Raw genomic sequence first — 57011 nt, 5'->3', positions numbered from 1 at the left:
TAGATAGGAGACATGAATTAATTATAGTTGTTTTCACCATAAAGAGGGAGGCAACTGGCAACCCACCCAGCGACCCAACACGGGTGCGGGGCTGCAAGTATCAGTATTCAGAGGGTTGGAGAATCTTGTAAGGGCGATCGCCCTCTCCCCTTACCTATCGTGCGAGAAGTCCTCAGGAATTCTTATCAATCAGCGCTTTACGTGATTCAGCGAACACTATATGCTTAGTTCATAAGTTCAGTTCTATTAAAAAAACATGGTCTATAGACTAAAGTCTATGCTAATTATTAACACTCAATCGTCCTTGAAATTCTCAGGAATTCTTAATTGATCAGCGCTTTACGCCATGCATCGAACGCTATAGGCTTGGGTCATAGCTCAATGTCTATGAATAAAATGCCTTGTATAGACTAGAAGCTATATGTTTGATTGAGTTAGCCACTGCTGATTCAGCAACCTTGTTTTTATACCTATGAAAATTACCAATCTCATTCATTTTAGGAACTTGCAAGGCGACCTTTTTGGTGGCTTAACCACTGCTATTGTTTCCTTGCCTTTGGCACTAGCGTTCGGCGTTGCCTCTGGCGCAGGGCCCATCGCTGGTCTCTATGGCGCAGTCTGTGTGGGCTTTTTCGCAGCGCTGTTTGGCGGCACGCCGACTCTGATTTCAGAACCCACCGGCCCAATGACTGTGATTATGACGGCCGTCATTGCCTCACTGGTGGCCGCCGACCCAGAGAATGGCCTGGCAATGGCGTTCACGGTGGTGATGCTGGCAGGCATTTTTCAAATCCTGTTTGGTGTTTTCAAATTGGGCAAGTACATTACGCTGATGCCCTACAGCGTCATTTCCGGTTTTATGTCGGGCATTGGCGTGATTCTGATCATTCTGCAAATTGCGCCATTTTTGGGGCAAAAGGCTCCCAAAGGGGGTGTGCTGGGCACGGTCACCAATCTGCCCACGCTGCTCGCAAACATCAATCCCGCAGCGGCCATCCTCGGTGGCTTGACGCTTGGCATCATTTTCCTGTGGCCACGCAGGCTGAAGCGCTATGCCCCGCCACAGTTGGTAGCGCTGATTGTAGGTACGTTGGCATCGCTGATGCTGTTTCCGGGTGCGGATATCCCGCGTATTGGCGAGATCCCAATGGGGCTGCCAACGCTGCAAGTGCCGACTTTCACGCCAGGTCTAATGACCAAGATGCTTGTGGATGGGGCCATGCTAGGAATGCTAGGCTGCATCGACACACTGCTGACCGCCGTAATTGCCGATAGCCTCACCCGAACCGAGCATGATTCTAACAAGGAGCTGATTGGCCAGGGTATTGGCAACGTGATGTCGGGGCTATGCGGCGGGCTACCGGGTGCAGGCGCGACGATGGGGACGGTGGTGAATATTCAAACGGGCGCAAAGACAGCATTGTCGGGGCTGACGCGGGCAGTGATTCTGCTAGTTGTGCTGCTGTGGGCAGCGCAGTATACTCGCGCCATTCCGATGGCTGTGTTGGCCGGGATTGCGCTCAAGGTCGGGCTGGATATCCTGGACTGGAGCTTCTTGAAGCGATCGCACAAGGTTTCGACCCGCGGCTCCATCATCATGTATGGTGTGCTGCTGCTGACCGTGTTTGTGGATTTGATTGTGGCGGTTGGCGTGGGTGTGTTTATTGCCAATATCCTGACGATCGAGCGTCTTAGCGAGCTGCATTCTCAGGAAGTAAAGGTTATCAGCGACACGGATGATGATGTGGTGCTGAATGACGAAGAAAAGCGCCTGCTGGACGAGGCAAACGGTCGGGTGCAGTTGTTCTATCTGAGCGGGCCGATGATTTTTGGGGTGTCGAAGGCGATCGCCCGCCAGCACAACACCCTGGGCGACTGCGACGCGCTGGTGATGGATCTGAGCGACGTGCCTCACATGGGCGTGACTGCCTCGCTGGAAATTGAAAACGCGATTCGCGATGCGGTGGAGAAGGGTCGCCAGGTCTACCTCGTTGGCGCAGCGGGTAAGGTCAAGCGCCGTCTGGAAAAGCTCGGTGTTTTTAACCTGTTGCCCCATGAGCATCTGTTTACTGACCGCACAGATGCGTTGCGGATGGCCGTGAGCACGGTCAGCAGCTATCCCAAGGGGCTAAGCCATCGCTCTATTTCATAGCGTCTGATTCGCGTTCATAGCGTCTGATTCGCGTTTTATTCACGGCGTTTTACAGAAAGCCGTTCCCTTCCAAAACGGTGAATCACCCCGGATTCTCAAAGAGATCCGGGGTTTTTTGTGCTTTTCTTATCGAGTTTTGAACGTTCTCTAGACGGCCGACAGCGATGCCAGCGGATCGGGAATCCCCGCCGAAGGAGCCTCGAACTGGCCAACCAGCACATATTCATGGCGCAGCTTGAGCCAAGTAATCATCTGCGGATTTGTCGAAATCACCGCTGCCGCAGGGCGGGGACATTTTGCCTTAAATTCGCTCATCTCCGCTGCTTCCAGAAATGCAGGCTCCCGCACCAGCCAGAAATCGATTTCTTTGCCCGTTTCGGCATAGTGGCGAGTGCGCTCCCGCAGCGACTCGTCAAGCGGCTCCTCTTGGAGCAAAAATTTTTCACTGGCTAGGATGAAGTGATAGGTGGTCATAGACGTATTTGAGAATTGGAGAAATTGAAATTTGGAGAATTGGAATCAGGAGAGTTTGGGGTAGAGAGAAGGGAACCAGCCCTTGTAGCTGCGTCACTCCGCTTCTGATTTTCTCATCCCAGCAGCCCCAGCATCGCCTGTTTCATCTCGCGGATGGCCCGATCCATGCCCACGAGGACAGCACGGCTAATGATGCTATGACCAATGTTGAGTTCTTCCATACCGGGAAACTGAGCCACGGGACGCACGTTCCAGTAGGTGAGTCCATGCCCTGCATTGACGCGCAGCCCAGCGGCGATCGCCCGCTCACAGCCCCGCGCCAGCACAGCTAGTTCATGGGCGTGGCTCTGCTCGTCGTGGGCTTCGGCATAGCGGCCGGTGTGTAGCTCGATGAACTGTGCCCCGACCGCAGCAGAAGCGTCAATCTGGGCTGCGTCGGCATCGATGAACAGGCTGACAGGAATGCCCGCCGATTGCAGCGTGCTGACGACGTGCAGCATCCGGTCTTTTTGTCCGGCGATGTCGAGGCCGCCTTCGGTGGTCACTTCCTCGCGGCGTTCCGGCACGAGTGTTACGTAGTCGGGGCGAACATCGAGGGCGATCGCCACCATCTCGTCTGTGGCTGCCATCTCCAGGTTCAGATGCGTCCGCACCGTCTGCCGCAGCAGCCGCACGTCTCGGTCTTGAATATGCCGCCGATCTTCCCGCAGGTGAACTGTGATGCCGTCGGCTCCGGCTAGCTCTGCCAGCACGGCCGCCGCTACCGGGTCGGGTTCTACCGTGCGCCGCGCCTGCCGAATTGTGGCGACGTGATCAATATTGACACCCAGCGTAGGCAAGGCTAAACGCTCCAACTCGTTGGATTACAGCGGGGCACCACAGCAGACACAGCCGCTGCACCCCTCCTCCATCATGCCACGCCAAGGCACAGGGATTGGTGTGCAAGGCTCCTAACCGACGGCATTGGGCGCAGGGGGAGCATCGGGGGCGGGCGTTTCTATAGGATTGGATGGCGGGGCAGGCACAGGGAAAGGTTGTGATGCTGGGCTGGGCGCTGAGACGGGGATAGAGACGGGAGCGGGTTGAGGAACTGGTTGGGGGACTGGCGCAGGCACGGCAGCAGGCAGGGCGTGGCCCAGCGGCACAAAGTCAAACCCAAAGCCCGATCGCAGGCCTGGCTGCACGGTGACCAACTGTACGCCCTGGTTGCGATCGCCCGTTGGCAAAAATCGCACCGTTCCCGTTGCGCCGCTGGCAAAAAAGTCGGGGGAGCGGAGCGCCTGCTGCACGCCTGCCCGGTTCGGAGCCTGTTCCAGCGCAGCAATCAGCGTTTGGGCCGCATCGTAGGCCGTGGCAGTGCGCCAGTTTACGTCGCCTCGCCAAAGCTGGCGCGATCGCTCCACAAACGCCGCCTGCGACGCAGATAGAATATGCCACGGCACCGCCACCACCATGCCCACAGACTCTGGCCCGCCCACCTCCAGCGTCTTCGGCGCGTATACGTCGCCGCCCGCCAGCAGGGGCAGTCGCCCACCATTTGTCCGCACCACTTGCAGCGTCCGGTCAAGCTGGTCGCCATCGGTCAGCAGCACCAGCGCCGTCGCGCCCTGGGCGGTTGCTTGCTGAATGCTGTCTGCGGCGCTAAAGGTAGACTGCGACACGTCGATTTCTCGCACCACTAGCCCACCGCCGAGGGAGAGCGCCGTCCCAAATTCTGCCTTGAGCGACTGGCTGTAGCGGCTGCGCGAGTCGAAAAAGACGGCGGCCTTTTGCTGCCGCATCTGGTTGAGCAAATGATCGGCAAGGGCACGGGCGGTTACAAAATCGCTGGGCACGGTGCGATAGGTATAGGCCCCGGCGTGGGCCAGTTCAACGGCGGTGCTGAGGGGCGAAATGGCAACCAGTTGCCCCGCTTCGTAAATCTCCGCAGCCGCCAGGGTTGCCTCGGTGCTGGCGTGACCCACCACACCCAACACAGCAGGATTGGCAGCCAAGGCCTGGGCGATCGCCCTCGCCACAGCAGGACGGTTCTCGTCGTTGGCAATGATCACCCGCAGCGGCATACCGCCAATTCCACCGCCCTGGTTAATTTCTTGCTGCGCCTGGGCTACGCCTCGCAGCACCTCCAGCGAACTGTTCAAATCCTGGCTGAGGGGCACGGAGACGGCGATCGCATAGGCCGGGTTTGCGCCAATCTGGGCATTGTTCAGGTATATCAGCGCCTCTGGGTCGTTGGGCGTGGATTGGAGCGCGGCGGCAAAGTAGGCTGCGGCCTGGCGAGAATTTCCAGCGGCGATCGCCTGCACGCCCTGATGCTTCTCTGGCGACGCGCCCGCCTGAATCAACAGCCGCTCGCCGCTGCTGATGCGCCCCAGCACCTCGTTGGGCGAGAGTCCGTCTGGTTCTGTAGGGCGCGGCTGCGTGCTAACCGACAGCAAATGCGCCATTTTCAGATGATCGGCCGACCACCATAGCCCAGCCACCACCACGCCCAGCGTGATTAACAGCGAAAGAACCAATGCCGGTGTTTCCGTTTCCCGTTGGCTAGACATACTTTCTCACAAGGGCGATGCACCCGCCGCTACAAGACTCGCGACAGCGCCAGATAAACCAGTCTGAATATAATTCCGACGAAAACGGCCAGCAGTCCGGCAAAAATGGCCAACATAAAAATATTGGGCAGCGATGGCGTGGCAATGATCGCCAGCCCCCTCCTCAGGGGTGTAAACGCCACCAGCGCCAGCGTGATCCCTGCGATGATGAGTAAATCGTTGCGCTCGATCCAGCGGCGCGACTGGGCAAAAATCAGCCCTATCACGATTCCCAACAGCGGCACCCAAAACACCGGACTGACAATCGTCGTCCCCAATAGGCTGAGCAGGGCGATCGCCACCAGCCCGCCCTCAAAGCCCGTGAACAGCGCCCCACCCAAAAACTCCATGAGCGAAAACGGCGCAACCGTCGGCGCAGGGGGCGGGGCAGCAGCAGGCTGGGGTGGAGAAACGGGCGCAGGTGGGGCAGGGGGCGGAGAAACGGGCGCAGGCGGGGCAGACGGAGCCGATTGCAGAGACGTTTGCCCCGTGGCTGGTGGCGCTGCGGTAACCGGGAAGCCCTGACTGGGTTGCGTAATCTGCACGGGATGGTGCGCTAGCGACGCGGCTCCCAGCGCATCCTGCACCTCCTGGGCCGACTGAAACCGCTGGCTAGGCGTGGGCAGCAGCATTTTGTTCAGTACGTCCGCTAGGCGATCGCTCACTGCTGTAGACAAGTGCGATCGCCAGTTCCAGTGATTGCTATAGGCATCGTAGAGTTCGTTGGGCTGTTTGCCCGTCAGCAGCGTAATACAGGTCACCGCCAGCGCATACAAATCCGTCGCCGGATACACCTGGTCGCCCCGCATCTGCTCCGGCGGCGCAAATCCCATCGAGTAAATCCCTGTAGAAGCCCTGCCGCCCGTGCTGACTGCCGCGGTCGTCACCTGCTTGACTGCGCCAAAGTCCAGCAAAAACAGCCGCCCATCCCGCCGCCGCATGATGTTCGACAGCTTGATATCGCGGTGGATTGAGCCGTTGGCATGAACGTAGTCAAGCACCTTGAGGACTTCCTCTAACACCTCCAGCACTTCAGACTCTGAAAACGCCCCCCGTTGTTCCAGTTCTTGCTCTAAATCTTTACCGTCAATGAATTCCTGAACCAGATAGAAGAACCGATCCGTTTTTCCAGGCACTAGGCTAGGCACCTCTAGCTCAAAAAAGGCAAGCAAATCAGGAATTTGGGGATGGTTGCTGCCAAGCTGCTCTAGAACCTCAGCCTCGCGCTGAAACAGCGTTTGGGCCACCTGGAGTTGGTTGGGGCTGAGGTCGCCCGACGGCTGAAATTGCTTCACGACACACCGGCGCATGGCGGGCGTGTAGCGATCGCGCGCCAAAAACGCTGCCCCAAAGCCGCCCTTCCCCAGCAGCTTTTGCGGGATGTATCTCCCCTGCAACAGCAGCGGCATTCCGCAGGTGGTGCAAAACTTCTGCTGCACCGTCCGCAGGGTTGCTGAATCGTCCAGATCCATAAAGTGATTTTGCGGGCGGGGACAGCCAAAACGGGTGCAATAAACTTCCATACGGCGCGGCTAGCTGACAGGGGTGAACACACGCGAACCCTACAGCTATAGGTTAACCCGGATAGGTAAAACCGAACCCTGACGGGTCAGCCGCCCATCAAACCACAGGATTTTTGGAAGCTAGTGAGGGACGAGAATCGGCAAGAAGCCCTTACCTTGTCAGGGCGGTGTGGGGGAAGGGCGGTGCGTGCCCCACCCCGTAAGAAAATGCTGTATCGTCGTCCCTATCCCAGGCTCAGGTTTCGACGGGCAAGACCGCTGCCGCCATCGATCCATGCCCGTCATGGGCAGGGGTCGAAACATGGGTGGAAAACTGAGGCAACACTTCTTCAATAAAGGCCTGGGCCGCCTTGGAGCGATAGCGGTTGGGGTTAACAATCACCGACAGCATCCGATTCACCACCACATCTTCAATGCGGGTGCGCTTTAGCACATCCATTTGCAGCTCCTTTTCGATGGCTGAAATAGAGACAAAGGCAGCGCCCAGCCCTGACTGCACCGCGTTTTTGATGGCCTCGATAGAGTTGAGCTCCATTTCCACCTTCAGGCGGCGCGTTTCAATGCCGCTGCGCGTGAGAACCTGATCAATCACTTTGCGGATGGTGGACTGCGAATCGAGGGTGATGAACTGGAGCTTGTAGAGGTCGTCTTTTTGCACGATGCCCTGGCGAGCCAGCGGGTGATAGGCGGGCAGGATGAGTGCTAGTTCGTCTTCGGCATAGGGAATAATTTCTAAAGATTCCTGTAATTCGGGAGGCACTTCTCCGCCGATAATCGCTAGGTCGATCTGCCCGTTAGCGACGCTCCAGGCCGTGCGCCGGGTGGAATGGACGTGAAGCTGGACAGCGACTTCGGGATACTGCTTGCGAAACACGCCGATCATGCGAGGCAGCAGGTAGGTTCCGGTGGTCTGGCTGGCCCCGACGATCAGCGTCCCGCCCTGGAGGTTTTGTAGGTCTTCGATGGCGCGGCAGGTTTCTTCACAGAGGGACAAAATGCGATCGCCATAGCTAAGCAGCAGATGCCCCGCCTCTGTAAGCTGGGCCCGCCGCCCGCCCCGGTCAAACAGCGGTACATCCAACTGGCGCTCCAGGTTTTGCACCTGCAAGCTCACGGCAGGCTGCGACACATAGAGGCTGTCGGCCGCTCGTTTGAAGCTCCCCTCGGCGGCGATCGCCTTGAGAATCCGTAACTGATCCAGTGTGAAAGGAAGGTCAGCCATGACTGCTAAGCCTAACAAAAGAATGAACCGGGAGTATGAACCTGAAGCATGAAAAAATGATCAACCGTCTCAAATATCAACCTCTCAGCGGTGCAGCATTGCCTTACTTATGGGTCAATTCTGCAACGTGATCAAACCGACAGCATTCCCCGAAATCCTGATTTTGGCGGCGCGTCTGGCTCTTGGGGTGACAAACGCTTGAGCGCTAGGACGCAGCCAGATAGCCTGAGCGTGGAGCATGGGTCTTGTGCGTTCGACCACACCTGACATCATTGGACTACAGAATGTCCCTTTCTAGGGCATCGGTGTAGATAAACATTCAGTAAACAACATCCTATGAGAAAAAGGCGAAAAAGTTGGGCAAATTGAGGCAAGCTAAATCAGGCTGGATTTTTTTAATGAACCTTAACGTATCGATTTGATGACCTGCGCTGCCTGAGAGCGCCACTTTAGGAATCCTTTAGTATTAGAGCAGCATTAGAGCAACTTATGAAGCGGGAGGTCGTCCAAGAGTTTTTGAATCAACCCGGTGTCGCTGGGATTGCCCTGATGGATGGGCGATCGCGACCCTACTTTTTTGGGGTTGATCAAACCCTCAACTTTCAGCAGAAAGAGGCGCTAGCCCAAGGGATTCAGCAGGTCGTGCAAACGACACCCCCTGGATTTGAGTATTTTGAATTTCAGTTTAGCGGGCATCGTGCCTATATCTACAAATTTGATCACGGCATGATCTTGCTGGTGCTGGCGACTGGCGAGCTAGTCCTGGCAACCTACGCGCCGCTCATTCACCAACTGCGGGCAGAGCTAAAGCATGATCTGACCAATGCGATCGCCACCTTTCGCTTGCTTGCTGGAAATCTCTCCCTGTCAAACCAAAATTACTGGCAGCCCACCGGCTCAACTGGCCCATCCGCCTCCCTTCCCTCTGCCCCTTGGCACAGGCCCGCTCCGCTCCCCGCCCAGCCTGAGGCGGTCCCCACCTACCCACCTGTTTCTTCAGAGTCTATTGCCCCTGATCCGGTCTTGTCTTCGCCTGTTTCTGAAGCTGCTGTGGATGCTGCGGCGTTGCCCCCCGATGCGCCTGCGCCTACGCTCAAGGAACTGCTGACTGCGGTAAATCAAATCAGCCAGTTCACCACGCACTATCTGGGGCCGACGGTGGTAGCCAACTACTGGCGATCGAGCCGTCCGGCGATGGAGTGGCTCAACAATTTTGAAATCGATCGTGCTGCCCGGATCACCTATACCGGCGATGTGCCAAGCGCCCTATCGCAGACCCTCAGCGATGAGCAGCAGCAGGGGGTTCAGGACTGGACTCACGCTTTTATCCAGCGATGCTCTCGTGTGATGCGGGACTTTTCGGTGCTGCTGGATCAGGGTGTGTTGGACGATCGCCAAAAGGCGTTTCTGGCGCTGTCATCCCTCTAGGTTCTTCTCGCTAGAGAGATGCAGTTTTGCTGAAGGGCGATCGCCCTTATTTTCCTGACTCAGGGCGATGCCTGCCTCAGCGTAGCCCCCTTAATTCTGTGTACTTTTTTCCTCTGCTTCCCGTTTTGATAGCTAACCTCTGGAGAACCCGTCATGGCTAAAACTGTCCGCCTGGAACCGATTGCTCAAGAAACCTCAGTCGAAACCAACGGCAACTTGCTCTCTGTTTTAATTAACAAAGATCTGGATGTCTTACGCGAATGCGGCGGACGGGGCATGTGCGCCACCTGCCATGTCTATGTCACCGAAGGCATGAACCAGCTCTCGCCGATCAACCGCCGAGAACAGCGCACCCTGGAAGTCATTACCACCTGCCGCCCAAACTCCCGGCTTGCCTGCCAGGCCCGCGTCCAGGGCAATGGTGTCACTGTCGAGCTACCGGCCGGGATGTACATCAACTCGCTGCAAGACATTGAGGTCTTGATCGGGCGGCGGGCAGAACAAAACCTGCTGCACCCCATCACGGGTCAAGTGCTGGTAGAGGAGGGCAAGCTGATTACTCGCTCCATGATGAAGCAACTGGAAGCCACGCCGACCTTCAGAGTGTCAGAGTACTTTTCCAACAGTAGTGAGGCATAGATGAGTTCCGAGGGGCAGGGGTCAGCCGTTGTTCCACAGCCTAACCCCTCAACCCCGATTGCTCAAACCGAGACAGCGACGGAGCGCAGCTTGCGGGTGTTTTCAACCAGGCTTTTGGCAAAGGCATCAAAGCGCTTGGAGAGGGCTTCGTCGGTCAGGTTACCCTCGGCATCAAACGCTTTCCAGGCTTGCCCGATCGCCACTTGCTCTGGAATCACCCAGGCGTGAACCCAGCGCAGGATGGTTCGCAGGTCGTTGAGCGCGTTGCTGTTGGGCTGGCCGCCCAGGACGCTGATGTTGCCCACTACCTTGTCGGTAAATTCTTCAAAGCCCATCAGGTCGAGGGCATTTTTCAGCACGCCGCTGACGCTGCCGTGATATTCCGGGGTTGCCAGGATGATGCCGTCTGCTTGACGAAACGCTTGCTGCAAGCGGGCTACATCGGGATAGTCGGAATAGTCGTCGCCGCCATCGCAAAAGGGGAGATGGAGCGATCGCAGATCCAGAATTTCTACCTCGGCTCCTAACGCCCGGACTCGCTCAGCGGCGATCGCCAGCGCTTTTTGACTATAGGAACCTGGACGCAAACTCCCAGCAATACCCACAATTTTGACCATTGCGTTAACCTTTTTTAACCTCTGTATCGACTTGCCTCTATTCTAGCTAAATCGAACTCGGTATGAGTATGTCTTGCTGGTCGGGTCAGGGCTTCGCGGCAAGGGGCTTCAGGGGCAAAAACGCAAAAAAAGGGAGGGACTACGGGTAGCCCTCCCAACCATCAGGGTGCATCTACTTATCACATTATGCCATCTAGAGGATGAGGGGTGACACCCCCTTCTTGAAGTTTCTTTGTTTCTCCATGAGCATAACTTATTTTTATAAATTTTTAGATATAAAAAACTAATCTCATTGTAGCAATCACTGCTATCATACGAGAACTCCTCCGTTTTTGCACGGCTTCAATCCAAACCCTTAGCTAAACTTGACCCGGTAGAGATGAAATAGTTCACCGGGCTGTTTTTTCATGACCTGCGCTCTGTGAGCTTTCAGCAAATCCTGCCACGCGCTGAGGGGTTCCAGAAACACCTCTGCTCCCAGATACGTTTCCAAAATGGCCCAGTTTTCGGCCAGGGGCGAATCAGGATCAATCACATCAAACACAAACATGCCGCCGGGTTTGAGGACGCGCTGCACCTCGGTCAGGACGGCTTTCCAATAGTCCAGCGGGTAGTAGCAGCTAAACCCAGTGGCGATCGCTAGGTCAAACTGATCCGCTTCGTACTGAAGCTGATGCGCCGGGCCAGGCTGCACGCCTTTGAACAGCTTGGAGTTGAGCTGGGGGCCGCGGGCGTTGAGCGTGTCTCGCGCCACCTGGCTGATTTCTTGCCCATAGAACACAGCCTCCCAGTCGCGCCAGGGATAGATCAGAAAGCTCACGCCGCAGCCAATGTCCAGACAGCGCTGCTGCTTTTTGGGCTGGGCAACGTCCCAAAAGGGCGAGGCGATTTTTGCGGTGAGCAGACCCGCCTGCCATTCTTGATAGATCGGCATTTCGGTGACTTCGGCGGGCAGGTCAAACGGCTCCCGCTGATATTCCTGGTTAAAGCGGCGGGCAACAGCCGCAAGCTGGGGCTGCCATTCGTCAGCGCGATCGCCCAAAAAGCCCGCCAGACTGTTTCCGGACGGGCCTTTTGGCGACGACCCAGCCGCTCGATCTTTTGCCATTATTCACTCACTCGATCAACCTTTGACAGCAAGACTTGCAGCGAAACTTTCGCCCTGTGCTATCCGCGTGGCACCGCCGAAGATTGCTCCGGCCGGGCAAAGATCATGCGCCCTGCCGACGTTTGCAGCGCCCCCGTCACCAGCACGCAGATTTCATCGCCAATATAGTCGCCCCCTTCCTCCACCACGACCATCGTGCCGTCGTTGAGGTAGCCCACGCCTTGTGCGGGTTCCTTGCCCTGCTTGAGAATCTTCAGGTCGAAGGTGTCTCCGGGCAGATAGGTCGGGCGGATCGCCTGGGCCAGGTCATTGATATTCAGCACAGGCACCTGCTGCAAACTCGCGACCTTGTTGAGGTTATAGTCGTTGGTCAGCAGCATTCCGTTAATATCCTGCGCCAGCCGCACCAGCTTGGCATCGACGGTGGGAATGTCGTCATAGTCGGCCGGGTGGATGGCGATGCGGTCGGGATAGGCTTCCTTAATGCGGTTGAGGATATCCAGCCCGCGCCGCCCGCGCACCCGCTTCTGGTCGCTGGAGGCATCTGCCACCTGCTGAAGCTCTTGCAGCACAAACTGCGGCACTAGAATTTGCCCTTCGATAAAGCCCGTCGCCAGGATATCTTCGATGCGTCCGTCGATGATGCAGCTTGTGTCTAGAACTTTTGCCGCAGCGGGCTTGAGCGTGCCCTCAGCCACCAGCAAGGTTTCAACGCTGTTGGGGTTGATCAGGCGCAGGAGCGATCGCCCGTGAGCATCAGCCAGATTCACTCCAGAAAAGGCGAAAATTACGCTGCCCAAAATCGCGGCCAGCGGCTTGATAAAAGCAAATTCGGTCGGAATGGGCAGTAGAAAAATCGGAGCCAGCAGCAGGTTCGCCACCAGCAGCCCCAGCACCAGCCCCACTGAACGGCTGAGCAGCATATCCACCGGCATTTCGCGCACCTGCCGCTCGACGCGCCGATAGGAGGTCTGCGCCACTAGCCCCAGCGCCAGCCCCAGCAGCCCGCCAAAGCCACCCGTCACCAGGCCCAGTCCCTCGCGGTTCGTCACTTGGTCGAGCGCGTCCATCGGCAGCAAATCGACGCTGAAATAGCCGATCCCTGCGCCCGCTACAATGAATGAAAGAATGATGATTGCGTCAAGCATAGGTTCCAGTGAAACGCTGGAGAAAAGGCGGCGCGGTCAGAGGTCGCGGTTCCGAAGTCGCGAGAGAATGGCAAGTGAGGGGAGGGTGAAGAGAACGAGCGCACTGAGGGGCGATCGCCAGGTGAGAGATTTGTCAGGCTAGCCAGCCCGGAGATGGTCGCAAGCTCGATGCAGCGGGTTGGCGCGTCATGCACAGGCCCATTATATCGCCCGATTTTACACCGGAAGATTCCTCTAGCAATGGCAGCCCAACAGATCGCAACAGTTTCGCCTGCCGCTTCTAAAAGCAAACCTCAAGACGAATTGCCAACGGCGGCCTATCTCCATATTCCCTTTTGCCGTCGCCGCTGTTTTTATTGCGACTTCCCGATTTCAGTGGTGGGCGATCGCGCTCGTGGCGAAACATCGGGAACCATTGCCCAGTATGTTGAGGTGCTGGAGCGAGAAATCCTGGTCACTGGGCAAGAGGGGCGATCGCCGCTAGAAACTATCTTCTTTGGCGGCGGCACGCCTTCGCTGCTATCGGTGGCGCAGGTCGATCGGCTGCTGACGAGGCTCGATCAGCACTTCGGCATCGCGACGCAGGCAGAAATTTCAATGGAAATGGACCCTGGCACCTTTGACCTCAGCCATGTCCGGGGCTACGTCGCTGCCGGGGTCAATCGTATTAGCTTAGGCGTGCAGTCGTTTCAGGCAGACTCGCTACAAGCCTGCGGCCGCACCCACAGACCAGAGGACATTCCCCTGGCAATAGACCTGATTCGCCGCGCTGGGCTAGACAACTACAGCTTGGACTTGATTTCGGGATTGCCGCACCTGACGCTAGAGCGCTGGCAGGAAAATCTGGATCGGGCGATCGCCCTCGACCCCGCCCACCTGTCGATCTACGACCTCACCGTGGAACCGGGCACGGCCTTTGCCCAGCGCTATCGGCCTGGCGAAGCGCCTCTCCCGACTGACGAAGCTACCGCCCAGATGTATCGCCTCGCCCGGCAGGTTTTGACTCAGCGCGGCTTCCAGCACTACGAAATCTCGAACTACGCTCGCTCAGGCTATCAGTGTCGCCACAACCGGGTTTACTGGGAAAATCGCCCCTACTATGGCTTTGGCATGGGTGCGGCCAGCTACGTAGACCACCAACGCTTTAGCCGCCCCCGCACCCGCCGCGAATATTTTCAGTGGGTCGATGCGCTGGAGTCCGCAGGCGGCAGGCTGGCGCATCCCACCACACCCCCCCAGGAACGGCTACTTGATACGCTGATGCTGGGGCTGCGCCTGGCCGACGGGCTGGATTTGCCCAGGCTAGAACTGGAGTTTGGCAAGGGGGCGATCGCCCGCATTCTCGCCGGTCTGCAACCCCACGCCCAGCGTGGCTGGGTCGAGCAAACGCCATCCCGCATTCGCCTGACTGACCCGGAGGGCTTTTTGTTCTCCAACGTCGTGCTGTCGGATTTGTTTGAGACGCTGAGCGAGTGACAGGTTCAGCGCTGACACCTCTTGCAATAGTGTGCCGACCGCCCGGCCATCTTGAGCCGCAGAATCGGGGCGCTACATACGCGGCAGGGTTCGCCGTCGCGGTTGTAGACCCACGCCACGCCGCCGTAGTTGCCGTTGATGCCCTGCACGTCACGAAAGTCGCTAAAGGTGGTGCCATTGTTGGCGATCGCCGTTTGCAACACGTCTCGAATGGCGTGGTAGAGCCGCTGAATTTGCTTTGGCTTCAGTCGGGCGCAGAGGGTCTGCGGGCGGATGCCGCTGAGAAACAGGGCCTCGTCGGCGTAGATGTTGCCAATGCCTGCGACGAGGGATTGGTCTAGTAAGGCGTTCTTAATGGGGCGCTGGCGGCCGCGTAGCCACTGGACAAGATAGTCTACCGAAAAATCGTCGGAAAGCGGCTCTGGACCCAGGGACTGTAGGCCGGTGATGACGGATTCCGGCGGGCGATCGCCCGGAACCCACCACAGTTGCCCAAAGGTGCGCTGATCTACAAACCGCAGTTCTCGGTTCTCCGGAAAAAACAGCCGTACTCGACAGTGCTTTTGCAATGGAGCATCCTGCGCCACCCAGAGCAACTGCCCCGTCATCCGCAGATGCACACCGAGATAGCCAGCGGGCTGGTGTGCTGTGTCTACCAGTTCCGCCAGCAAATACTTGCCGCGCCGCCGCCACTGGGCGATCGCCAGCCCCCGTAGCCCTGCACCAAACTCAGTGGGCGAAGCGGGATGGGCGATCGTGCGATCGAGTAGCACATCCGCCCCGACAATTGGCTGGCTGAGCGTCGTTTGGTTTAGCCCTCGGCGGACTGTCTCTACTTCAGGGAGTTCGGGCATGGGGGAGAACCGTTGCGATGCCCAGTAGAAAACGGGAGGAGGGCGATCGCGCCTAGTTCTCAAACTCTAGCGAACTCTGACGAAAAAGCGGGGCAAAAAAGCGAGGTGTCCTACTGAGGTGTCCTACTACAGATCTTTAGATCTTTTTCTGTCGAATCCTGAGATCTTTTCCTGTCGAATCCTGCTGCTGTCGAGTCCTGCTGCTGCCGAGTCCTGCTAAAAATTCGGGTTTCCCAGACAGATTAGCGACCTAACCCCTCTCGGAAACCCGAAACTGCCCTGGTAATTCAGGGTCATTGTAGGACTTGTGTAATTTCAGGACGTGCCCGGTAATCAGGACATGCCTTCGCCTTCGGCCTTGTGGGGCGCATCGGTCGGCTCAGGCGCTTTGGGGGGCACCGCAGCCGTCTTTGCTTTGGCAGACTTGGGCGCAGGCGCAACTTCTTCTAGTTCGCTGAGGGCGAAGTTATTGGTGTTCACGCCGCTGGCGCTGCCGCTGAAGCCGTTGTAATTCACCTTGTCAAACCGGACGATCACCGGGTACTTGATGCCGCTTTGATCGACCGAAGCAACCGTGCCGACATCGTTGTACCAATAAGATTCTTTGCGGAGAATCCGAACTTTTGAACCGCGTTCAACCATGAGTGCTTTTCCTTAGCTGATTAATCATCCTGGAGGCCATCTCTACAGATGCAGTCCCAGCGTGAGCGGTCAGGGCCGACCCTTTTGGGCGCAGGAGAAATGACTTTTCATAGTTTGATTTTCAGCGTACTACTCCCACGTAGCCATCTGGCGAGATCAAGGTTTAAGTTTTATTGCCTAACGTGTCTGGGTTTGAACGAGTGTTGCGCCTCTCGTCCCTCTGCTGGCTCCCTATCGCAAACGCAGAAGCCAGAGCAAAATTGCTGTTGAGATTTGCGGGATGCGCTTAAAATAGCGGGTAATCAATACGCCTGTATAGCGTTTGCCGCAGGCAGATTTCCCCCACAGAGCGGTAGCGCTCCGCAACAGCTATGAATAGGGTTCCGCACGGCTCAGCAGCGCCAGAGTTTGCAGCACAACCTGAAGCACAATTTGAAGCACAATTCGAGGCACAATTTGCAGAACAGCCTGAAGACGGTCATGACGGGCAAATCGGCAACGGACAAACCGCAGATTCAGGTTTTTTGAATTCCTCGGCTCCGGAGTGGCCTGCGGTCGGGTGGTCTGCTGGCGCTGCGGCGATTGACCCACTCCAGTCCGAAGTCCCGAACACCGAAGACGCGAGTGCAGTGCAGCCGCCCGACCCGACCTTGCCGCTATTCCCCCCAGCGTCCCGCTCAGGAAATTCTGCGGTGCTTGCGCTACCCCCTGTCCGATTTTTGGGGAAGTTGTTGAATCAGCATCCCACGATCTTCTGGAGCGGGGTCTGGGTGATTACGCTGCTCTGTGCTGGCATTGCCGTCACGGGCCTAATGAATCCAGAACTGTCGTCCCAGCAGGAGCAGCCCGACCCGACTGGGGTAGAAGCCGTGCTGCGGGCGACTCGGCTCGATCGGCAAAAACCTGCGTCTCCAGCCGTTTCTTTTGGGCTGCTGGCGGTGAGTTGTGCGGGATGCTGTCTGCTGCTGTCGCGGCGGTTTCAGCAGCCCCAGTCGCTGTCTCAGCCAATAGGGCGCAGAAAACTGCGATCGCCCACCAAAAGCACCATCGCGGCCGAACTAGAGGCGATCGCCACCCTCGCATCCGACTCTATCCAAGACCCAGCGCGTTTGCCACCCCTGCCCAGCCGCCAGCCCTGGATGGACGCAGCCCTCTCCGCTGCAAACGCCGAGTCTGCGCCCGCGCCCCCTGCCAGCCATGCTCGGGGTTCTCAATCGCCGCAAGTTCCGCAAGCGCCCCAATCGCAGGATTACCTAAGCTATCTGCGCGTTCATGCCCAGTCCAGAGCGCAGAGCCAGCGGGCCGCTCGAATTGAGGGGCGATCGCCCTCTCATCCCCCAAACCCCAGACCCCAGAATTGCCCTGCCAACCCGCACGTGATTGCTCCCTACGCGCCCAACCCGGCATTGCCTGTCGCGTTTCTCTCGCCTCTAGAACATTCCTTGCCAGAAAACGCCTTTTCGCCCGCTCCCATCGCCCAGCCCACGCTGCCCGCCGCCACCCAGCCGCCGCTCAACCTGAGCCAGTCGCCCCAGCCCCAGACCGAGGCTCTGCCAGATCCAGCGGCCACCTTGGCAGAACTGCGGAAGATTCAGGCGAAGCGGGCGCGAAAGGAGCCGGAGTCATAGAGTGCGATGGGGTACGTCAACCCGCCATCACCTTAAGGCTCCACTACCCTTCATGCTGCTCGTAAGCTGCCACAATCCGCTGCACCAGGGGATGGCGCACCACGTCCGCCTTGGAAAGATTGCAAAAGGCGATGCCCTCGACATGGCGCAGAATTTTTTCGGCGATCGCCAATCCAGACTGCTGGTTTACGGGCAAATCGGTCTGCGTTACGTCGCCCGTGACCACCATCTTGGAACGAAAGCCCAGCCGGGTCAGCACCATTTTCATTTGGGCTGGCGTGGTATTTTGCGCTTCGTCGAGGATGATAAAGGCATTGTTTAGCGTGCGCCCGCGCATGTAGGCCAGGGGCGCCACCTCGATCACGCCGCGTTCCATTAGTCCGGCAATTTTTTCGGGGTCGATGAGTTCATACAGCGCGTCGTAAAGCGGACGCAGGTATGGGTCAATTTTTTGCTGCAAGTCGCCCGGCAGAAAGCCGAGCCGCTCTCCGGCCTCGACCGCTGGGCGGGTGAGAATCAGCCGCTCCACCTGATTGGACAACAGCGCCTGCACCGCTAGCACTGCCGCCAAAAACGTTTTCCCGGTTCCCGCTGGGCCAATGCAAAAGGTCAGGTCATGGGTGCGAATAGCCTGGACATATTGCCGCTGGCGAAACGTTTTGGCGCGAATCTCGTCACCCCGGCGCGTGCGGGCCAGCACGTCTCGCTGGAGTTCCTCTAAATCCCCCTGCCGACGAGTGTCGAGCGCCTGACGCGCGGTGAAAATGTCTGCTAGAGTGACGGCTTTTCCTGCTCCCCAGTAAGGTTCGAGCGATCGCACGAGTTTTTCGCACAGTTCAACCTGGCTCTCGGTTCCTGAAATCAGGAGCTCCTGTCCCCGCATCACAACCGTTGCCCCCGTCTGACGAGCCAGCAGCTTCAGGTTTTCTTCCTGGTAGCCTGCAAGGGCGATCGCGCTTTCGGGGCTGGGAAACGGAACGATGGCAGAATTACCCATGCAGCGGGTCAGGATAGAAGGGCATAGGCGAAAGCGAGAGGATTGAAGTTAGGCTCAAAACTCAAAACGCGCCTCAAAATTTGAAGAAATTTGAAGGCGCAGCGTCGAGCATTGTTGGGCAATCTCAGGCAATATTCGGACAATATCGGGCATTATCGAGGGCGCGATCGACGGGGCATCGGCTTAGCAGAGCCAGAACGACGATCAGACGGAGCTTCTCGCCCACCTTCGTCTCGACCCGCAGGCTGCCCGCCAAACACATCCAGATGAAGAGAGTAGCCAGAGGCTCGCGCAATTCCCTGCAACACTGTCCGAATGGCTTGAATATTCCGTCCGCCGCGACCGTACACCCGCCCCCGATCTTCGCCGTCAAACGCAACACGCACCAAGACTCTAGAGTTGCGAGGCAGCACCTCACAATCGACTTTTAGCGATGCTGGCGATTCCAAAAATGGCTCTAGCAAAAACTTCACGACACCCACATAATCAGGAGTCGCAGCAGAATCTGGCAAATCGGGAGCAGTTGCGTCGGACACGACCTCACTGAGCCTTAAGCTGTTCAAAAACGTTTTGTTTTTCGAGGATATGGCGGACGGTATCCGTCGGCTGAGCGCCCTCTTTCAGGCGCTTGATGATAGCAGGCACATTGAGCTTTACTTCGTCGCTCCGGGGATTGTAAAAGCCCAACTCTTCTAGCGGGCGACCATCGCGACGAGACGTACTCTTCACCGCGACGATCCGGTAGCTCGCCTCAAACTTTTTGCCGTACCGCTTTAAACGCAGCTTAACCATGCTTGAACTATTTGCTCCTGGGGTAATTCACAAAAACTTGCCGCAGTCCAGTCTCTTATTCTACTATGCCAAGGCTCACTGTGCAAAAGCATTTTGTGATAGCTTTTGCAACTAACTTGGATTACTTTATTGGATTTATTTGGATTACTCGCTGGCCCGACCGCGGCCGAGCGTCGTAATGTATAGCACTGCCTCATCAGGGGGAATGCCCAGCACCTCGTTCACCTGATCATCAAAAAATCCGCCAATGCCGCTGACTCCTAGGCCTAATCGCACGGCCGCCAGATTGAGGCGCTGTCCTAAGTGTCCGGCATCCATGTGCAGGTAGCGATAGGCGCGATCGCCATACTGGGCAACCGCCCGCTGCAAGTCTGCTGTGTGAAACAAGACCGCCGCTGCATCGCGTCCCAGGTCTTGCCCCAGACAAAGGGCGTGTAGCTCTCGCCGAAAGTTTTTGAAGCGGATCTGGCGAAGCTCCTGGGCCTTGGGTGCGTAGTAGTAGCAACCCTCTTCCAGCCCCTCCACGCCGGAAATCGCGATGAAGGTTTCGATTAGGCTGAGGTCGAAATAGTCGGGCGATCGGTCGAGTCCCTGATCCAGGTAGTGAGCGGGCTGGTAGGTAAAATCTAATAGCAGGCGCAGTTCTTCCAGGGTCAGATCGGCTCCGCTGTAGGCGCGGGTGGAGCGACGCTTGAGCATGGTCTTTTCTAGCTCTGCCAGATGGTCGCCCCAGGCGATCGCCCCGCTTTCCATCGACACCTTCAGGCAAAACGGAAAGTTGTATTGATCTGGATCGCTGTCGGCGCGGGCAGAGGGCAGACGGTCGGAGACAGGCTCGCCGCTAATCTGCGTGACCTGGTGCATATAGCTGAGCAGCTTGCCGTCGGGAATGTCGGGATAGTCAGTCTGGATAGCGGAGGGGAGCGCTGTTGAGGTAGGCGGCAGGTTTTGGTCGATATCCCACAGGTCGGCTAGGGGAACAATGGCGATCGCCCCTTCCTGCGCCGCGTCCAGATACATCAACTGGTTCACCGCCTCATCGCGAAAGCCGCCAATCAGGTGGGGACGATAGTCGTTGATGGCTCCTGCCAGTTCGATGTTGCCCAACAAATGCCCAGCGTCCAAAAAAATTCGGCGATAGGCCCGGTCTTGATAGCGCCAGGCCGATCGTCCAAACACCACCGTCACCACCAGCGCCATCTGGGTCGCGTCCAGCGCCGGATGCCAGAAACAGGCTTCCTGAAGCGGCTTCCAGGCTTCCGTTTCCCAAAAGTGCAGCAGCGAATTGGTCTGGGTCTGGTAATGATACAGCCCTGCGGGAAGTTGGGGCGTGCCTCGCGAAATCAGGTAAACCTCGGCCGGGTATAGCCCGCCCGCCGATGGAGCCGCCCGCAGATAGACCGCTTCGCCGTTCAGCATGGTCATTTTCACCGTCAGCCCGTAGCTGCAAAACAGGAAGCGAGCCAGCCGCTGCCACTGCTTGTCTCCATTGTCTAGCGCGGGTTCGGCGTTGAGGTAGGGTTTCAGGTCATAGGCTGTGCCGATTTTGTATTCCTTAAAGGGAACAGGCTGGTTGCGCCAGTCAAGCTGCTGGGTCTTGCTGGCCAGCGTCGTGGGATCATATTTGGTGCGATCGTGAAAGTGCTGGGCGATCGAGCGGCGTTGATCTGGCATGGTTTCCACCGTAGCGTTCCACAATCCATCCTGCTCTACGATCTTGACACCCCAAACTCAGTTCGACGAGAGCAATTCTTACAAATTTGGTGATTTGGTGAATCCAGGCGAAAGTTGTCCCTAAAGTTGCCCCTAAAGTTTCCACTGCGGTTGCGGCGGTTCTGTCTGGGCGATGAGCCTGCCCCGTGAGATGACGTATCGGATCGTGGCGCGGCGACGGATGGCATCGTAGCGATCGCCCGCATCTAGCACGATCAAATTTGCAGGTTTGCCCACCGCAATACCGTACTGATCTTCGAGGTGGAGGGTCTTTGCGCCGTTCCACGTCACCATGTTGTAGCAGGCGTCGATCTCTGGAACGCCCGTCATCTGGCAAATGTGAACCGCCATGCTGGCCACATCGAGCATATTGCCTGTGCCGAGGGAATACCACGGGTCTTGCACACAGTCGTGGCCAAGGCTGACATTTTGCCCCTGCTGCCACAGTTCCTTGACCCGCGTCACGCCGCGCCGCTTGGGGTAGGTGTCGGCGCGTCCCTGCAAGGTGATGTTAATCAGCGGGTTGGCGACGAAGTTGATCGACGTGCGCTGCAAAAAGCCCATCAGCTTAAAGGCATAGGCATTGTTGTAGGAATGGAACGCGGTGGTGTGGCTGGCCGTTACCCGCGACCCCATGCCCGTGCGAATTGCATTGGCCACAATCACTTCCAGAAATCGGGATTGCTCATCGTCGATCTCGTCGCAATGCACGTCGATCAACCGGTCATATTGGGCCGCCAGTTCAAAAATCTTGTGAATCGACTGTACGCCGTCTTCTCGCGTTAGCTCGTAATGGGGAATGCCGCCGACCACATCTGCCCCCATCAGCAGCGCCTCTTCCATCAGCGTCTCGTTTTTCGGGCTGCCATACACCCCGTCTTGCGGAAAGGCGACCACTTGCAGCGTCATCCAGTCTTTCACGGCCTCGCGGGCTGCCAGCAGCCCCTTAAGCGCCGTCAGCGTGGGTTCGCTCACGTCGGCATGGCTGCGGACAAACAGCACGCCCTGCTGAGCCTGCTGCTTTAGGGTGGCGATCGCCCGCTCGGTCACGTCTTCCAGCGTCAGCGATTGCTTGCGTTCTCGCCAAATCTCAATGCCCTCGAATAGCGTGCCACTCTGGTTCCAGCGGGGATCGCCCACCGTCATCGCCGAGTCTAGGTGAATGTGCGACTCCACAAAGGGCGGACTGACAACCTGCTCCTGTAGCTCTAGCTCGGTCTGATGCGGAGCCGCGGGCGGGAGCTGTGGGGCGATCGCCGTGATGGTGCCGTCTTCGATGGCAATATCGACCAATTCATCAGGGCGATCGGGATATAGCAACCGACCCCGGCGCAACAGCAATGCAGAAGCAGATTCAGGCGCAGATTCAGGCATAGCAGGAAAGTCGTGTGGCGAAACTTTCCCTAGTCTACTCTGAGCAATTCTGATGAATTGCCAAGCCGTTGACCAGACCAATTCAGACCTGCCAAAACTAATCGACCACTCGCAGCATTCCCCGGCGCAGCGCCTCAAACACCCGATCGACCAGGGCCCGATCCTTGGGATTGAGCATCGTTTCTCCCAGCGCCACGCGCATGAAGCTCTGCTGATCTCGCCGAGAAATGCAGCGGGTGGCAAAGATGTGGTCTACGATTTGCTCAAGCAGGGTAGAGGAAAGGTCGGGTGCAGGGGTGGACGATTTCATAGGAGGCAGGGGGAACATCTACTCTTCTAATATCGGTTGAATCCTTAGTTTTTACGGTGATAGTCCGGGCAGTTTTGCGTGATTTTGCGGAAGGTCTGGGGTGACGCTGCCATCGCGTGGCACTGATCTAAGTCCTGAATTGCGGTGATCCAGATCAACAAATCTTGCAAATTTGCCACATTAGATACACAGAGGCGATCGCCCCCTGCGATACATTTAGAGGTGTCAGGGCTTGCACTATCCGGCGATCGCAGGAAGGCTCCGGTTCGGTTCCGGCTTGATTAGCAAGCGATTTCTGGTAACGCCTACCTGGCATAATCCAGAAGTTTGGATGCGATTTGGATTTAGCTTCGCCTGTGCTTTCACAGAATTTACGCTGGAAAATTCTCAACAATTTTTCCTCTCGGTGCGTTTCCAGGAAGTTGAGTTTTGCGGAAGCGTCTGTCAGTTTTTTGTATGGCAAGCCGCCGCACAGAAACTTGTCATTGGTTTCCAATCTGAGTTTCAAGAGCGTGTGTCTTAGCCACATCTGGAAAGCGTTGTGACGGCTATCAAGAAGATGGTGGCTGCTTCTAAACTCCCGCGCAGGAAAGCTGTGCCGAGTCAAGGCTCATCCTGGCTTTGTCAGCCAGAGCCGTGGACAAGACGTAGAAACACGGTTTTGGCGAATAGATTGAACCCTTTAGTATGGATAGGGTTTTTGTTTATAGACAGTCGATTCCAGGTTTTTGCTGAAATCCATGCAGCGCTTGGAATTTCTGGGTGCTTTTTTCTAAACCCTAATTATTGTATTCATTGAAAAACCGTGGTCTGGTTGCGCTATTTTCGTCCACAGGCTTCTCATTACGATTCATCATTTATTCAGCAGACCACTCTGGTACGCCAGATCGGCGATCGCATCCGCAGTTCTCTGGAACTGTCTGTGGTGCTGAAAACCGCAGTGGAAGAAGTGGTGGCGCAGTTGCCCGTCGAGCGCTGCCTGTTCCTCTGGTACTTTCAAGACATTCAGCGGTTACAAGTCGTCTGCGAAGCGGGCGATCGCACGCTGTCCGGCAGCACGCTATCCAACGGCACGCCATCCGGCGGTATCGGGCATTTTCCCCTGACGAAGTTTGGCGACCTGGCCAGCGCCATCGACCACGGTGGGCTAATCCTGCGACCCGGCAACGCCAGCAATCGTCCCAATAGATTGCTGGGCCTGCGACCCGGAATGCAAAGCTGCCCTATCGACCCCCCTGGGCCCCTGTTTGGCGATGCGGCGGTGCTAATGATCCCCGTCGAAGGGCAAGAACACTCGCGGGGCTACCTGGTTTGCTTGGACTCGACTCGACAGCACTGGTCGCCAGACACCGTAGAACTGATGCAGGCGATCGCCCAGCCGCTTGAGATGGCGATCCGTCAGGCGCAGCTATACGACCAGTTGCAAAAGCAGGCGCGGCGCGAACGATTGGTGAATCAGATTACTGCACAAACGCGCCAGAGTTTAGATGTCAAAAAGATCCTGAAGCGGGCGATCGCCCAACTGCTAAACGCGCTGGAGGTGGATCGCTGTCTGGTACATCTGGTGGAAGCGCCCGATGAGCTAACCGATACCGCCGATGCGTTGGGCGATTTCCAAAACGATTCCCGGCATGACTCTTTGGGCGACTCCGGAGAGGACTACAACGGATTTCGCCGCAAGCATCTCTTTGAGGTCTGCCGCGAACCCTTTCCATCTACGCTTGAAGACTTTGACACCGATGGCCCCATCACTCGCTGGGTTATCGAAAACCGTCAGCAGGTGGTTATTTCTGATATCACCCAAGATCCCCGCATCGGAGCTGATAATCAGGAATATCGCCTGGCCCAGATTCAGTCGTCACTGGTGGTGCCTGTCCAGGCAAATGGCACGCTCCAGGCCATTCTTTATCTAAACCAGTGTTCGTATATCCGCTACTGGACGCGAGATGACCAAAAGCTTGCCCAGGCCGTCGCCGACCAGCTGGCGATCTCGATCCAGCAGGCCCATCTCTACGCCAAAACCCGCCAGCAGGCCCAGGAAAGCGCCGCCCAAGCCGAGCGCCTCAGCGAAGCCCTGCTGAATCTTCAGCAGACCCAGGCGCATCTGATTCAGAGCGAGAAAATGTCCAGCCTGGGGCAACTGGTGTCGGGGATCGCCCACGAAATCAACAACCCCATTAGCTTCATCTACGGCAATATTCCCTTTGTGGAGCGCTATGTCAAAGACCTGCTGCGGCTGCTGACGGCGTATCAAGCCAGCTATCCCCAAAGCACCGAAAAACTGCGAGACTTGCTGGAGGAAATCGAGCCAGACTTTGTGCTGGAAGATTTGCCCCGGATTCTCGACTCCATGCGGGCGGGAGCCAGTCGAATTCGGGAAATTGTGCTGTCGCTTCGCAATTTCTCGCGGGTGCATGAGGCAAACCGCAAGGTGGTGGATCTGCACGAGGGTCTGGAAAGTACACTTAAGCTCCTACAGCATTCCATTCCCGCAGATGTGGAAATTTGCCGTTGCTATGGCGATTTGCCACCCGTGGAATGCTTTCCCAGTCGGCTGAATCAGGTCTTTTTCCACATTATTAAAAATGCGCTGGAGGCGATAGAATCTGTTGGCGATCGCCCCCGGATCATCACCCTCACCACCGAATCCTTCTGGCACTCGCCCCTAGAGCAGCCCTGGGTGCGCGTGGCGATCGCCGATACGGGCCCCGGCATCCCTGCCCACCTCAAGCCCAAGATTTTTGACCCCTTCTTCACCACCAAAAGCGTTGGACAGGGCTACGGGCTTGGGCTTTCCATTGCCTATCAGACCATCGTGCAGCAGCACCAGGGAACGCTGGAGTGCCATTCGACACTGGGCAAAGGCACCACGTTCATCCTGGAAATTCCGATTTGCCCTCCCGCTGCTCCCCCGCCCGACGCGCCCGACCCGCCCCTTGCCGCGCTGAGGCCCATTTAGCCCTGCGCCGCCAAGCTCGATGCCATGAACTGCCGTCCTGACTGTGGTGCCTGTTGCATCGCACCTTCGATCAATAGTCCCCTTCCGGGTATGCCAAACGGCAAACCCGCCGGAGTACGCTGTGTACAGTTGACCGAAGAGAACCGCTGCAAGCTGTTTGGCAAGCCAGAGCGCCCTGCCTTTTGCAACAACTTGCAGCCGCTGGAAGAGATGTGTGGCACCTGCCGAGAAGAGGCGATCGCCTACCTGACGGCTTTGGAAACTGCCACGGCTCCAGCTTCGTCTCCAGACCCACCCCAGCGCTAGCCCGCCGTCTGCCCTGGGTATTCTGGACTGTGAAGCCAGGGAAACCAGCAGGATGCGGATACAGGCAGAGACAGGCGGAATGCAGAACTAGGGCAACCAAGGGGGAAACGCCATGCTGAATTGGAACACAATCTTCAAGCCTCGAAAACGACTGAAACGAGCCGTGAGCGCTGGGCTGGGTCTCTTGCTGGCAGGTTCTCTGGCGACGGGCTGTGCCCAACTGGCGGCCCAGGTGCTGCTGCCTGCTCCCACCATCGACTCGGTACACTTGGCTCTGGGGAACCCCAGCGAGGCGACCGCCGAAGTCCGCAATGAAAACAATTACCTGATCGTGCGGCCGCAATATGCCCTGTCTTATAACCGGGGCAAAAATATTGCCAATTGGGTGAGTTGGCAGCTTGACGCAAGCTGGCTCGGCCGATTGCCGCGATCGCCCTTCATGCCCGATCCGTCTTTGCCCCAAGGCTGGTATCGCGTCACCACCAACGACTACACTGGCAGCGGGTTTGACCGGGGACACCTGCTGCCCGCCGCCGACCGCAACGCCCGCCCCGAAGATAGCCAGTCCGTCTTCTGGATGACCAATATCATCCCCCAATCCCCCGACAACAACCAGGGCCCCTGGGAAGGATTGGAAAGCTACTGCCGCACCCTGGCCCGCCGGGGGCACACGCTCTACATCATCGCAGGCGGTGCGGGCGAAGGCGGCACAGCCCGCAACGGCCCCCGCACCACCATCGGTCGCAGCAGCAACCCCATCTCTGTCCCCGCTGCCACCTGGAAAATTGCCGTGGTGCTGAATCCAGGGCAAACCCTCGAAGATATTGGCACAGATACTCGCGTCATCACGGTCATCATGCCCAACGACATGGGCATTAAGGACAAAAATTGGCGCGACTATCGCGAATCGGTAGACACGATTGAAAATATTACAGGTTATGATTTTCTCTCCGTCTTGCCCGACGAGATCGAAGAATTTCTGGAAGCAAAGATTGATAGCCGCTAGCGGTTAGGGTGTAGTCATGGACTGAGCCGACACTCGGTATTTTGGAGGTGGAGCGATCTGGGCGATCGCCCACTTGCCGCTTGCCTCCTCAGAGAACAAGGGTTAGGGTTCAGAAGTTAGGCTTTAGCAGTTTAATCGTCTAAGTTAATCGTCTAACCCCTGTCCACTCTTTCTCACGCTCCAGCCTATGCCCCCGGAAGTCATTGAAATCCTCTCGCCTGATGAAGTGCGTCGCACGGTCAACCGCCTTGCATCGCAGATTGTGGAGCGGGCTGGCGACCTCTCAAAGCTGGTACTGGTGGGCATTTTTACGCGGGGCGTACCGCTAGCAGAACTGCTAGGCCGACAAATCGAGGCGCTGGAGGGCGTGAAGATTCCCGTGGGGCATCTCGACATCACCTTCTGGCGCGACGACCTCGATCAGATCGACCTGCGAACGCCAGAAAAGACCGACATTCCTTTCGACCTGACGGATAAGGTCATCGTGCTAGTAGACGACGTGATCTATCGGGGACGCACGATTCGCGCCGCGCTAAACGCCGTAACGGAATATGGCCGCCCTGAGAAAATCCTGCTGGCCGTGCTGGTCGATCGGGGCCATCGAGATTTGCCAATTCACCCCGATTTCACAGGAAAGGAATTACCCACTGCAAAGGACGAAAAAGTGAAGGTCTTTCTGCAAGACATTGACGGGCGAGATGGCGTGGAACTGCTTAAGCCCGTTTAGCCCAAAACGGCTTCAGCCTTTTCCCGGGCACGATCTGGACTGGGGGCAAGGCCAGAAACTCTCGGATAGCTTCAGCCGTTTCCTGCGTTTTCTCAAGGTTTAGCCCTGCGGAGGATTCTATCGGCAATCGCTCACCCGTTTTGGTCAGAATGACGATTCGATAATACCAATCGATGTCGCAACGATTGCTATAAGTGCTAGAAGTATCATCGGCAGATGGTGCAGTGAATTCCTCAATGGCAACTGATTTAATCTCTGCCAGCGGGAGCGTTTTTTCTTTTTGCCACGCAAAAATTGATTGGTAAGATAGCTGACCAGTCAACCGATCAAACTTATAATACCCCTGGCGAAAACTCATGAATACCAGTCCGATTATGCTGAATGGGACGATAAATGCTGGTTGCAGGGCAAATGCTATTCCACTTAAGCGTTGATTATATGCTTGTATCCAAGATATAGAGGGAGAAATGACTCTAAGAGAGGGCTGAGCGGGGTTTCCCAAAAAACGCTGAATTTCGTTGGCGATCGCCTCAGCCTCATAGAAATCTTTCCAGAATCCGATTTGCATTTCCAGACTAGAGCCATCAGAGCTTAAGGTTTGCATACTTTCTACCCCAAGCCAAGTTGTTTTACTGGAATGACGACCGGACAGCCAAATGCGGGTTTTATAGAGAGAATCCCATGCTGTTAAAACAGTGATGTCAACTCCCGACACACTCATGGATTGAATCTCAACAGAATGCTGATAAATCGGAAATGAGCCGATAGATTGAGTTTTCTGACAGCGGGTCGTTTCTAAGTTTGGGCGATCGCACGTCAGCTCGGTTTTACCTAGGTTCAGAGACATCACGGTGGATAAACCCAGCAGAATTCCACCTGAGAAAAGCAAGAATCCTAATATTCGCAGAAGCAGCACTAGCTGCGTTTTCATGACTAGTCGCTGGGAATCCTTGCGAGTCACTTTTAGCAAACCGTCTTGTCTTTTAGTCGTTGTCATTGCATCTGAGCCTACCTTTTGAAGCGAACGAGAATGCTCAAGGTTTCTTGTGCTTTTTATATTTGGAACTCTGAGTTCTCTAAAGAGAGTTGTGGGTCTGCGTTACAGCCTGGAAAGAAAAATTAAGCATCCCTGCCAAAAGCTACATCAATCAATTCTCGTCAAGCCCTTCCTATTGCCCCACATAAACTGAACTGTTTCCTGGAGATATGATTTGAACAGGAGGCAGGTCTAAAAAATCTTGAATTACTTTGGCGGTTTCCTGCCTGATCGAAAGATTTGAATCTATAAAAGCCAATTCTATCGGCAGTCGTTTTCCCGTTTTGGTTAGGGCAACGATTCGATAAAGCAAACCACTGCTGGAAGATGTCCACTGAAACTCTTCAATGGCGATCGATTCAATATCTGACAGAGGAACCGTCTTAGCTTTTCCGAATAAGGGTTTGAAAGATAACTTACCTGTCAATCGATTGAATTTACAATATCCCCGGAGAATACTAGAGAGAGGAAATATTAGATATGCCCAAATAGGAAGGAGTGAAATTAATGTACACTGCAAGTATTCGATATCTCGCTGCATCCAAGATATGGGAGGATGGACATCCCGTAGGGATGATTGAGCGGGGTTTGATAGAAAGCGCTGAATCTTGTCAGCGATTGCTCTCGCTTCGTCAGGATTTTTCCAAAGTCCGACTCGCATTTCTAGATTGGAGAACTCGAATCTCAAGGCTGGCAAACTCTTTAAAGCAGTCCAGGTTTCTGTGCCTGAACTCATGATCCCTATCCATATCCGAACTTCATAGAAGTCGTTCAGCATTCCCAAGTTGAAGTTGTCCGATAGTTTCAAAACAGTAACCTGGACTTCTAGCTGATTCGAGGACTGGAGTTCAACAGAATCTCGATAAATTGGGAGGGAGCCAATGAATTGGGTTTTCTGGCAGCGCGTGGTCTCCAAAGTCGGGCGATCGCATGTCAGTTCTGTACTGCTTGGAATTTTAGGTAAGAATAAAAGTAAGAAAGGAAGTAACGTACCGGACATAGCTAAAAACCCTAATGTCCGAAAGAGCCGAAACGACCGAGTCTTCAAGATGAGCTGCTCGGAATCCTTATCGGTGACGCTCAAGGAAAAGCCTTGCTGTTTCGCTATTTTCATTGCATCTGAGCCTACCTTTTGAAGCGAGTGGACATGCTCAAGCCGATTTTACTCTTTAAGCCAAAAGTTCTGGGTTGCCTGGAGAGAACTGATACAAAATTTAGCTGAAGTGAGCAACCCTTTCACAGACCAACTCCTACACAGCGCGATCTACACCTTTTCAAAAGAGAATTCCAGAAAAATCTGAGCGGGCTGCCGCAAATTTTTGCTACCAGACCATCTCGACCCGCAGTCGTCTTAGCAATCTTAAAAGGGGCGACCCAAACTTGACCAGTGCTAATGATAGCGCCGCTTAAGCCAGCACCCGATGCCCAATATCTCGCCGACAGTAAGCTCCTTCAAACTGGATGCAATCTACGGCTTCGTAGGCGAGGGCGATCGCCTCTCTGATTGTTTCCCCCAGCGCAGTCACGCCCAGCACCCGGCCACCGTCGGTGAGAACCGTGTCGCCGACCAGTCGAGTACCTGCATGGAAGACCATCGCACCCGTGTCGGCGGCTTGGGCGAGGCCGCTAATGGGTTTCCCCTTGTCGTAGCTGCTGGGATAGCCTTCAGCGGCGAGGACGACGCAAGCAGCGGCTCCGGGCTTCCATTGCAGCGGCGGAAAGTCGGCTAGGGCTTGCTGGGTGCAGGCCAGCATCAACTGGTCGAGGGGCGTTTCGAGCAGCGGCAACACGACCTGGGTTTCGGGATCACCAAAGCGACAGTTAAACTCAATGACTTTGGGATCGCCTTGGGGCGTAATCATCAGCCCCGCATAGAGGATGCCACGATAGTCGATGCCGCGATCGCGCAGGGTGGCGATCGCCGGTTCTAGAATCTCCGTCTGGATTCGCGTCATCAGGTCTGGCGTGATCACCGGGGCCGGGGCATAGGCTCCCATGCCGCCCGTGTTTTCGCCTGTGTCGCCCTCGCCAATGCGCTTGTGATCCTGAGCGGGCAGCAGGGGGCGAATGGTGAGACCGTCCGTTACCGCTAGCACGGAGGCTTCTTCGCCTGTCAGGTATTCCTCCAGCACCACACGGCTGCCTGCTTCGCCAAACTGTCCCCCAAAGGCGGCTTCGATGGCGGCGATCGCCTCTGCTTCGGTCATGGCCACCGTCACGCCTTTCCCTGCGGCCAGCCCGTCGGCTTTCACCACAATTGGCGCACCCTGTTTGCGAACGTGGGCGATCGCCGCCGTGGCATCGCTAAATACAGAGGAGTCTGCGGTGGGAATTCCGGCCGCTTTCATCAAGTCTTTGGCCCAGGCTTTGCTAGCCTCGATTTGGGCCCCGGCTCGGGTTGGGCCAAAGACTTGCAATCCCTGCTCTTGCAAATAGTCAGCAATGCCATTGGCCAGGGGCACTTCCGGCCCCACTGCAATCAGGCTGAAGTTGTTGACCAGCGCAAATCGAGCAATGCCTTCAAAATCCTTGATCGACAGCCCTAAGTTGCGGCAACGGGAGAGGGTTGCAGTGCCGCCGTTTCCTGGAACGCATACGACCTCCTGCACGGTAGGAGACTGCAATAGAGAAGTGGCAATTGCATGTTCTCTGCCGCCGTTTCCTACTACCAGAACTTTAACCACACCCTCACCAACCGTTACGAATGTTACCTGTCGTGTCTCAAAACATCCTCCATTATGCACCTTGATGTCACCAATCTCCTGATGCCGATAAAACTCTCGCAAAGCGTTAAAAGTCTGGCGGAAACCCTCTGGCTTCGGCGTAAGGTTAAAGAAGGCAGCACAAACCTGATGTAGCGGCTGTCGGAAGCCCGGTTTTTTCGCTATTTTGCTGTGACGAGTGAAATCATGCCTGTTTCTATGCCTGGTTCTGAAGCCAAAACTCACAAGACTCAATGGAGGGCGATCGCGCTGATGGTCGGTTGTGGAGTCCTGTGGGGCACGCTGCCATCGCTGCCCACGACGGCTCAGACCGTGGAAACGGTGGCGCAAATTGTGCCCCTGCCGCCCCTGGTTGCGCCGTCGCCATCCGAAAATTTGTCGTCGGAAGAGGAGAGGCTCCAACCTCCGCCCAACCCGCTAGAGATGACAGATCCCGATCCCCTGCTGCCAAGGCCCGTCGTAGATCGGCCCCTCAGCCCCCTGGAGGTTTACTTCCTACGGCTGGGGGTAGAGGACTTGCAGCGGCAGGCCGAGGCGCGGTATGCGCTAGGGCAGACAAACACCGCGTTTGATATCTGGTATCGAGAACTGCGGCTGCGGCGGGTGCTGGGCGTGGCGGATGAGGTGGCTGCGTTGGGGCGGGTGGGCGAGGTGGCCTGGCGAGAAAACCGCCGCACCGATGCCCGAATCATCACTGCCCGCCTAGAGCAAATCGAGCAAGAGCAGCAGGCGATTGCCCCGCCCGATTACAGCCTCCTGCTCAGCATCGCCCAGGGCTATGAAAAAATGCGGGCCCTGCCGCTAGCCGTCGCCCTCTATGACCAGCTCTTGACCCAGGCGCGGGCCGAGCGCAATAGCGCCGTTGAACAGTTGGTGCTGATCTCCCTGGGACAGTTGCACCTGGCCTGGTTTGACTACGAAAAGGCGGCGATCGCCTATACAGACTTGCTCAACCTGGCGCGATCCCGAAACGACAGCATTCGAGAACTGGACTATTTGCAGCAGCTTGCCTATATCTATCAGCAGGGCAAAATGCCCGACCGCGCCATTCCCATTCAGCAAGAATTGGTGCAGCGATACGAAGCCCTGCCCCTGCCGCTGCTGATCCCGCCGCTCAAGATTGCGCTGGGAGACAACTACCGGGCCATCGGCCGCGCGGGACTAGCTGCGACTAACTACCAGGAAGCCTTTACCCAGGCCCAAGCGCAGCAGCAGTATGGCTACTCTAGCGAGGCACTGGTGCATCTAGCGGCGCTGTATGAGGGGCTAAACCGTCCCGCAGATACGCTACTGGTCTATCAAACGCTGATTCAGGTCGAGCAGCAGTCCTACAACACCTACGGCATCATGACCGCCTACGAAAAAATTGCCCAATTGCACCAGGCTCAGGGCGAAACCGCAGAGGCGATCGCCGCTTATCAGTCCGCCCTTGCTCTAGCTCAGCAGCTCGACTATGCCAGCCGCGTTAGCGCCTACACTGCTCAAATTCAAACCCTCAGCGGCAGCTAAAAGCCCTGCCCACATCGGTCTGCACGCTTTTGCCATTGAAAACTCTGGTTGCATCTGAGATATCGTTGAGTCAGCTTGAGGGAGAGTCAGCTTGAGGGAAGCCTTAATCCAAGTTTGCTGTCTAGAACCTGAGTTTGTCGTTTAGAACTGCCACAGCACAATCGCCATGCCCCTGATCAAAATCCAAACCTCTGTGTCTTGTCCCACGTTGACCGAAGTAGAAGAACTTCTGAAGACCCTGTCAGACAGTCTGGCAAAGCACACAGGCAAGCCCGAATCCTACGTGATGACTGCGTTTGAGTCGGATGTGCCCATGACCTTTGGCGGCACGCTCGATCCGGTTTGCTATGTGGAAGTGAAAAGTGTGGGTTCCTTCAACCCCGCCCAAACCAAGTCCATGAGCCAGGAGTTTTGCCAGATTATCAGCGCCACGCTGGGCGTACCCGGAAACCGCACCTACATTGAGTTTTCTGAGGCCAAGGGTTACCTCTGGGGTTGGAACGGGGCGACCTTTGGCTGATGCCCGCACTGCCGTCTGGAACAATCAAATGGCTTTTTTGGTGGAGGAATAGCCAGCGTTACGAAACAAAGAAATCGCCCAGAATCGCAACAGTGCCATCAGTGTTGCTGGATTATGACTTGAGAGATGATAAACCAGAACTGTCGCGTAAAGGGCTGTCCCTGACACCCTGCCAAACGCTCAACGCATACAAATGCCGCTAAAGCATCCACTTTTGGTATAGCCCTGGGGGAGTTGCAAAGCCTCGAATCCGACGAGTCGCAACACGATCATGAGAGGTATCTAGGTCGAGACTGATTCCACACTGCTGGCGACAGAACGCAGCGGCTCTGATAGGGCCTGGGCGATCGCCCTTAAGCTTCTGGGGTCGCTTAGCATCCAAGCGTGGGCGGGCACATTCAGCACCACTTCGCGCCCCACGCCCAAACAAGAACTGCGGGCAGGCAAAATCATCAAGTCCAGCGGGGTCCAGATAGAGGTGAAGTTGAGCTGCTCCAGGCAGTCTACATCGCGGTTGAGGTCGCACAGAAAGGGACTCTTGATGGCCATCTGGCTGGCTCCGACGTTGGGGCGCAGGTAGGCCGTCCAGGTGCCGCAGTGGGGCGAGGAGATGGTGACAAAGCGGCGCACGCGCTCTAGCCCGCCAAGGCGCTGCACAAAGTAGCGACTGATGATGCCGCCCATGCTAAAACCGACCAGATCGAAGGGTTGCCCCGGCGGGATTACCTGCTGGGCATAGTCGGCAAGCTGCGTTGCCAAGACATCCAGCCCTACGTCGCCGTTGCTGGGTGTCAGGTTGGGGTGGTGAACCTGCCAGCCCTGCGAGGTGAGATAGGGAGCCATCCTGCGAAACACGGCGGCGGTATCATCAATCCCGTGAACCAAAATGACCGGATGGCGATCGCCCGATGGAGAGGATATGTCGTGAAGGCGGGTCATGGTGGGAGGCTAAAGCTTGGATTAGCTTCGATTTTTAGAAAACCATTCAACATGCTGTTTTAAGGGTAGCGAGGGGCGATCGCGCTCTGTCGGGCGAGTGTGCCAGTTTGATGTGCCAGTTTGGTGCGCCAATTTCTGATGCCAGTTTCTTTATCAAACGCTTTTGGGAACGCTAGATGAAAACCTGGCTGATTGACGTTGACTCGAATAGAATATTAAAAAAATATTAAACCTGTCTTTAACTGAAACCCCGGAACTTGCTGCTGGAACGAAAGCCTGAATTACCCACACCTGCACTTTCCCCCAACAGATGGATTGGAACTACTTCGACATTGCAATCGGAACAGTCATGGAGGGCGATCGCTGGCATTGGCGGGCAACCCTGCCAACGGGCATGACGATTACTTCAAACCAGGGCTATACCACTCCTGTCCAGGCCATTAGCTGTGCGCGGCTGTGGATTGCTACAGAGTCGATGCGGCGAGCGTTTGAAGGCTGCCTGGTGGAACTGCGCGATCGCGGCACAATCCAGGCACAAGAGTTTTGCAACCTGATGAGATCGCTAGAGCAGCAGATCCAGCAAGGGTGACATAGGGTTGGGGCAACCGGGTGATGGGGTGAGGGACAGAAAAAACGAAGAATGAAGAACGAAAAACGAAACTTCTTCGTTCTTCATTCTTCTCTCTTCGCTCTTCCCTCTTCCCATCACCCTACGCTGCCAGCCCGTTATGCCGCAACAGCGGTTCCGTATCTGGCTCGCGGCCGCGGAAGGCTTTGAAAACTTCCATCGGGTGCTTGCTGCCGCCGAGGGAAAGGACGGTGTTGCGGAAGCGGCGGCCGGTTTCGGCGACGGCGGCTTCGTTGTCGAGTCCGGCTTCTTCAAAGGCGGAGAATGCGTCGGCGCTGAGGACTTCGGCCCATTTGTAGCTGTAATAGCCTGCTGCGTAGCCGCCGCCAAAGATGTGCCCAAAGGAGCAGAGGAAGGCGTCTTCGGGCAGGGGCGGCAGGACGGTCGTGATTTTGGCGAGGCGATCGCGCACATCCTTGGGGGTTTCGGCTCCGCCAGGGACATAGCGATGGTGCAGCTCAATATCTAGCAGGCTAAAGTGCAACTGCCGCAGCATGGCGCTGCCGCTCATAAAGTTGCGGGCGGCAAGGAGGCGCTGGTAAAACTCCTCCGGCAGGGGTTCGCCCGTCTGATAATGCTTCGCCAGGCTAAATAGCGTTGCCCGGTCGTAGCACCAGTTCTCCATAAACTGGCTGGGCAGTTCCACTGCGTCCCACTCAACGTTGTTAATGCCCGCCGCGCCGGAATAGTCTACCGTCGTCAGCATATGCTGCAAGCCGTGGCCAAACTCGTGGAACAGCGTTTCCACCTCATAGAAGTTCATCAGGCTGGGTTTGCCGTCTACGGGCGGCGACTGGTTGCAGACCAGATAGGCAATGGGCAGACGCACCTTGGATGCGCCATCCTCGACATAGCGCTTGCGGTTGATGGCGAAGTCCATCCAGGCTCCGCCGCGCTTTTCGGCAGGACGGCTGTAGGGGTCGAGGTAAAAATAGGCGATCGCCCCACCGTCTTCATCGCTCACCCGAAAATAGCGTACATCGGGATGCCACACGGGCGCTTCTCCATCCGCAGGCGTAATCACAATCCCAAAAATCCGCTTCGCCAGCCCAAACAGCCCATCCAGCACTTGCTCTAGCGGGAAGTAGGGGCGCAGTTCCTCTGCATTCAGCGCATACTTCTCTTCGCGCATCCGCTCCGACCAAAAGGCCGAATCCCACGGCTGAAAGTCGTCGGCTTCGGGTGCGCCGTGGCTGCGAGCAAATTCTTTCAGGGCAGCCAGGTCTTGCTGAGCGGCGGCATAGCTCGATCCGCGCAGCGATTCCAGCAGATCTTCTACCGCGTCTACGCTGGGGGCCATTTTGCTGGCCAGGCTGAGTTCGGCATAGCTGCCAAAGCCGAGAATGCCCGCCATCTCTTTTCGCAGCGCCAAAATGCGGTCGATAATCGGCTGATTGTCGTGGTCACCAGCAGAGGCGCGGGTAATATAGGCACGATACAGCTTCTCGCGCAGATCGCGACGGCGGCTGTGCTGCATAAAGGGCAAGTAGCTGGGCATATCCAGCGTGATGCGCCAGGGCCCTGCTTCGGGCGTGGCGGCTTCTGCCCCGGCTGCGCGGGCCGCCTGGGCCGCCTGAGCCAGCAGCGTTGGTGGCAGTCCTTCTACCTCGCTGGGCTGCGTCAGCGTCAGGCTAAAGGCCTTGGTTTCGTCCAGCAGATTGTTGGAAAACTGGGTAGACAGGTTCGCTAGCTCAAGCTGGATCTCGTTGAAGCGATCGCGCATTTCGCCTTCTAGCCCCACGCCTGCCAATTCTGCCTCGCGAATCGACGACTCAATAATCCGCTGCTGGGCTTCGCTGAGCTTGCCCCAGCCTGCATTGTGGCGAATCGCCTTATACCCTTCATAAAGCGGCTTGCTCTGGCTCACGCGCATCCCAAACTTCACCACTTCGGGCTGCATGGTTTCCTGAGCCTCGCGCAGTTCCGGGCTATTCTTCACGCCCATCAGGTGGTTCACTACGCCCCACGCCCAAAACACAGGTTCGGTCAGGGCTTCTAATGGCTCGATCAGTCCTTCCCAGCTTGGTTCGGTGTTTGTTTCCAGATGCATCAGGGCATCGGTCGCCTTGTCCAGCAGTTCGGTCATGGCCGGCACGACGTGTTCAGGACGAATCTGGTCGAAGGGGGGAAGACCTTTGCCAGCCAGGAGGGGGTTTGCGGTAGTTGCAATCATAAAAGTGAATGGGGGATGGAGTGAATGGAGGATGAATGGGGTGCCTGAGCGTTTAAGAAAATTACAGTTAAGAATCTACAGTCGAAGTCATATCAACTACGCCCTAGACATTCGATCTTAAGCGATCGCCCCCAGAGTTGCCATCCAGCTTTCTAGCTCAATCCTGAAATCTATCGGTTTTTCTGCAAAAAAGCAAAACAGGACGCAAGCATACACTTACGTCCCTCTTCTAAACTAGGCTCAATCTAAGGCCCAGCCCGACACCTATAGATCTAGTCTGACACCTACCTGAAACCTATGGAAGATCAGAGAAGATCAGCCGCAGCTAGCTCCAAAACTGCCCGAAGTAGGTCGATGCTGTTTTAGCATAAGCGGTCCAGCCCGCCTCTTCTGGTTCCGACGACCAGCAGCGTTCTAGGTGGCTGACGGCCTGCGCTAGGGTACTGTCTTCCAGAAACAGCCACATCAAGGCACGAGGGGCGATCGCCATTCCAGATGCAACAGGAACAGTGGGCACATCGAGGGCGATCGCCGTCTTCTCATCTGGTTCCTGATGCCGATAAGACTCCCACGCAAAGAACTCGCCAAACTTACGGGTGAACCATTTCATACTAAAAAACCTCCACAATTCCATTGGGGAGGCACTTCAAAACCTGTCACCATCGCCACTTCCCAAACAATGCCCCCAGGCAACCTTCAAGAAGGGTATGTCCGAATCTTTTTCCGTGCCCTACGTTACCGTTCAGGATCACACACCTAGTATAACACCCTTAGATCAGAGCGCGGTTGCCCCAGTCAACATCCGCTGACATCGGCCGTCTGCTCTGCAAAAAATTCACCGGGTTCAATCCTGCGGACAGACCAGAATTTAAGCTCCTCTCATCAGAAAAATACTGAGTTTCACCAAAAAAATACAAAGTCCGCGCAGTCGATGTTTCGTATATGAAGTACAAGCAAAAAGGCACCCAAAACGCCTCCAGATCCTGAAATCTTCGGATAGAAGCAGATACTTTTGTCTACTAAATCTTTATAAACTGGGGACATCTTTAAAGTTTGCGTAAGCCCTTCATAAGTTCCAATCGAAGTTTGAATTCTTTGTAAGTTGAGAATCTATTCGCTGTAAGTGTCAACCCTCATCTTGTTATCCTGAAATGTACGAGTTCAGTGAACTTACCAGCATCCCTTATTGCATCTCAGTGATTTCCAAAGGGTGATCCACCCTGTAATGCATTGAAATGCTCTGAGTGACGGCTTTTAAGGAATGGAATGCTTCAAAGACATTCTAGTTCTGACTGACCTTCTCAAATTTGTCCTGAGGAACCCATGCCAAAGGTGTGCCAGAGGTTCACCATAACCCAACCATCTTTTCGGGGTCTGCGGTGTCAGAAACTGCCAGCTTAGTTGGGCTCAGCTTCTATGAAATTAATGCTTGTTTGCACATCTGGCGGTCATTTCTCCACCATGAGAGATATGGAATCATTTTGGTCTCAGCATGAGAGAGTTTGGGTGACGGATTTCAAGAAAGATACGAGTCTCCTAAACGACCTGAATGAGCGAGTTTGCTGGCTGCCCTATCAGGGACCAAGAGACTGGAAGCGTTTTCTAATAAACCTGCCTAGATCTTTGAAAGTTCTGCTTATAGAACGCCCTGATATAGTGCTTTCAACAGGTGCAAGTGTGGCAGTGAATTTCGCAATTCTGTCCAAGCTGTTAGGAATTCGATTTTTGTATGTAGAGAGCATTTCTCGTTCAGATGAACTGAGCCTGTCTGGTAAATTTATTTACCCGCTTGCCGATGAATTTTATGTTCAGTGGCAAGAGTTGACCGAAAAATACCCAAGAGCAATCTTTAGGGGAACTGTAGCTTAACTCTAAGTAAAACACCCTCGATTATTCCCGTTTAGTGACTTATAAATTGTTCCTGAAGATTCCAGAGTACGATGATTATTCTCACTCTTGGTACGATTCCATACTCCTTCGATAGAGCGATTACCTGGCTACACTTGCTGCTAGAGCAGCAGGTTATCTCTGAACCTGTTTTTATTCAGAGTGGAGTCACTGATACCTCTCTCGTTGATAGCAACCCACTTGCAACCGTGGTCAAAACGATTGAGTCTAAAAAGCTGATTGCTTTGGTCAAAGAAGCCAGATTAGTGATTTCTCATGGCGGTCAAGGCTCGACTCGGATGTTGGCCTCGCAACAGGCTAGCTTTGTTTTGTTACCGCGACTGGCTCGCTTTGAGGAGCACATTGATGATCACCAGCTTCTATTTGCTAAAAGTATGCAGCGATTCGGGGTCAAGCACTGTTTGGCCTTAGATGAGCTTCGACAGTTTGTGCTAGAACCACCGCCGCCCTTCCGAGGACAGTTATTTAATGGGCCAAAGCTAGCGGATCATCTCATTGCAAAGTATCCGGGACTGAAAGAAGTTGCCTTTAAGCAGGCGGGTTGTCTAGAGACGGTTTGAGGCGAACCCGTTGAGGTTCCTTCACCTGGTTTCCGTCACCTAGTCTCCGTATGGATCAAGAATGAGTTGTATGCATCCGTTGGTCAGCGTCATTATCAACAACTATAACTATGGCCGTTTTCTGACACAGGCTATCGATAGCAGCCTCAATCAAACCTACTCTGAAATAGAGGTGATTGTGGTTGATGATGGCTCTCAGGATGGTTCCCAAGAGATTATTCTGAGCTATGGCGATCGCATTGTTCCGGTTCTAAAGCCAAATGGCGGACAGGCCTCTGCAATGAATGCAGGATTTCGAGTCAGCAAGGGAGAAATTATCGTCTTCCTGGATGCAGATGATTACTTCTTTCCTCATGCAGTGGATACGATTGTTTCTCAATGGATGCCCGGTATTGCCCAAATGCAGGCTCGATTGGAATCACGAGATGCAGAGGGAAATTACATTGACCTGTATCCTGCACCGGAGATTGCTTTTAACACGGGAGATGTGACACCTCTATTGCTCACAAAAGGGCGATATAACACGACCGTGACCAGCGGCACTAGCTTTAGTCGGATGGTGCTGGAAAAAATTTTACCCATTCCCGAAGCGGACTTTCGGATTTCTGCGGATGGCTATTTGGTGTCTGTTTCGCCTTTTTATGGTCAGGTATTTGCAATTGAAACTCCAATTGGAGTTCGCCGGAAGCATGGTGAAAATCTTTGGGCTGCGTCTAGTCAGGAAATCGACGTTTCTCGCTTTCGGAAATCATTGCAGCATGACCGTTTGAGATATCAGGCGATCGCTGGAACGGCTAAGAGTGTAGGGCGATCGCTCGATGGTGATCCCGGCTTGAAGGACACCCTGCATTTGACCGATCGAATGGTTTCGCTCAAGGTTGATCCCCAGGGGCATCTATATCCAACAGATTCTTGCATGATGCTTGCCTGGAAGGGATTTTGGGCGGTTTGGAAATATTCCACCTATTCCAGGAAACGCAAGCTTATTTTGAGCCTGTGGTTTCTATGGGTAGGCTATCTGCCTGTGGCGTTGGCAAAGCCTGCGATCGCCTGGTTTCTATTAGGAAAATCTCGCCCTCGATTTGTAGACAAGCTTGTAAAACAGATTAGAGCAGCCACCAGCTAGGTTTATGAGGAGCCTGTTATGCGGGTCACTATTTGCGTCATCACGTATCAACGACCTGAAGGCTTAAAGCGTCTTTTAGAAGGGCTGAGAAAACTGGAGTTTAAGCAACTTCAACCTAAGATTCATGTCGTGGTAGTGGACAACGATGAATCAGGACAGGCGTTTCGCTTTTGCAATCAGTTATCCCCAGATTATCCCTGGAATTTAACAGCTTGCATTGAGCCGCGTCGCGGGATTTCCTATGCTCGAAACCGGGCGATCGCCACTACCCCTCCAGAAACTGACTTCATTGCCTTCATTGATGATGATGAAGTTCCCGAATCGGACTGGCTAGAGCAACTTTTATTGACCCAAATCCAGCATCAAGCAGATGTGGTGCATGGGCCGGTTCTCCCCCATTTTCAGCCTGACGCACCCCTCTGGGCCATTCGGGGTCGCTTTTTTGAAACTCGACGATATCCAACGGGGCATCTTTTGGAGGCAGCTTACACCAACAATGTCCTGATGCGAGCAGAGTTGGTCAAGGATCAGAAAAACATTTTCCAAGAGCGATTTGCATTGACGGGTGGAGAAGACTCCTACTTCTTTCGGAGTCTTTATCAGTCGAGGAAAAAGCTGGTTTGGGCTAATGAAGCGATTGTTTATGAGTGGATTCCTAATAGCCGTACTACGGTGCGATGGATTTTGCAACGGGGCTATCGCAGTTGTTTGAGCTATTCCATCTGGGAAAAAGAAGCAAAGCCGTCCATTCACATTCGTCTGTTATCTAGCGCTAAGGCATTGCTCCAAATGATTTATGGACTGATGACTATTCCGTTGGGGCTGATCCAAAAGCGTTTGGCGATCGCATCGCTGCTGAGAATCTTTCGGGGTGCTGGTCGCTTGGCTGGGCTTTTAGGCCTCACGTATCAGGAATATAAGACCATTCACAAGGTGTAGAAACTGGCTTTGGAGCAGCTTTGAACTTGGAAAATCATCATCAAGACAGCTTGTAGCAGTCTGTGGACGCAAAAACTATGAATCCTCGAATTTCTGTTGTCATCCCACATTTCAATGACTTGGAAAATCTGAAAATTTGTCTGAGCTGCTTGATGAACCAGACGCTACCACTGGATCAATTTGAAATTATTGTGGCTGATAATAATTCGAGTCTGGGTTTGGATGCTGTATGCAGCGTCGTTGCAGAGATGACCAATCGCAAAGCAAAAGTAATTTCTGCCCCGATTCAAGGCGCGGCAGAAGCAAGAAACGCAGGGGTTTTAGTATCCCAATCCGAAATTTTGGCATTCATAGACTCTGACTGTCAGCCCTCAGAGGACTGGCTTGAAAATGGATTGAGAGCGATGAAGCAAGCCAAGCTTGTAGGGGGTCGCGTCCGGGTTCTTTTGAATAATCCGGATGATCCTCATCCTGTAGAAGCTTTCGAGTCTGTTTTTGCATTTAATAATCAGTCCTATGTCCTGAAAAAGCAATTTTCTGTAACCGCAAATCTGTGGGTTTCTAGAGAAGTTTTCAATGTAGTGGGTGGGTTTCGTCAGGGTGTTTCTGAAGATATGGACTGGTGCCATCGGGCGATCGCCGCTGGATATTCCATTGTTTATCAAGACGATGTCTGTGTCGGACATCCGGCACGACGAAGTTGGGCTGAACTGGCTCGAAAATGGCAGCGATTGACTCGCGAGAGCTATCACCTCCTTCATGAACGTCAAGGGGGACATATCTTGTGGATAATGCGGAGTTGGGTTGTGCTTCTTTCGGTTCTGCCGCATACGATTTTAGTTCTGAACTCTAAAAAAATTAGCCGATTTGAAGATCGCTGGAGAGCAATTCTGATTCTGTTTCGACTTCGTCTTTATCGTTTTTTTGAAGCGCATCGATTGCTGTTGTCTGAATAAACGATTGGCAAGCCACAAATTTATCAAGTCTTGATGATTGGCAGAAGCTAGTGTGAAGGCAGATGCGGCTTGTTGCCTGAGCCGTCTAGACTGGAGGAGGTGAAGCGAAGAGTAGTTGTCTGCTGTCAGATTTAGCCTCGCTTAGCGAAGCAAAAGATCTTAGAAAAGAGTCTAGAAGAAATCTTTGGGATGAGCGCAATTGACCGTTTTGATGGCAGAACTTAGTTTCAAGAATCCGGGGTGCTAATGCGAATGCCTGAGAGATTGCGTTCCGTTGAATTGCTCTAAAGCCTGCGTAATTCTACGATTGCGGTCTTCAGGTTGGGAGCGTTTTTTCAGTTAGTGCGCTGCTGGCTGTGTTGCTCTTTGGGAGTCTCATGAGTACTCAATCTTTTCGAGAAGAAGTCGATATCGATCTGCAACGCTATGCACAGGTTCTGAAGCGGCGATGGCTGCCTGCGGTCGGAGTTTTTAGCACGGTTGCGGTGCTGTCAACCCTAGCAGCTCTGTCGCAGCAGCCAAGTTATGTTGCTTCTGGCAAGGTGTTGGTCAAGATTGACCGCACTTCTTCTTTGACGGGATTAGACACAACAGGTGCAACCGCTATTAGCCGACAGAGCGCTGTTGGTTCAGAGACTGACCCCATTGTGACTCAGGTGGAAACGATTCGGTCATTGCCGATTGCTGAAGCGGCGATCGCCGATCTCAAGCTCACCGATGATGAAGGACAACCCCTCAGCCCGGTGGGGTTTCTGGAGGTGTTGACGGTTAAGCCAATTCCTGGCACCGACATGATTGAGGTTGGCTATCAGGACGAAGACCCTGAGCGAGCAGCAGCCGTTGTCAACAAGGTGATTCAGGCTTACCGCAACAGTAACATTGCAACAAATCAAGCCGATGCTGCTGCCGCTCGCAAGTTCATCACAGAGCAACTGCCTAGAACCGAAGCCACGGTGCGGGAAGCTGAAGTCGCGCTGCAACGCTTCAAAGAGCAGAACCAGGTAATTTTGCTGGATGAAGAATCCCGCGAGACGGTTAAGGCCATGAAGCGCCTGGATGATGAAATTGCAAGGGTCCGGACGCAGTTTGTGAATGCGACGACCCGCTCTCGCGAATTGCAGCAGCAGTTGAGAATGTCTCCTGAGCAGGCCGTGACCGCGACTGCGTTGAGCCAGTCTCCCGCGATTCAGGAGGTCTTTTCCCAGCTTCAACAAATCCAGGGACAGCTTGATCTGGAGCGGGCCCGCTATCGGCCAACTCACCCCACTATTGCCACGCTAGAGCAGCAAGAAGCACTGCTGCGGCAACGACTCCAGGGGCGAGTGGCCCAGCTTGTGGGGCAAAGTCGGGTGTCGGAGCGGGATATCCAGATGGGGGCGCTGGCTCAAGATTTGACAGCGAACTTGGTGCAGTCAGAGGTGGAGCGCGTCGCGCTGGGCAGCCAGATTGCTGAGTTGGCACGGCTACAGGCAGAGCAGCGCAGCCGAGCGGTAACGATTCCTCGGCTAGAGGCGACCCAGCGCGAACTGGAGCGGCGACTGGCCGCAGCGCAAGGCACGTATGAATCGCTGCTCCAGCGGTTGCAGGAAGTGCAGGTGGCAGAAGATCAGACGATTGACAACGTGCGAGTGATCTCAGCGGCGGTCGTGCCTGAGAAGCCCGCTGCTTCTAGCAAAAAGCTGATTCTGCTGGGTGGGCTGGTGCTGGGATCGGCGATGGGGGTGGTGACCGCGTTCCTGCTGGATCTGTGCGATCGCTCGGTTAAAACAATTCCCAACGCTCAGCAGTTGCTCCATTACCCACTACTGGGGGTTGTGCCGAACTGGAAACAGGCTGGCAGGCGGCAAGACATTCTACCGATGCAGCAAAGCGGCTCTCAATATGCGGATATTCACCATGCCTATCGCGTGTTGCAGTCTAATCTGGGACTGCTAGATTCGGAATTTGGACTGAAAACGCTAGTGGTTACCAGTTCCGTGCCGCAGGAAGGCAAGTCTCAGGTGGCCGCAAATCTGGCAATGGCGATCGCCCAGGCCGGGCAAACCGTGTTGCTGGTAGATGCGGATTTTCACCATGCGACCCAGCACCAACTGTGGAACGTCAATGGAGCGGCTGGTCTGGCAGAGGTGCTGGAGGGTCGGGCCGACTTAATCGACACCATCCAGCCAGTGGCTCCAAATCTGGAACTTCTGGCGGCAGGCAATCTAGCATCTTCCACGCCTACTGCGCTCACCCCTCAAAAGCTGCTTCCTGTGATTGCGGCGATGGGTCAGCGATACGACGTGGTGATCTTTGACACGCCAGCCCTCTCCGGTGCAGCGGATGCTTCTACCTTAGGCAAGCTGACAGACGGGATGCTGCTGGTGGTGCGGCCGACGACGGATGTAGAGGATTTGAAAGCGACTCGCAGTTTGCTCAATCTCGCCAGACCTCATGTGCTGGGGATTGTGGCTAATGGCGTTGCCCCGATTCGCAACCCCAACCGCTATTTTGCCCTGACCCAGGAAGTCGCCTTTGCCAAACCCGTCAAGCCTGTGTCCAGTTTTGAGCAACTCTTTCCCATTGAGCAACACAGCCAAAATGGGCAGTCTGCCGAGTCTCAAGAATCGTCTAACCTGGAGGTCGCATCGTGACACATTCAGCGGCATCTTTAGCGCCATCTATCTCCAAAGCCGTTTTTTCTAAAGCGGTGGTTCGCGGTTCGGCGATCGCCCTGAGCCTGTCCCTTGGCGGGTTAGCGGCCCCGACCGCCGTTCTCGCTCAAAACTCCCTTGCAGCCAGCCCCGCGTCCCCCTTCCTGGCGCTGCCTTCCGACTATATTCTCGGCCCTGGCGATGAACTGGCTATTACAGTTTTGGGCTTTGATGAATATACCGGAACGCGGGTGATCGCCCCCAACGGCACGATTACGCTGCCTGTGATCGGGGTGGTGCCAGTGGCAGGGCAAACCATCGACTCGCTCACTCGCGACCTCACCACTCGGCTGAACTATTACTTGGTCAACCCGTCTGTGGCGGTGAGTCTAACGACCCTACGCCCTGTGTTCGTGACGGTGACGGGTGAGGTACAGCGACCCGGCCCGATTCAGCTTGACAATCCGCGCAATGGCACGAATGGCAACAATCCTCAGCAAAGCCTGCCGACCCTGAGTGCGGCCCTGGTTGCAGCGGGCGGCATCACGACCCATGCAGATTTGCGGCAAGTGCTGGTGCGGCGATCGCTCCCCAGCGGCAGCACTACAACGCTCACGGTAAACCTGTGGGATGGCATCTGGGCCGAGTCCAACGCCAACAATCCCCCCCTGCAAGACGGCGATATTGTGCTGGTTCCTAAGCTGGCGGCTGATGCCACCCTCGACCGCCGCCAGATTGCTCAATCCAGCTTGGCTCCGGCAACCGTGCGGGTGCGCGTGGTGGGCGAGGTGACTCGTCCGGGTGAGGTGCAGGTGCCGCCCAACAGCTCCCTATCGAGCGCAGTGGCGATCGCTGGCGGCCCCACCGAAGATGCTCGCCTCAGCCAGGTGAACTTTATCCGCATGAACGACCAGGGACAAATTGAACGCCAAGAAGTTGACTTGCGGAACCTGACTGACAGCTATCAGGTGCAAGAGGGCGACGTGATTGTGGTGCCCAAGCAAACTGCTGCATCGGTTGCCGATTTTGCCGGACGAATTTTCAATCCGCTTGGGCTAATTTTGCGAATTCTAGGGTTATAAATCTGGCTTGTTTGATGTGAGGCTGGATAGTCTTTTCAGGAGCGATTGGCGTTCATTTCAGAATCCATTCAGTCATGAAAAAACCTCTCGATTTTTTAGAGAAAGCGTTTACCGCGATCGCCCTTTTGCTCCATTCTGGTGGGCCGCTGAACGTTATTTTGTCGGGAGGTTTTAGCCAGGGAGATAAGCAAATCGCCGAGCCTGATTTCGGACTGACGAGAAATCTTTTCTTGCTCACCTATCTCATTGTTGGGCTACTTCTCGCCATCCGCTGGAGGAAGGTTGTCTACATTCTTCAGCGAGATCGATTTATCTGGATTATCCTCGCGCTTGTTCTATGTTCATACTTTTGGTCTGAGATTCCTAAAGCGACGCTATCGCGCTCAATTTCGTTTACAGGCTCCACATTATTAGGGATATATTTCGCGACGCGCTATACGCTCAAGCAGCAGATCAACATGCTGGGCTGGACTTTTGCCCTGATCATCGGACTGAGCTTGGTCTATGCGGTGCTTTTACCTAAATATGGGATCATGGGTGGGGTTCATGCCGGAGCCTGGAGAGGGATCTACACCCATAAAAATAATTTCGGCAAGATTATGACTCTGAGCAGCGCAGTGTTTATGCTGCTGCTAATGGATAAGCCGAAAGCAAAGTTTTGGGTCGCCAGCGGATTAGGGCTTTCGTTTATGCTGCTTCTGCTCTCTACGTCGCGGGGGGCATTAGTGAATGTTTTGGCAATGTGGGCTGTCATTGCTGCTTGTCGATTGTTTAGGCTGCAATATCACCTGCTCGTCATTTCATTGGGCACAATTGCGATTGTTGGCGGCACAATTTCTGCCTGGGTGGTTAGCAACCTGGAAACCATTGTGGTGGATATCCTGGGTAAGGATATGACCTTCACTGGAAGAACGACCCTCTGGTTATCAATCATTGATGTCATTAAAGAACGTCCCTGGCTGGGATATGGGTATCAGGCTTTTTGGAATGGTCTTGAGGGGCCATCAGCCCCCGTCATTAGAGCCGAAGGCTGGCTGACTCCGGATGCCCATAACGGATTTCTAGACCTGATTTTACAGTTGGGGCTTATCGGACTTTTTGTGTTTTTAGTCGGCTATATATTTAATTTCTTTTACTACCTAAAGTGCTTGAGAAATACATCAGGAATTGAGTTTATCTGGCCGCTTCCGTTTTTGATTTTCATGATTCTCTCGAATCTACCTGAAACCTCGCTCATGCGGGCCAATGATTTTTTCTGGGTGCTTTATGTGGCGATCGCCCTATCGAGGTTGATGCCGAGTGAATCTGTCCAGCCTCAGACCGAGGAAACTGACAAGTTTGAGTCAGTTATGCCTCTTAAACTTAGACCTACGTCGGCGCAGTGAAATTAGCCAATGGGAACTCTTAATTCCGTGCGATCGCGCCTATCCAGGTCTCTCCAAAGCCCCGTTATTCGGGGAACCCTGTGGAAAATTGCAGCCCGGATCTCAAGCCTGTTTTTACAGTCCGCCTATTTCCTAATTATTGCCCGATCGCTTGGTACTGAACAGTATGGGCTGTTTGTAGGCGTAATGGCGCTGGTGAAAATCACCGTCCCATTTTCCACTTGGGGATCGACGCATATTCTTGTGAAGCACGTCTCGCGGGATAGGAGCCTGCTTCAAGCCTATTTGGGCAATGCTCTATGGATTACTCTTGCCCTCGGCAGCACGCTGATCGCCTCGTTGTTGATTCTGAATCAGTTTGTGTTGCCTACTCACTTTCCAGCATTGCTGTTGTTATCTATCGGCTTGGCAGAACTGATTTTTGCGCGGTTCCATGATGCTGCATTAAAAGCATTTTTGTCTACCGATCTGTTTGGGCTAGATGCACAGCTAAATATTTTGCTGAGTATCAACGGGTTGGTTGCAGCGTCCTGCCTGCTTCTCCTAAACCAGGCTGCTACCGCAATGATTTGGGGACTCCTTTATCTAGCCAGTCGGTTGGTAACGGCGTTGATTGGGATCTGGCTTGTCTCGCGCCATCTAGGTCGTCCTAAGCCTCAACTGGGGCTGATGAAGTCAGAAATTAAGGACGGGTTTTACTTCTCGGTTGATCTATCTTCTCAGACAATCTACAACGACATCGACAAGACAATGCTGGCTTCGATGTCTACCTTGAGCGCAACGGGGATTTATGGTGCGGCCTATCGCATTATTGAGGTTGGGCTGATTCCGGTCGGCGCATTGCTGGGAGCCTGCTATGCTCAGTTCTTCCGCAGCGGCGCTAAAGGAATTGCGGGCAGTCTGAGCTTTGCACGAAAGATTGTGCCCACGGCTGCAACCTATGGGGCGATCGCCAGCCTTGGGCTGTGGATCTGTGCGCCGCTGGTGCCTCTGGTTTTGGGAGAGAGTTATATCGACGCAGTTTCAGCGCTGAGGTGGCTTTCTCCTTTGATTTTTCTAAAGTCTGTTCAGCTTTTTGCAGCAGATACTTTAACGGGTGCGGGATTGCAGGGTTGGAGAAGCAGTCTTCAGGCCGGAATTGCGGTTTTGAACTCTCTGCTGAATCTGTGGCTCATTCCGATGTATTCGTGGCAAGGAGCCGCCTTCTCTACTCTGATTTCCGACTCACTATTGGCGGTTGTTTTATGGGTTCTCATCTATATGTTTCATCAGAAAAAAGCTGGATCAGGCTCTGGTTGACCATGAGCAATTGATCAACTTGGCTAGCATCCTTACAAGATTCTTGTCTGAATAAATGTTGTGAATCGCTAGTTGTAAAAATCTATCAGTTTAGTCGCAAGTAGCCATGAAGATTAGTGTCATCCTTCCCTGCTTTAACGGAGCAAAGACGATTGCAGTTCAGCTAGAAGCACTGACCCGACAGCAGTGGGATGAGGGCTGGGAAGTCATCGTTTCTAACAATGGCTCAACGGATGAGTCGATGCAAATTGTTGAGCAATATCGCCATCGATTGCCCGAGTTAAAGATAGTCGATGCCCACGATTTTTCGTCTCCTCGATTGGGTACGTGGCACTCTTATAACACCGGCCTGCGTGCTGCGACTGGAGATGCATTTGTGCTTTGTGAGGCAGATGATGAAGTGGGCGATCGCTGGCTAATGTCGATGGGACGCGCACTCCAGGAGCATGAATTCGTTGTGGCTCGGCTGGATTATCGTCGGCTAAACCCTGCTTCGATGCTAGGCCCAGTCGGCGCTCGGCTCCAGGAAACAACAATGCCCCGCCAGGGTTGCTATCCTCACTACTATTTTGCTTGGGGATGCTCGTTTGGGTTGCGCCGCAGTTTATACGAAAAACTCGGTGAGTTTTCTTCCCACTTTAACTATGGATTTGATGTGGAGTATTGCTATCGGGCGCAGCGAGCAGGGATTGTTCCGCAGTTCGTCCCAGATGCAGTGATGCATTACCGACTCCGCCACTCGCTGCGAGACATTTTCAACCAGCAGCAAAAGTGGGCAGAGGAGTCTAACATTATTCGCCGCTGCTATGGTTCGCCGCGAGGCAAGTTGCCGATTATTCGGAAGCAAATAGAGGTTGCTCTTCTCTTTATCCGAGGCTGTCCGCTCTGGCTACTTAAACAACTAGGTGTGCCAGTTCAATTCAATCTATTGGTGGATTGGGTAAATGATTTAGGATGGGCGCTAGGTGAGATTAAAGGGCTGCGGAAGCCGGTTCCAATGCGGGTCGAAAGCGGCGATCGCCCCTAATTTTTTGCTCAGGCAACTGGTTGAATAGCGCTAAATCTATAGGATTCAATCCACAAGTTTGACTATAGTAACCCAACCAGTCTTTGGGCAATTTGGTTTGTTTTTTCTGCCAGGGTTTCTAGCTCAACGGGCACGAGTCGGCCCTGATCGACGACCTTTTTGCCATTGATAAAGCTGTAATCGACGCGATCGCACTGGCAGAAGATCAGCGCCGAAACCGGATCGTGTAGCGCTCCGGCAAACTGGGGGCGATCCAAGTCAATGGCGATGAAGTCGGCGGCCATGCCAGGGGCGATCGCGCCAATGTCATCCCGACCTAAAACTCTGGCTCCACCCAGCGTTGCCACTTCCAGCATTTCGCGGGCGGTCATGTCGGCCGCCAGGTTGCCCCGCACCCGCGCCAGCAAAAAAGCAAGGCGGGCTTCTTGCAGCAGGTTTCCCGTATCGTTCGACGCGGAGCCGTCCACTCCCAGGCTGACGGGCACGCCCTGATCCAGCATGGCGCGGATGGGGGCGATGCCGCTGGCCAGGCGGGTGTTGCTGCTGGGGCAGTGGGAAACGCCCGTTCCGGTTTCGGCGAATTGGGCGATCGCCCGCTCGTCAAGCTGCACACAGTGGGCGTGCCACACGTCGCTGCCCAGCCAGCCCACCGATTCAGCATAGTCCCCCGGCAGCATCCCAAAGGTGTTGAGGCTGTAGTCCACGTCGGACTTATTCTCTGCCAGATGCGTGTGCAGCCGCACGCCAGCATAGCTGCGGGCCAGCGCCGCCGACTCGCGCATCAGGTCGGGCGACACGGAAAATGGCGAACAGGGAGCCAGCACCACCCGCAACATGGCGTAGCGCTCGTTGTCGTGATATTGCTCGATCAGCCGCTGGGAATCTTGCAAAATGGCCGCCTCCGACTCTACCACCGAGTCTGGCGGCAGCCCACCCTGACTTTTGCCGACGCTCATGCTGCCTCGGCAGGGATGAAACCGCAGCCCCATCTCCTGCGCGGCGCGAATTTCGTCGTCCAGCGTGCAACCGTTCGGAAAGATGTACAGATGGTCGCTAGCAGTGGTGCAGCCCGACAGCATCAGTTCGGCGATCGCCATTTGAGTACTCACATAAATCGCTTCCGGTGTCAGGTTGGCCCAAATCGGATAGAGCGTCGTCAGCCAGTCGAACAGCGTGCCGTTTTGGGCACCGGGAATCACTCGCGTCAGGCATTGGTAGAAATGGTGGTGGGTGTTGACGAGGCCGGGCAGAACGATGTGGCGATCGCCCAAGTCCAGCACCTCGTCCGCTATCGGCATCGAATTGCCTACCAGTTCAGCCGTCGTGCCGACCTGCTCGATCACGCCGTCCTGCGCCAGCATCGCCCCGTTGCGAATCTCACGCCGCTCTGCATCGTGAGTCACCAGCGTGTGAATGTTTTTGACTAAAAGGCTTGGCATCGTGCAGTGGGGATTGGAGTGTGGGGGGAGGCGAATTTGCAGGAAGTGCCCATAGAATTTGGGCTGAATTGTTCCGCAGTCTAGGGCACTGCTCATCAAAATCTTTCAGATATCACAAATTCTTTTGAATCCCGATGATTTGGTTCCTGCAACAACTTGCATCAGTCTTGTAAACTCACCTGTGGCGGCTTGACAGTTTCGGCTGCTGCCGATTATGTAATGTCCAAAGAGACGTTTTCGGCAATCCGCCCCACCATGCAAGATCGGTTTCTGCGAGCGCTAATTCTTTATCTGGTTTTGACAGTTTTGTTTGGTGTTTTAGAACGCTATTTTGCCAGCATTCCCGACCAACCCCGATTTCGGCGGGGCTACTGGCTAGATAGCTTTTACTGGTTCTTGACACCGATGGTGATTCAGATTCTTAGCATGGGGGCGATCGCCCTCGTTTTGCTCCCCGTGTATCTGCTGCTGGGGCGATCGCTCGACTGGCAAAGCGTGCTGACGGGCTACGGCTGGGCAGCGCAACTGCCGCTCTGGGTGCAGGGCTTGATCATGATCGTGGTGGGCGATGGCATCGGCTACTGGACACACCGCCTGCAACACGCCGAACCGCTGTGGGACTATCACGCCGTCCACCACAGCGCGGAAACAATGGACTGGCTGACGGCGGTGCGGCTGCATCCGGTGAATGACATTATCTCGCGGGTGTGTCAGGCTTCGCCGCTGCTGATTCTGGGCTTTTCGCCAGTTGCCGTGGAAATGTACACGGCTTTTTTGTCGAGCTACGTCGCCTTTATCCATGCCAATGTCCGCTGGACTTACGGGCCGCTGGGCTATGTGCTGGCTAGCCCCGCCTTCCACCGCTGGCACCATACGCGAGAAGAGGCAGGTCTCGGCTGCAACTTTGCTGGCCTATTCCCCTTCTACGATTTGATGTTTGGCACGTTTTATCTACCGCAGGGTCAGCAGCCTCATAATTTCGGCATCTGTGGCGAGCCAATTCCCGAAAACCTGGGAGCGCATTTGCTCTACCCGCTGCGGCGGTGGCTGGGCAGCTCGAATCGCAGTCAGCCGAACGAGGTCTAGTGCTGCGTCAACGTTAGAAATTAGGGTTTGTAGTGAGCGCTTTAGCGCTAAAGCGCCGACTACGAACTGAGGGGTCAACCCTAGAATCAGGCTTTGACAAAGCACTAAGGTTTGATTTTGGAGTTTAGATTGGCGATTTTGGATTGTCAGACCAGGGGCTTGCGAGGCGTTTAGTGATCTCTTGCAGCGCTACAGGGTGTCTGGGTCGATGCCCAGTTCTCGGAGCTTTGTGGCAAGGCGATCGCCCCGCTGTTGTTCTGCATCAGCCCGCTGTTGTTCTATCCGCGCTGCTTCTTCGGGCGTGAGCACTAGGCTGCCGTCGGGTCGGAAAAACCGAAGCTGTTCGTTGTGAATCCCCAGGAAAAGCTGAAGCTGGTCGCTCCATCGCCGCCCCTGGTCGTTGGGCGCAATCGGCTCATAGCGTCCGCGTACCAGCGAAAATCCTTCAAATTCCAGGCTGGCAGGGTCAAACCAGAAATATTCCAGCGTCCGAAAGGTGTCTTGATAAATCTCCTTTTTTAGCCCCCGATCCACGCTGGCGGTCGAGTCCGACAGCAGTTCTACAATTACGTTGGGATACTTGCCATCTTCTTCCCACAGCGTCCAGCTTTTGCGCGGTCGCCGCTCCGTCCCCAGCACGACAAAAAAGTCCGGCCCGCGAAAATCCTCAGACTTGCGCTGGTTGGGGCTGTAGTAGATTGTCAGGTTGCCTGCGGCGAAGTAGTCGGTGCGGTCTTGCCAGAGCCAGTTGAGAGACGTGAGCAAGAGAATCAGCTGCTGGAGATGGAGAGAGCTTTCCAAGGGCGGTTCATGGCTAGAGAGATTGCCCGGCGGAATGATCAACGGCGGGTCGAGCGGGGGTTGCGCTATAGCTGGCTCGCGATCTTTGGCAACCGACATGGCTGGCTGGGTGGAGGAATGGTTTTAGTGTAGCGCCGTGGGCTGGAGTGATTGGGGGATGGAGTGTCGAGTCCTGCGGGTAGGTCTTTGAGAATGGCAAACCTTAAAGGAACGTGTAGGGTCTGTCACAGGGGACAGCAAAACCCGTATGGTTTTTGAATAGCCTGATTGCTGCTTTTGAATAGTCAGCAGTTGATCAAGTTGATTTAATTTTAATTCAAAGGCGATAGTCCACTGACTGCACTCCCCAAGACCGTATGTCAAATCCCACGATTGAATCCATCCTGCACGAAGACCGCCAGTTTTTGCCGCCTGCCGCGTTTTCTCAGCAGGCGCATATCAAGACGCTGGAAGAATACGAGCAGCTTTATGAACGGGCAGCGGCCGACCCGCAGAAGTTTTGGGCGGATCTGGCGCAAAAGGAACTGCACTGGTTTGAGAAGTGGCAGACCGTGCTGGATTGGCAGCCGCCCTTTGCCAAATGGTTTGTGGGTGGCAAGATTAATATTTCCTATAACTGTCTCGATCGCCACTTGACGACCTGGCGCAAGAACAAGGCGGCGCTGATCTGGGAGGGCGAACCGGGCGACTCGCGCACGCTCACCTATGCCCAACTGCACCGCGAGGTGTGTCAGTTTGCCAATGTGCTTAAGGAACTGGGCGTAAAGAAGGGCGACGTGGTGGGGATTTACATGCCGATGATTCCCGAAGCGGCGATCGCCATGCTGGCCTGTGCCCGCATTGGTGCGCCCCATACGGTCGTCTTTGGCGGGTTTAGCGCAGAAGCGTTGCGCGATCGCCTGAATGATGGCCAAGCCAAGCTCGTAATCACGGCAGACGGCGGCTGGCGCAAAGATGCCATCGTGCCGCTGAAGGAGCAGGTGGATAAGGCGTTGGAGGGCGGGGTCTGCCCCAGCGTGGACAATGTGCTGGTGGTGGAGCGCACAAAGCAAAAGGTGCATATGCAGGCGGGGCGCGACCACTGGTGGCATGACCTGCGCCAGGGCGTGTCGGCGGATTGCCCTGCGGAGCCGATGGATAGCGAAGATATGCTGTTTATCCTCTACACCTCCGGCAGCACGGGTAAGCCAAAGGGCGTGGTTCACACCACAGGCGGCTATAACCTCTACACCCACATGACGACCAAGTGGATCTTTGACCTGCAAGATACCGATGTGTATTGGTGTACGGCCGACGTGGGCTGGATTACGGGGCACAGCTACATTGTCTACGGGCCGCTCTCGAACGGGGCGACAACGGTGATGTATGAAGGTGCGCCACGGGCATCGAATCCGGGCTGCTTTTGGGACGTGATTGAGAAATATGGCGTGACGATTTTCTACACCGCGCCGACGGCGATCCGCGCCTTTATCAAGATGGGCGAACACCATCCCCGCGCCCGCAATCTCTCGTCGCTGCGGCTATTGGGCACCGTGGGCGAGCCGATCAACCCCGAAGCGTGGATGTGGTATCACAGCGTCATCGGTGGCGAGCGCTGTCCGATTGTGGATACCTGGTGGCAGACGGAGACGGGGGGGATTATGATTACGCCGCTGCCAGGGGCGATCGCCACCAAGCCCGGTTCTGCGACGCGGCCCTTCCCTGGCATTCTGGCAGACGTGGTGGATTTGGAGGGCAATCCCGTCCCTGCGAACGAAGGTGGCTATCTGGTGGTGAAGCACCCCTGGCCGTCGATGATGCGGACGGTCTATGGCGACGACGACCGCTTCCGTCGCACCTACTGGGAGCATATCCCCCCCAAAGATGGTCAGTATCTCTACTTTGCAGGCGACGGCGCACGCAAGGATGAGGACGGCTATTTCTGGGTGATGGGCCGGGTGGACGATGTGATCAGCGTGTCGGGGCATCGCCTGGGCACGATGGAAATCGAGTCGGCGCTGGTGTCGCATCCGGCGGTGGCAGAAGCTGCTGTGGTGGGTAAACCAGACGAGATCAAGGGCGAAGATATTGTGGCGTTTGTGTCTTTGGAAAGCAACGTCACGCCCAGCGAGGAACTGGTTGCCGAACTGAAGCAGCACGTTGTAGCGGAAATTGGTGCGCTGGCCCGCCCTGGCGAGATCCGCTTTAGCGATGCTTTGCCCAAGACGCGCTCAGGGAAGATCATGCGGCGACTGCTGCGATCGCTCGCGGCGGGCCAGGAAATCTCTGGCGACACCTCCACGCTAGAAGATCGCTCGGTGCTGGATAGGCTACGGGAAGGTGCGTAGAGCAGAATCTCGACATAAAACTCTATCAGCGCAACTTCTACTACAGCGTTTTTGAAGCTAGTGAGGCACACGGATGGTCAATAAGCCCTTGCCTCGTGAGGGCAGCATGTGCCTCACGAGGCAAGAAAATGCTGTACAACTTCTACTAAAAGTATCCTGCTGTACCACGTTTACCTCAGACCTGGAGGAGCATCTCTAGCCTTGTTCAGCCATTATCTTTACTAATTGGAACTGGGCAAGCGAATGATAAACTCAGTTCCTTGACCAACCTGGGAGTTTACCTCTAATGTGCCGCCATGTTTCTCAACAACGATTTGACGGGCGATCGCCAGTCCTAGCCCTGTTCCTTTCCCCGCTTCTTTTGTCGTAAACAAATAGTCAAAAACCCTTGCTTTTACTGCTTCCGTCATGCCTTTACCATTATCGCAAATCTGAATCTCGACTTGATTCGCATGGATCGCTGTACGAATCGTAATTTGTTGTGGATGGGATTCAAGTTCATCAAAAGACGGGGCTTGGGTCATTTCGTCAAACATATCGATGGCGTTCGCCAAGATGTTCATAAACACCTGATTGAGTTGTCCTGGAAAACAATCAATCTGAGGTAGATCCTCTGCATATTCTTTAATGATTTCAATGGCAGGGCGAGATTCATTCGCTTTGAGTCGATACTTTAGAATCAAAAGCGTACTATCAATCCCTTCATGCAAATCTGCCTTGACTTTATAATCTTTATCGGTGCGGGAAAAGGTTCGTAAACTGGTGCTGATGTCTTTGACGCGATCGACCGCTCCTGTCATGGATTCCAGCAACTTGGGCAGGTCTTCACAGAGAAATTCCAGATCAATCTCTTCAGCTTTGTCTTGCACAGGAGCCGCAGCATTTGGATGGTGCTGTTGATAAAGCGAAATATACTCCAGTAGGCTGCTTGACTGACAAAACGGTGGCAGGCTGAGATGAAAGCCAGGAGGGAAGCAGAACATGATTTAGGCTGGTAAGTAACTACACGAATCAGTCAAATCAATGTCACCTACTTCCCGTCTTTATGATGCGCTGTCTCAATATCTGCGTCAATGCAACATTGAATGGCAAGACGTGCGTCACCTACAAACGCTCTGTTGGATGATCATTGGCATCATTCAAAGCCAAAACGTTCATCTCAATGGCTTTGGCGTCAGAGGTGTTGAAAGATAGCTCAACATACAAAAAATGGGGGCAGAATGTAGTAT

General features: G+C 55.0%; 49 protein-coding genes and 2 pseudogenes. 26 read left to right on the top strand and 25 right to left on the bottom strand.

The window, feature by feature from the left end; all coding sequences use genetic code 11:
* The first annotated feature begins 472 nt into the window (after positions 1-472).
* Complete coding sequence (locus IGS16_RS08530; RefSeq protein ID WP_297084968.1) at positions 473-2152, top strand: SulP family inorganic anion transporter; 1680 nt, start codon at positions 473-475, stop codon at positions 2150-2152.
* Positions 2153-2299: 147 nt separating this feature from the next.
* Here IGS16_RS08530 and IGS16_RS08525 read toward each other — a convergent pair whose 3' ends face one another.
* The 5 genes from IGS16_RS08525 to IGS16_RS08505 all read right to left on the bottom strand — a co-directional run bounded on the left by IGS16_RS08525 (position 2300) and on the right by IGS16_RS08505 (position 7962).
* Complete coding sequence (locus IGS16_RS08525) at positions 2300-2626, bottom strand: MgPME-cyclase complex family protein (protein ID WP_297084967.1); 327 nt, start codon at positions 2624-2626, stop codon at positions 2300-2302.
* A gap of 113 nt (positions 2627-2739) precedes the next feature.
* A complete protein-coding gene (locus tag IGS16_RS08520; RefSeq protein WP_068510750.1) occupies positions 2740-3465 on the bottom strand; it encodes a pyridoxine 5'-phosphate synthase in 726 nt (241 codons plus the stop codon).
* 111 nt (positions 3466-3576) lie between these two features.
* A complete protein-coding gene (locus IGS16_RS08515; RefSeq protein WP_297084966.1) occupies positions 3577-5178 on the bottom strand; it encodes an ABC transporter substrate-binding protein in 1602 nt (533 codons plus the stop codon).
* A gap of 29 nt (positions 5179-5207) precedes the next feature.
* Positions 5208-6740, bottom strand: a complete 1533-nt coding sequence (locus IGS16_RS08510; RefSeq protein ID WP_367185758.1) for a protein kinase — start codon at positions 6738-6740, stop codon at positions 5208-5210.
* Between the two features lie 235 nt (positions 6741-6975).
* On the bottom strand, positions 6976-7962 hold the full coding sequence (locus tag IGS16_RS08505) for a LysR family transcriptional regulator (RefSeq protein WP_068510754.1): 987 nt from the start codon (positions 7960-7962) through the stop codon (positions 6976-6978).
* A gap of 489 nt (positions 7963-8451) precedes the next feature.
* On the opposite strand from IGS16_RS08505, the gene IGS16_RS08500 reads away from it, so the two are divergent.
* Complete coding sequence (locus IGS16_RS08500) at positions 8452-9390, top strand: hypothetical protein (protein ID WP_297084964.1); 939 nt, start codon at positions 8452-8454, stop codon at positions 9388-9390.
* A 153-nt stretch (positions 9391-9543) separates the two neighbouring features.
* The gene (locus IGS16_RS08495) at positions 9544-10029 is read left to right on the top strand and encodes a 2Fe-2S iron-sulfur cluster-binding protein (RefSeq protein WP_068510758.1); all 486 of its coding nucleotides are present in this window, start codon (positions 9544-9546) and stop codon (positions 10027-10029) included.
* Positions 10030-10091: 62 nt separating this feature from the next.
* Here the strand turns inward: IGS16_RS08495 and IGS16_RS08490 are convergent, their stop codons facing one another.
* The 3 genes from IGS16_RS08490 to IGS16_RS08480 form a co-directional block, all read right to left on the bottom strand.
* Positions 10092-10646, bottom strand: a complete 555-nt coding sequence (locus IGS16_RS08490) for an NADPH-dependent FMN reductase (protein WP_297084963.1) — start codon at positions 10644-10646, stop codon at positions 10092-10094.
* 355 nt (positions 10647-11001) lie between these two features.
* Complete coding sequence (locus IGS16_RS08485; RefSeq protein ID WP_297084962.1) at positions 11002-11754, bottom strand: class I SAM-dependent methyltransferase; 753 nt, start codon at positions 11752-11754, stop codon at positions 11002-11004.
* 59 nt (positions 11755-11813) lie between these two features.
* Positions 11814-12902 carry a PIN/TRAM domain-containing protein gene (locus IGS16_RS08480; RefSeq protein ID WP_172353436.1) on the bottom strand — a complete coding sequence of 363 codons (1089 nt, stop codon included), beginning with the start codon at positions 12900-12902 and terminating at the stop codon, positions 11814-11816.
* 240 nt (positions 12903-13142) lie between these two features.
* Here IGS16_RS08480 and hemW point away from each other — a divergent pair, with 240 nt between their 5' ends.
* The gene (hemW, locus tag IGS16_RS08475) at positions 13143-14378 is read left to right on the top strand and encodes a radical SAM family heme chaperone HemW (RefSeq protein WP_297084961.1); all 1236 of its coding nucleotides are present in this window, start codon (positions 13143-13145) and stop codon (positions 14376-14378) included.
* 5 nt (positions 14379-14383) lie between these two features.
* Here hemW and IGS16_RS08470 read toward each other — a convergent pair whose 3' ends face one another.
* Positions 14384-15232: a DNA-formamidopyrimidine glycosylase gene (locus tag IGS16_RS08470; protein WP_297084960.1), complete on the bottom strand. Its 849-nt coding sequence runs from the start codon at positions 15230-15232 to the stop codon at positions 14384-14386.
* 414 nt (positions 15233-15646) lie between these two features.
* Positions 15647-15874, bottom strand: a pseudogene (locus tag IGS16_RS08465) (photosystem I reaction center subunit IV); the annotation flags it as partial.
* Between the two features lie 371 nt (positions 15875-16245).
* On the opposite strand from IGS16_RS08465, the gene IGS16_RS08460 reads away from it, so the two are divergent.
* Positions 16246-17502, top strand: a complete 1257-nt coding sequence (locus tag IGS16_RS08460; RefSeq protein WP_297084959.1) for a hypothetical protein — start codon at positions 16246-16248, stop codon at positions 17500-17502.
* 43 nt (positions 17503-17545) lie between these two features.
* Here the strand turns inward: IGS16_RS08460 and IGS16_RS08455 are convergent, their stop codons facing one another.
* The 6 genes from IGS16_RS08455 to IGS16_RS08430 form a co-directional block, all read right to left on the bottom strand.
* Positions 17546-18499 (bottom strand): PhoH family protein, encoded by a 954-nt coding sequence (locus IGS16_RS08455; protein ID WP_297084958.1) that lies wholly within the window; start codon positions 18497-18499, stop codon positions 17546-17548.
* A gap of 152 nt (positions 18500-18651) precedes the next feature.
* Complete coding sequence (locus tag IGS16_RS08450) at positions 18652-19035, bottom strand: KH domain-containing protein (RefSeq protein ID WP_297084957.1); 384 nt, start codon at positions 19033-19035, stop codon at positions 18652-18654.
* Between the two features lie 4 nt (positions 19036-19039).
* Positions 19040-19291 carry a 30S ribosomal protein S16 gene (gene rpsP, locus IGS16_RS08445; protein WP_068510770.1) on the bottom strand — a complete coding sequence of 84 codons (252 nt, stop codon included), beginning with the start codon at positions 19289-19291 and terminating at the stop codon, positions 19040-19042.
* 144 nt (positions 19292-19435) lie between these two features.
* Complete coding sequence (locus tag IGS16_RS08440) at positions 19436-20965, bottom strand: SagB/ThcOx family dehydrogenase (protein ID WP_297084956.1); 1530 nt, start codon at positions 20963-20965, stop codon at positions 19436-19438.
* A 132-nt stretch (positions 20966-21097) separates the two neighbouring features.
* On the bottom strand, positions 21098-22378 hold the full coding sequence (gene codA, locus IGS16_RS08435) for a cytosine deaminase (protein ID WP_297084955.1): 1281 nt from the start codon (positions 22376-22378) through the stop codon (positions 21098-21100).
* Between the two features lie 97 nt (positions 22379-22475).
* Positions 22476-22688, bottom strand: coding sequence for a hypothetical protein (locus tag IGS16_RS08430; protein ID WP_297084954.1), 213 nt, complete (start codon positions 22686-22688; stop codon positions 22476-22478).
* A gap of 232 nt (positions 22689-22920) precedes the next feature.
* Between IGS16_RS08430 and IGS16_RS08425 the strand changes: the two genes are divergently transcribed.
* The 5 genes from IGS16_RS08425 to pyrR all read left to right on the top strand — a co-directional run bounded on the left by IGS16_RS08425 (position 22921) and on the right by pyrR (position 27686).
* Positions 22921-23211 (top strand): hypothetical protein, encoded by a 291-nt coding sequence (locus IGS16_RS08425; protein ID WP_297084953.1) that lies wholly within the window; start codon positions 22921-22923, stop codon positions 23209-23211.
* A gap of 282 nt (positions 23212-23493) precedes the next feature.
* Positions 23494-25647: a GAF domain-containing protein gene (locus IGS16_RS08420; protein WP_297084952.1), complete on the top strand. Its 2154-nt coding sequence runs from the start codon at positions 23494-23496 to the stop codon at positions 25645-25647.
* Between the two features lie 24 nt (positions 25648-25671).
* Positions 25672-25953: a YkgJ family cysteine cluster protein gene (locus IGS16_RS08415; RefSeq protein WP_367185757.1), complete on the top strand. Its 282-nt coding sequence runs from the start codon at positions 25672-25674 to the stop codon at positions 25951-25953.
* A gap of 112 nt (positions 25954-26065) precedes the next feature.
* Positions 26066-26959: a DNA/RNA non-specific endonuclease gene (locus IGS16_RS08410; RefSeq protein ID WP_297084950.1), complete on the top strand. Its 894-nt coding sequence runs from the start codon at positions 26066-26068 to the stop codon at positions 26957-26959.
* 187 nt (positions 26960-27146) lie between these two features.
* Entirely contained in the window at positions 27147-27686 is a 540-nt protein-coding gene (gene pyrR, locus IGS16_RS08405) for a bifunctional pyr operon transcriptional regulator/uracil phosphoribosyltransferase PyrR (RefSeq protein WP_297084949.1), read from the top strand.
* Here pyrR and IGS16_RS08400 read toward each other — a convergent pair.
* The 3 genes from IGS16_RS08400 to purD form a co-directional block, all read right to left on the bottom strand.
* Complete coding sequence (locus IGS16_RS08400) at positions 27673-28683, bottom strand: hypothetical protein (protein ID WP_297084948.1); 1011 nt, start codon at positions 28681-28683, stop codon at positions 27673-27675. The two genes, pyrR and IGS16_RS08400, sit on opposite strands and share 14 nt — an antisense overlap.
* A gap of 172 nt (positions 28684-28855) precedes the next feature.
* Positions 28856-29722 carry a hypothetical protein gene (locus IGS16_RS08395; RefSeq protein WP_297084947.1) on the bottom strand — a complete coding sequence of 289 codons (867 nt, stop codon included), beginning with the start codon at positions 29720-29722 and terminating at the stop codon, positions 28856-28858.
* Between the two features lie 406 nt (positions 29723-30128).
* Positions 30129-31406 carry a phosphoribosylamine--glycine ligase gene (gene purD, locus IGS16_RS08390; RefSeq protein WP_297084946.1) on the bottom strand — a complete coding sequence of 426 codons (1278 nt, stop codon included), beginning with the start codon at positions 31404-31406 and terminating at the stop codon, positions 30129-30131.
* Between purD and IGS16_RS08385 the strand changes: the two genes are divergently transcribed.
* The 3 genes from IGS16_RS08385 to IGS16_RS08375 all read left to right on the top strand — a co-directional run bounded on the left by IGS16_RS08385 (position 31365) and on the right by IGS16_RS08375 (position 33474).
* Positions 31365-31580, top strand: a complete 216-nt coding sequence (locus IGS16_RS08385) for a hypothetical protein (protein ID WP_297085051.1) — start codon at positions 31365-31367, stop codon at positions 31578-31580. The genes purD and IGS16_RS08385 overlap by 42 nt on opposite strands.
* Before the next feature lie 51 nt (positions 31581-31631).
* Positions 31632-32954: a lipopolysaccharide assembly protein LapB gene (locus IGS16_RS08380; RefSeq protein ID WP_297084945.1), complete on the top strand. Its 1323-nt coding sequence runs from the start codon at positions 31632-31634 to the stop codon at positions 32952-32954.
* A gap of 166 nt (positions 32955-33120) precedes the next feature.
* Complete coding sequence (locus IGS16_RS08375; protein ID WP_172353418.1) at positions 33121-33474, top strand: phenylpyruvate tautomerase MIF-related protein; 354 nt, start codon at positions 33121-33123, stop codon at positions 33472-33474.
* A 282-nt stretch (positions 33475-33756) separates the two neighbouring features.
* Here the strand turns inward: IGS16_RS08375 and IGS16_RS08370 are convergent, their stop codons facing one another.
* Complete coding sequence (locus IGS16_RS08370; RefSeq protein WP_297084944.1) at positions 33757-34413, bottom strand: alpha/beta fold hydrolase; 657 nt, start codon at positions 34411-34413, stop codon at positions 33757-33759.
* A 310-nt stretch (positions 34414-34723) separates the two neighbouring features.
* Between IGS16_RS08370 and IGS16_RS08365 the strand changes: the two genes are divergently transcribed.
* Positions 34724-35002 carry a hypothetical protein gene (locus tag IGS16_RS08365; protein ID WP_068510787.1) on the top strand — a complete coding sequence of 93 codons (279 nt, stop codon included), beginning with the start codon at positions 34724-34726 and terminating at the stop codon, positions 35000-35002.
* A 121-nt stretch (positions 35003-35123) separates the two neighbouring features.
* On the opposite strand, the gene IGS16_RS08360 is transcribed toward IGS16_RS08365, so the two are convergent.
* Entirely contained in the window at positions 35124-37214 is a 2091-nt protein-coding gene (locus tag IGS16_RS08360) for a M3 family metallopeptidase (RefSeq protein WP_297084943.1), read from the bottom strand.
* Between the two features lie 325 nt (positions 37215-37539).
* Positions 37540-37824, bottom strand: coding sequence for a hypothetical protein (locus IGS16_RS08355; protein WP_297084942.1), 285 nt, complete (start codon positions 37822-37824; stop codon positions 37540-37542).
* A gap of 806 nt (positions 37825-38630) precedes the next feature.
* On the opposite strand from IGS16_RS08355, the gene pssD reads away from it, so the two are divergent.
* The 10 genes from pssD (at position 38631) to IGS16_RS08305 (ending at position 50129) form a co-directional block, all read left to right on the top strand.
* Positions 38631-39083 carry a PssD/Cps14F family polysaccharide biosynthesis glycosyltransferase gene (pssD, locus tag IGS16_RS08350; RefSeq protein WP_297084941.1) on the top strand — a complete coding sequence of 151 codons (453 nt, stop codon included), beginning with the start codon at positions 38631-38633 and terminating at the stop codon, positions 39081-39083.
* A gap of 71 nt (positions 39084-39154) precedes the next feature.
* Entirely contained in the window at positions 39155-39682 is a 528-nt protein-coding gene (locus IGS16_RS08345) for a glycosyltransferase (RefSeq protein ID WP_297084940.1), read from the top strand.
* Between the two features lie 70 nt (positions 39683-39752).
* Positions 39753-40808, top strand: a complete 1056-nt coding sequence (locus IGS16_RS08340; RefSeq protein ID WP_297084939.1) for a glycosyltransferase — start codon at positions 39753-39755, stop codon at positions 40806-40808.
* Positions 40809-40826: 18 nt separating this feature from the next.
* Positions 40827-41747: a glycosyltransferase family 2 protein gene (locus IGS16_RS08335; protein WP_297084938.1), complete on the top strand. Its 921-nt coding sequence runs from the start codon at positions 40827-40829 to the stop codon at positions 41745-41747.
* A 77-nt stretch (positions 41748-41824) separates the two neighbouring features.
* On the top strand, positions 41825-42703 hold the full coding sequence (locus IGS16_RS08330) for a glycosyltransferase (RefSeq protein ID WP_297084937.1): 879 nt from the start codon (positions 41825-41827) through the stop codon (positions 42701-42703).
* Between the two features lie 377 nt (positions 42704-43080).
* Complete coding sequence (locus IGS16_RS08325) at positions 43081-45336, top strand: polysaccharide biosynthesis tyrosine autokinase (protein WP_297084936.1); 2256 nt, start codon at positions 43081-43083, stop codon at positions 45334-45336.
* Positions 45333-46418, top strand: coding sequence for a polysaccharide biosynthesis/export family protein (locus IGS16_RS08320; protein ID WP_297084935.1), 1086 nt, complete (start codon positions 45333-45335; stop codon positions 46416-46418). The genes IGS16_RS08325 and IGS16_RS08320 overlap by 4 nt, the downstream gene beginning before the upstream one ends.
* Positions 46419-46492: 74 nt before the next feature.
* Entirely contained in the window at positions 46493-47803 is a 1311-nt protein-coding gene (locus IGS16_RS08315; RefSeq protein ID WP_297084934.1) for an O-antigen ligase, read from the top strand.
* Positions 47804-47812: 9 nt separating this feature from the next.
* Positions 47813-49102: an oligosaccharide flippase family protein gene (locus IGS16_RS08310; RefSeq protein WP_297084933.1), complete on the top strand. Its 1290-nt coding sequence runs from the start codon at positions 47813-47815 to the stop codon at positions 49100-49102.
* Positions 49103-49208: 106 nt separating this feature from the next.
* Positions 49209-50129, top strand: a complete 921-nt coding sequence (locus IGS16_RS08305) for a glycosyltransferase family 2 protein (protein WP_297084932.1) — start codon at positions 49209-49211, stop codon at positions 50127-50129.
* 62 nt (positions 50130-50191) lie between these two features.
* Here the strand turns inward: IGS16_RS08305 and IGS16_RS08300 are convergent, their stop codons facing one another.
* Positions 50192-51568, bottom strand: coding sequence for an 8-oxoguanine deaminase (locus tag IGS16_RS08300; RefSeq protein WP_297084931.1), 1377 nt, complete (start codon positions 51566-51568; stop codon positions 50192-50194).
* Positions 51569-51757: 189 nt separating this feature from the next.
* Here IGS16_RS08300 and IGS16_RS08295 point away from each other — a divergent pair, with 189 nt between their 5' ends.
* On the top strand, positions 51758-52654 hold the full coding sequence (locus tag IGS16_RS08295; RefSeq protein WP_297084930.1) for a sterol desaturase family protein: 897 nt from the start codon (positions 51758-51760) through the stop codon (positions 52652-52654).
* 189 nt (positions 52655-52843) lie between these two features.
* Here IGS16_RS08295 and IGS16_RS08290 read toward each other — a convergent pair whose 3' ends face one another.
* Complete coding sequence (locus IGS16_RS08290) at positions 52844-53554, bottom strand: Uma2 family endonuclease (RefSeq protein WP_297084929.1); 711 nt, start codon at positions 53552-53554, stop codon at positions 52844-52846.
* 257 nt (positions 53555-53811) lie between these two features.
* Here IGS16_RS08290 and acs point away from each other — a divergent pair, with 257 nt between their 5' ends.
* The gene (acs, locus tag IGS16_RS08285) at positions 53812-55782 is read left to right on the top strand and encodes an acetate--CoA ligase (RefSeq protein WP_297084928.1); all 1971 of its coding nucleotides are present in this window, start codon (positions 53812-53814) and stop codon (positions 55780-55782) included.
* Positions 55783-56003: 221 nt separating this feature from the next.
* On the opposite strand, the pseudogene IGS16_RS08280 reads toward acs, so the two are convergent.
* Positions 56004-56705 (bottom strand): annotated as a pseudogene (locus IGS16_RS08280) (sensor histidine kinase); the annotation flags it as partial.
* Between the last annotated feature and the right edge of the window lie 306 nt (positions 56706-57011).

This window comes from Thermoleptolyngbya sp. C42_A2020_037 (genome assembly GCF_015272455.1).
GTDB lineage: Bacteria > Cyanobacteriota > Cyanobacteriia > Elainellales > Elainellaceae > Thermoleptolyngbya.
This window is presented reverse-complemented; position numbering and strand designations above follow the sequence as displayed.

What these genes read in the sequence shown, in the direction of transcription:
- IGS16_RS08530 (WP_297084968.1), top strand. Translation starts at nt 473, where the DNA reads ATGAAAATTACCAATCTCATTCATTTTAGGAACTTGCAAGGCGACCTT.
- IGS16_RS08525 (WP_297084967.1), bottom strand. Translation starts at nt 2,626, where the DNA reads ATGACCACCTATCACTTCATCCTAGCCAGTGAAAAATTTTTGCTCCAA.
- IGS16_RS08515 (WP_297084966.1), bottom strand. Translation starts at nt 5,178, where the DNA reads ATGTCTAGCCAACGGGAAACGGAAACACCGGCATTGGTTCTTTCGCTG.
- IGS16_RS08510 (WP_367185758.1), bottom strand. Translation starts at nt 6,740, where the DNA reads ATGGAAGTTTATTGCACCCGTTTTGGCTGTCCCCGCCCGCAAAATCAC.
- IGS16_RS08505 (WP_068510754.1), bottom strand. Translation starts at nt 7,962, where the DNA reads ATGGCTGACCTTCCTTTCACACTGGATCAGTTACGGATTCTCAAGGCG.
- IGS16_RS08500 (WP_297084964.1), top strand. Translation starts at nt 8,452, where the DNA reads ATGAAGCGGGAGGTCGTCCAAGAGTTTTTGAATCAACCCGGTGTCGCT.
- IGS16_RS08495 (WP_068510758.1), top strand. Translation starts at nt 9,544, where the DNA reads ATGGCTAAAACTGTCCGCCTGGAACCGATTGCTCAAGAAACCTCAGTC.
- IGS16_RS08490 (WP_297084963.1), bottom strand. Translation starts at nt 10,646, where the DNA reads ATGGTCAAAATTGTGGGTATTGCTGGGAGTTTGCGTCCAGGTTCCTAT.
- IGS16_RS08485 (WP_297084962.1), bottom strand. Translation starts at nt 11,754, where the DNA reads ATGGCAAAAGATCGAGCGGCTGGGTCGTCGCCAAAAGGCCCGTCCGGA.
- IGS16_RS08480 (WP_172353436.1), bottom strand. Translation starts at nt 12,902, where the DNA reads ATGCTTGACGCAATCATCATTCTTTCATTCATTGTAGCGGGCGCAGGG.
- hemW (WP_297084961.1), top strand. Translation starts at nt 13,143, where the DNA reads ATGGCAGCCCAACAGATCGCAACAGTTTCGCCTGCCGCTTCTAAAAGC.
- IGS16_RS08470 (WP_297084960.1), bottom strand. Translation starts at nt 15,232, where the DNA reads ATGCCCGAACTCCCTGAAGTAGAGACAGTCCGCCGAGGGCTAAACCAA.
- IGS16_RS08460 (WP_297084959.1), top strand. Translation starts at nt 16,246, where the DNA reads ATGAATAGGGTTCCGCACGGCTCAGCAGCGCCAGAGTTTGCAGCACAA.
- IGS16_RS08455 (WP_297084958.1), bottom strand. Translation starts at nt 18,499, where the DNA reads ATGGGTAATTCTGCCATCGTTCCGTTTCCCAGCCCCGAAAGCGCGATC.
- rpsP (WP_068510770.1), bottom strand. Translation starts at nt 19,291, where the DNA reads ATGGTTAAGCTGCGTTTAAAGCGGTACGGCAAAAAGTTTGAGGCGAGC.
- IGS16_RS08440 (WP_297084956.1), bottom strand. Translation starts at nt 20,965, where the DNA reads ATGCCAGATCAACGCCGCTCGATCGCCCAGCACTTTCACGATCGCACC.
- codA (WP_297084955.1), bottom strand. Translation starts at nt 22,378, where the DNA reads ATGCCTGAATCTGCGCCTGAATCTGCTTCTGCATTGCTGTTGCGCCGG.
- IGS16_RS08430 (WP_297084954.1), bottom strand. Translation starts at nt 22,688, where the DNA reads ATGAAATCGTCCACCCCTGCACCCGACCTTTCCTCTACCCTGCTTGAG.
- IGS16_RS08415 (WP_367185757.1), top strand. Translation starts at nt 25,672, where the DNA reads ATGAACTGCCGTCCTGACTGTGGTGCCTGTTGCATCGCACCTTCGATC.
- IGS16_RS08410 (WP_297084950.1), top strand. Translation starts at nt 26,066, where the DNA reads ATGCTGAATTGGAACACAATCTTCAAGCCTCGAAAACGACTGAAACGA.
- pyrR (WP_297084949.1), top strand. Translation starts at nt 27,147, where the DNA reads ATGCCCCCGGAAGTCATTGAAATCCTCTCGCCTGATGAAGTGCGTCGC.
- IGS16_RS08400 (WP_297084948.1), bottom strand. Translation starts at nt 28,683, where the DNA reads ATGACAACGACTAAAAGACAAGACGGTTTGCTAAAAGTGACTCGCAAG.
- IGS16_RS08395 (WP_297084947.1), bottom strand. Translation starts at nt 29,722, where the DNA reads ATGTCCGGTACGTTACTTCCTTTCTTACTTTTATTCTTACCTAAAATT.
- IGS16_RS08385 (WP_297085051.1), top strand. Translation starts at nt 31,365, where the DNA reads ATGTTCTCTGCCGCCGTTTCCTACTACCAGAACTTTAACCACACCCTC.
- IGS16_RS08380 (WP_297084945.1), top strand. Translation starts at nt 31,632, where the DNA reads ATGCCTGTTTCTATGCCTGGTTCTGAAGCCAAAACTCACAAGACTCAA.
- IGS16_RS08375 (WP_172353418.1), top strand. Translation starts at nt 33,121, where the DNA reads ATGCCCCTGATCAAAATCCAAACCTCTGTGTCTTGTCCCACGTTGACC.
- IGS16_RS08370 (WP_297084944.1), bottom strand. Translation starts at nt 34,413, where the DNA reads ATGACCCGCCTTCACGACATATCCTCTCCATCGGGCGATCGCCATCCG.
- IGS16_RS08365 (WP_068510787.1), top strand. Translation starts at nt 34,724, where the DNA reads ATGGATTGGAACTACTTCGACATTGCAATCGGAACAGTCATGGAGGGC.
- IGS16_RS08360 (WP_297084943.1), bottom strand. Translation starts at nt 37,214, where the DNA reads ATGATTGCAACTACCGCAAACCCCCTCCTGGCTGGCAAAGGTCTTCCC.
- IGS16_RS08355 (WP_297084942.1), bottom strand. Translation starts at nt 37,824, where the DNA reads ATGAAATGGTTCACCCGTAAGTTTGGCGAGTTCTTTGCGTGGGAGTCT.
- pssD (WP_297084941.1), top strand. Translation starts at nt 38,631, where the DNA reads ATGAAATTAATGCTTGTTTGCACATCTGGCGGTCATTTCTCCACCATG.
- IGS16_RS08345 (WP_297084940.1), top strand. Translation starts at nt 39,155, where the DNA reads ATGATTATTCTCACTCTTGGTACGATTCCATACTCCTTCGATAGAGCG.
- IGS16_RS08340 (WP_297084939.1), top strand. Translation starts at nt 39,753, where the DNA reads ATGCATCCGTTGGTCAGCGTCATTATCAACAACTATAACTATGGCCGT.
- IGS16_RS08335 (WP_297084938.1), top strand. Translation starts at nt 40,827, where the DNA reads ATGCGGGTCACTATTTGCGTCATCACGTATCAACGACCTGAAGGCTTA.
- IGS16_RS08330 (WP_297084937.1), top strand. Translation starts at nt 41,825, where the DNA reads ATGAATCCTCGAATTTCTGTTGTCATCCCACATTTCAATGACTTGGAA.
- IGS16_RS08325 (WP_297084936.1), top strand. Translation starts at nt 43,081, where the DNA reads ATGAGTACTCAATCTTTTCGAGAAGAAGTCGATATCGATCTGCAACGC.
- IGS16_RS08315 (WP_297084934.1), top strand. Translation starts at nt 46,493, where the DNA reads ATGAAAAAACCTCTCGATTTTTTAGAGAAAGCGTTTACCGCGATCGCC.
- IGS16_RS08310 (WP_297084933.1), top strand. Translation starts at nt 47,813, where the DNA reads ATGGGAACTCTTAATTCCGTGCGATCGCGCCTATCCAGGTCTCTCCAA.
- IGS16_RS08305 (WP_297084932.1), top strand. Translation starts at nt 49,209, where the DNA reads ATGAAGATTAGTGTCATCCTTCCCTGCTTTAACGGAGCAAAGACGATT.
- IGS16_RS08300 (WP_297084931.1), bottom strand. Translation starts at nt 51,568, where the DNA reads ATGCCAAGCCTTTTAGTCAAAAACATTCACACGCTGGTGACTCACGAT.
- IGS16_RS08290 (WP_297084929.1), bottom strand. Translation starts at nt 53,554, where the DNA reads ATGTCGGTTGCCAAAGATCGCGAGCCAGCTATAGCGCAACCCCCGCTC.
- acs (WP_297084928.1), top strand. Translation starts at nt 53,812, where the DNA reads ATGTCAAATCCCACGATTGAATCCATCCTGCACGAAGACCGCCAGTTT.